Raw genomic sequence first — 57,213 nt, forward strand, 5'->3', positions numbered from 1 at the left:
AAAGAAGTAAGCAGTAGCTAGGACTTGGTTCAGTAAGAGTCGTGAGTTAATAACGATGAAACATCATGAAGAGGATACATAGAAGTATATAAAAGAAATAAAGGNAGTAAAAAGAAATTGCAGTGAAGAACGACGGCAGATAACACAATGTTCCCGCAACGCGGCTGTAGCCGCAAGGTCCGCCCGAAGATATATGAAGTGGAATCATTACGGTGCTAATTCAGTAGCAAGGAAGGGAATTCAGGCGGACACGTCTGCAAGGCTAAGTGGCGGAGCCACCCGGCAACCTGATTCGCTGCGCTCGACGGGTCAGCGGCTTAAGCCTTTCGACGTCGGGAACACGATACGTTAGCAGAAATTGCCCAAAGAGAGGTTAAACCATGAAGATACATTTAACATTTTTAATCCTGTTAGTTTGTATTTCTCTAACTGGATGTAATGATGGCAAACCAATAACAGAATTAAAACCAATTACACTTGCTGAGTTGTACCCCGGAGATGTTAAAAGCATAGATCAAATTGAATTAGTTGACGGTTCTTCAGGAGAAAGCAAAACTGTATCAAATAATGAAGAGATAAAAACAATAATAAAAAACATTAAAGATATAAAGTTAATACCGGATACAAACCAAGAAGGACGAACAGGATGGTTATTTCGGTTAAAGTTTTATGAAAAGAGTAACGTCAAATTAGATTTTACCCCACACCATATGAATGGAATATATTGTGAAAACAATAGTGAATTAACACTGATACTAAAGCAATTATATAAAGAAAAGTTTGGTAGAGAGTTCTAAGAGGTAAGCAACTTCTGCTAACACTGTCTTCACGCTGCGGGGCTTACGCCCCTTGGTTGTCAGATGTATAATCAAGGAAGAAGCTCAGACAACACACGACCCGGCCTAAGATAGGAGCTATCTAAGGCCGGGTCGCGTCGTGAATACGGGAACGTTATACGAAAGACTTTTGAATAAATATAAGTATGGGAGAAGTCGATGAAGTTTACTAAATTAATCGAAGATTTAGAAATTATTATTGAATATAAAATCAAAGATGCTATAGGGAGAACAATTAGTGAATTAAATAGAAGGAATATGCTAACAGCAGCATTTGCAAGTGATGATATTATTACTTCTGGATTCATAGAACTAAACAATCAGATTATTAGTAATATTGAGGAATTTAGTAAGTTAAAACTGCTTAAAAAGGGAGAAATCATAGTACTAAAGAAGCAAATAAATATAATAATTGAAAATCAAAGTATATTGTTATTTGGTGAAGCGACGAAACTTACAAGCCATGAACCCAATTACTTGAAATTAGAACATTTTAAAAAAGAATCAAAGAGGATTATGAATCTGCAGATTGAACGTTTACTAAGAGAGAAAAAGCAAAAAACAATTAGTTTTTGGTGGGATCTTTCGAAGATAGCACTTACAGCTATCGTTGCTGGATTTATTGGAGGATATATAAAAGACATTTTTTTTAAGTAAATTCAATGATGAAAAGTCCTTCGTATAACATTGTATCTACGCTTCGTCGCTTTCGCTCCTTGGTCTGCCCGAGGGATTTCGGAGAAGCGGATTCAGGCAGACAACCCTGCAAGGTTAAGTGGCGGAGCCACCCAGTCGCTACGCTCCTTTAAGCCTTTCGGGTTCGTAGATACAGAAACGTTATATGACATATGACAGAGAGGGATGAATATGAATCAATACATACTTGACACTAAATATGCTGCCGAATCACTAATAAAACTTATTCGATTTGAGGAGAATCAACTAAATAACCTTTTAATATTGTATGAAGAGCGAAAAAAACATCATGATGTTCTCTATGAAGATTTCAGAAGAAAAGAATTCGATCCGGACGATCATTTTAATGAATTTCAAATGATGCATGCTTTTAATAAACAAGCAGAATATCAACAGAGGATTCTAATTCCTATTTTAGATGAAATAAATAATATTAAAGATTCGATTGAAAACAAAAAACATTCAATTAGTGCTCTTTCAGGAGCGCTACTACAAATTGCCAAGCAAGGGATTAGTTTTGTACATAATGGAATAAAAAATTGTCCTGATGGTAGGCAAATCAGAAAAGATGTTTTAAAAAACGTCATATGGCAAGGAAGAAATCAGGCTATGCATTTTGAAGAAGGAAACTATAATGATTTTTTAATTACTTGTTTTAATAATATAGGTTATCCAACTGTACCACTAAGGAATTTAGCAAAAGAAGTAATTGATATATTAGGTTGGACAGACTATCAAAAATATGAAGATGATATGAAGTCTTTACTATGATGCGGGGATGCGTGTTTGCTACCCGAAGAAGAGTCATACGTCATATAACACCGTATTCACGCAGCGAAGCCTGACGGCTTCTTGGTCCGCCAGAGGAATTTTCGAGGGAGCTGTTCAGGCGGACAACCCTGCGAACCTAACCGCATCGCGGCCGCCCCGTTGGGGCTTAAGGTTCTCGGGTTCGTGAATACGAGGGACGTTATACGACAGGGTCTGAAGTGCAAAAGAAAAAGGCCCGGAGGGCCCTTAATTCATTTGAATATGTAGTTCATTAAAAAGATATAGTGCATCTTTAAATCCTTGCAAATATATTTTACTTTCCAAAATAGTTTGCAATGAAGTTAGAGCGTCTTCATAAAGAAATAGGGTATGTTGAAGGTTATCGGGAAGCGACTCTCGAATGATTTTTAGATACTGCTCACATTCCGAAGAAAATTGTTCAAGTTCTGAGTTTGAGTATAACGGTTCTAAACGATGGCGAATTAAAGGCTCAGCTAAAACTTCTAAAGATTCAATCAATGACTTCCCTCCTTTTATTAACTCTATAAGGTTATTATATATCCCTATGGGGTTAATTGTAAAGAAAAAAATAAGCTCTATAAGGTGAAATGATGACTTCTAATTGATAAAAATAACTTTGAGATATAATATATTGATCATGGGAGGGAGTCTGCTTGATAAGGTGCAATATTAGAGTTCTTATGGCTGAACACCGAATTGATGATATAACAGAATTAATGAACAGATCTGGACTGAGTAGAAATTCGATTAACAAACTGTATAAAGAAATAAATATTGAAACGACCAAATTAGAAACATTATTAAAGCTATGTGATACATTTGAGTGCAAATTATCAGATTTGATTGAATACACGCCTGATAAATAATAACAGTAAACGATGTGGGGATACTCATAGAAGGACCCCGTCGTATAACAATGCATCTACGCTGCGGGTCATTCGCCCCTTGGTTGTCAGATGTGTAAGCAAGGAAGAATATTCAGACAACACACGACCCGGCCTAAGATAATAGCTATCTAAGGCCGGGTCGTGTCGTAGATGCGGAACCGTTATCTGAAACCGGTGCGAGGCAAAATAAATGACACTTGTACTTTAAGTGCCATCAAGATTTTTATATATGTCACCGCGAGATCCTATCTTTACAACAATTATTATAAGTTCATTATCAATTACTGAATAAATCACACGAAAGGATCCAACACGAAGCCGAAAATGATTTTCCATACCTTGCATTCTTTTTATGTCGAGCTCTGGATGTCTTGGATTTTCAGAAAGAATTTTTAAGTGATCCAGAATGCGATTTCGAGTTGTGATATCCTGCTTTTGAAGATACTTAAAGGCATCCTTTAGGAACTTAATTTCGTAATTCATGTTCAACATCCTTAAGGCTAATTAATTCACCTCTTAAGTAAGCTTCATGAGCATCCTTTATGGCATCTAATTCATCTTGAGTTGTTGGTTCATCATCGAGAGGGATTTCTCTATTCACGGGAATATTGGCGAGGCGCTCCATCAATTCGGAAACCAACTCAAGATCTTTATCGGATAGTCGATCAAGCAACTCATAAAATCGTTCTTTATTTACAGCCATTTTGCCAACTCTTTTCAAGATCTAATTATAACCATTATAACATTAGATACACCTAAGGGAATGGAGTTAGTAACTCGAAGAAGGCACCGGCATCAGATAACACAGTATTCACGCATCGGGCATACGCTCTCGGTCCGGCAGGAGTTAGAAGTGAAGTCGAAGAGGGGATTTCAGTTTCGGGGAAGCGGGATCAGCCGGACATATCCGCAACGACTAACTGCGCAAGCGCAGCCGGCACCTGGCGGTGCCTTAAGTCGGTGGGACGTCGTGAATACGGGAACGTTAGATGAAACTTGCAGAAAGCTTGAGGTGAGGGTTTGGACAGGATAGCGAATATAAGATCAGAAGAAAAGAAATATCATGACTTCTGTTACGATAATTATAATTTATTTGAGCCAGGTTCCTGGCTACACAGACCAGTTAAAACGGTAATCGATCTTTTAGAAGATTACAAAGATCAAGAATACTTATGTGTACTAGATTTAGGATCGGGGATTGGTCGGAATAGCATCCCCATTGCTGAATCCATGAAGAATAGACGTGGAAAAGTAATCTGCGTTGATCTATTGGAATCCGCAATAGATAAATTGCATTTTTATAGTCAGAAATTTGGGGTCGAACAATATATTGAGACAAGATTATCAGACATTGAGCAATTCTCCATCGAACAAGAGGAGTATGACATTATTGTAGCTGTATCTGCCTTGGAACATGTAAGTTCGGAGAGAGCATTGGAAAGAAAACTTAATGAAATGACTTTTGGAACTAAAACAAATGGAACCAATTGTATTATTATCGGATCGAACATAAAAGAAATAAACCTAGAAAATGGACAAGAACTAGACCCAATGTTTGAAGTGAATATATCTACAGAAAGAATGATGGAATTATTAGATCATCAGTATGCTAGATGGGAAGTTAAAAACCGATTTGTAAAACAATTAGAATATGAGATCGACAGAAATGGACAACCGGTAAAACTGACAACTGATTGTATAACCTTTGTTGCCAAGAAATGAATGTAGGTAGTTCAGAGAGGTCCGCAAGCATCATCTAACAATGTGTTCACGCATCGGCGGACAAGCCGTCTCGGTCCCGGAAGATAATTCGGAGAAGTGATTACCATGACCACATCTGCACCACCTAATCGCATCGCGGCCGTTCCCTTCGGTCACTTAAGGTGGTGGGGCGTCGTGAATGCAAGAACGTTATCTGAAAGCCCCGAAGTGCGATAGAATATCTCAATTCAAGGTCGGTGAATCTCATGAAAAACATTAAATTTAGGTACTCATTAATTTTTATTATTTTAGGTATTTGTATTATCACAATATCTAAAATCGTTGAAGAAGTAATACCAAAGATAGGATTTGCAGCGTACCAGTCCGCTGCCGATGGTTCATATTCCCCCGAGAATTATCATGTTAATTTATCACTTAATTATTGGATAGGAGCATTATGTATCCTTGGTGGATTTATTTACTTGATTAAGAGCTCAAATATTATAAAAAATCAACTAGAAGAAATTAAATTGAGAAATAAGCAATTTGAAGAGAAGTTTAATAATAATCAACAAGAATAAACCAAAGTTTCAAGTAACACCATTTTCTTGCTGCAGGCTGGCGTCCTTGGTCCGGGCCGAAGTTAAGAAGCCAAGAAGCGAATCAGCTGGACAATTACTGCGATCCAAATTCTTTAACCCGTTGGCTGGCGCTCACTTAAGGCTTTCGAATCCGTTCATACAAAAACGGTATACGAAAGAACAATGTTAATTTGGGAGTGAATACAATGAAGCTAAATGCGATCTTTGATAATACAGGCAATTATCGATATCTATTATCACGCGTTTGGGATACATCTCTTCCTTCTTTATTGTATGTAATGCTAAATCCAAGCACAGCTGACGAGACCACAGAAGATCAGACTTCTAGACAATGCATTCACTTTGCTAAAGAATTCAAATTTGGGTCCTTTGAAGTAGTGAATCTATATAGTCTGATCTCAACCAACCCCAAAGTATTGAAAACGACTCAATTAGATCCAATTGGACCTGAAACCGATCGATACATACTAGATGCCGCCCAAAAAGCCGATCAGATTATCTTAGCTTGGGGATGTAATCATTTCTTTGGTGGACGTAATGAAAAGGTAATTGAGATGTTAAAAAGTCATGGTTATGACCTTTATTGCTTAAAGAAATCTAAATACGGTCACCCAAGACATCCTTCTAGGTTAAAACATGATATTAAACAACCAATACTTTATTTATAGTCAACTCAAGAAGAGTGTCCTTTCGTATAACATGATATTCAAGCATCGGGCCTAACGGCCCTCGGTCTTGCAGACGAGATTTCGGAGAAAACGGAGCTGCGGACAACTCCCTATTGGATTTCGTGAATACGAGAGACGTTATGTGAAATCGACACAACACATTAAATAAGGAGGGAGTATGAAGAGAAAATATCTTTTGAGTATTGTAATTCTTGTAATCATAGTAATAGTTTTTAGTATCCAAATTTATAACAGGAATATTCAAGCATATACAGTAATGTCTGAGGTTGGTTTTAGAAATATAACATATAATATCATTCAGTTAGAGGGCGCTATAGCGTTCCAGATGGACAACAATTGGGATGAACCTAGCAATGTGATTGAAAAGGTAGAAGATGTGGTAGAGGGGATATTTCTTACCCAAAAAGTAGGAAATGATTTGAGAAGATTATCAACTAAGGATGAAGAGATATTAGTAAGGTTGAAACATTATTTTGAAATGTTACCAGAATATTCAGGGTTTCCGAATCATGAGATTAGTGAATATGAAATTAGGTCATTTGAAGAACTGAGAAGAAATCTAAGAGATATTGGGTGGGGTTACAATATAAGCTACAGTAACTCATGGAATGAACTCATAGAAAAAGCGAATCATCTGATGAGTAAATAACTCGGGTAAAGAGTGTCTATCGACGGGTTGTGCTGCGCCTTACTTAAGCCTTTCGAGTATATGATACCACCTGGAAAACGTTAATTCTCATGGAGGTGTACCTATATCATGATTAGAATGTGTAACCGTATGGATGTGGAAGAAATCTATCTGATAATAAACGATGCAGCAAGGGCTTATAAAGGAGTAATACCAGATGACAGGTATCATGAACCTTATATGTCAATGGAAGAACTGAATCATGAAATCAGCGATGGAGTTGAGTTTTGGGGTTATGAAGAAAACAATAAATTATTGGGAGTTATGGGGATTCAAGATAAGAAAGAAGTATCCTTAATCAGGCATGCGTATGTACGAACAAACCAACGGAACAGCGGAATAGGTACCAAGCTACTGTCTCATTTGACTACTTTGACTAATCAACCGATCTTGATAGGAACGTGGGAAGCGGCTGATTGGGCCATAAGATTTTATTTGAAGAATGGCTTTACTCTTGTCTTACCTGATGAGAAGAAAAAATTATTAAAAACGTATTGGAATATTCCTGAAAGACAAATTGAGACATCTGTAGTTTTATGTGATAGAAAGGACCGATAAAGACAAGACTAGGAGGATCTTAAGTGGGATATATCATGGAGCTCCGAAAGTTGGTTGGCACAAGACCAATCATTCTGGTTGGCGTGACAGTTCTAGTTAAGAACGCTGAAGGACATGTATTACTTCAGAAGAGAACAGATAGTTATGACTGGGGAACTATCGGTGGCTCGCTGGAACTCGGAGAATCCTTCGAAGAAGCGGCAAGACGTGAGCTTTTTGAAGAAGCAGGATTGAGAGCTGAAGAATTACTTTTTATAACCAATCTATCTGGAAAAGATTTCTACTATAAATACCCTCATGGGGATGAAGTTTATAATGCCATAGCTGTATTTGAGGCGATTAAGGTGCAAGGAATACCAACTATAAATGATGATGAAGGACTCGAATTAAAATATTTCTCACTTGAAGAACCGGTAGAAAACCTAAATCCCAATAGTTATATGATTCTAAAAAAATTAGGATATATAAGGAATTGGTAGAGACTAAATCTGAAAATTCCAATCTCGAATGTTATCAGCAAAAAACTCGGCGACCTCTCCCCGCCACAGAATATCGGGAAGCGATCGCCGCTGAGCTTCGAACTTTTTTATTGTCTACTACTTGCCGGGGTTGCGACCAGCACTTCTCGGTCTGACTCCTTTTTGGATCCGATGAAAAGCTGCACGATAATCATCGCTACGGTGACAGCGGCAAGTCCGACGAAGGCGAAAACAAAGCTGCTTGTCATATCTTGAATCCATCCAACCAAAATCGGTCCAAGCGCCCCAATTACATATCCCACCGATTGTGTCATGGCGGACCAAGAGCTTGCATCTTGTGCGTTCGAGGTTTCTTCAATCGGTAACATCAACGCGATAGGGAAGAGACCGCCGTTGCCGATGCCGAGCAGGATCGCAGCAAGCCATGGTGAACTAGAAAAGATGATAAGTAGTATCCCGGCTAAATTAGACAAAGCGCAGGCAATCATCCATAGCAGTCGGTTGGAAAAACGATGCATCAACATCGGAATCAAAAATGTTGCCGGAATTTGAACCAATGTAGAAAGTGTAAGCATGTTACCAGCATAAACCTTACTGTACCCCATATTTGAGACGGCTGGTGCAAGCCATGCGGTAACGGAGTAGAACGCGATTGCCATCATTCCGAAAAATAGGGTCAAAAGCCATGCTCTACTATTTCTCCAAGGCAGCCGCCCCGTGTTATTCTGAGAAGAGGTTTGAACAACATTCCGTTCTGCATGTCTTACGACAAATAACCACCAGGCTGGCAAAGCAATAGCGGCAAGGATTGCCCAAAACCCTAATGCGGATCGCCAAGAGCCATTAAAAGCATTTTGGAAGGGAACGGATAGTCCTGCGCTTAGGGCTGCTCCAATCACCATTGCTACGGAATAGACGCCGATCATGGAGCCGACCTGGTTGGGAAAATAACGTTTAACGAATCCAGACAAAAGCGGACCAGCAGATGCAATACCAATACCAGCGATGAGTGCTGTAATTAGCAGGAATGTATAAGAAGGCGTAAACCAACGGATCAAGGTAGCTCCTCCCACGAGCACTAGAGCTATCGATAAGATCCGTTCGATGCCATGTCGAAGCCCTATCTTGACAGCTATTGGGGAGAAGAGTCCCATACATAGAACCGGTATCGAGGTGAGCAGACTGGCAGAGGATGCGCTCATTCCGAGATCGTCCCGAATGGTCTCTAACAGCGGCGAAACTGAGGAAATCACTGGCCTCAGGTTTAAAGATGCCAAAAATAAGGCTACTCCTAAAAGTGTTGAACGTTTCATTTCTCTCTCTCCTTACTTTCTTCCTAAATCCGTGATATCGTCCCATTACCCAGATATACTCTATGCTTACTTGGGATTATTCGAGTCGGCCGATTTGTTGCGCTTACGTGGGAGGGATACATATTACCTTTCACAAAAAAATTGTAGTGATATTGGATTTGGGGGTTCCTATATATCACGGATTTAGGTTTTTGTATATGATGTTTTTCATATTTGCTAAGTTTAAAATATAAAATTTGATTGATCAATATAATGATTTCTATTAAAATAATAAGAAAAACAAATGATTATTTAGAGATGGGGCAACTATGGATCTTAGACAACTAGAATACTTTGTCGCTGTATGCGAGGAACTGCATTTTACCAAAGCGGCGGAGAAATTAGGCATGTCGCAACCGACACTCAGTCAGCAGATACGTTCATTGGAAAATGAAGTGGGGACGCCGTTGTTTGATCGGATTGGCAAACGGATTGTACTAACGGAAGCAGGTAGACTGCTGCTAGATTACAGTATCCAGATGTTCAGGATCCGTAAAAATGCAGTGGACGCGATTGATGAACTCTGCAATCATCAGCGTGGAGCTCTGGTCATAGGAGCGATCCCTTCTGATCTCGATTACAGAATTACACAATTATTAATCGATTTTCACAAGGAATTTCCTCATGTACGACTTACCGTCTTGACATCCGTCGAAGTCTTGAAGCAAGTGTTAGAGATGGAGGTAGACATTGGTATTGGGATCCTGCCTCTCCCAGATGAGCGAATTGTGAGTATTCCTTTATCCAATGAGGAGTATGTGCTGGTCGTCCCGGGGAACCACGAATTGGCGAATCGAAGCTCAATCGATATAGAGGAACTTCGCCATATTAGTACTGTGATGTATCCCAAAGGCACGCTTGGACGCGAGCTAGTCGATGATTGTTGTAGAAAGTTTGGCTTCAGTTTAGATCCTATTATTGAAACGACAACCCCTTTTTCGCTGATTCATTTAGTTAAAGCTCATATTGGCGCGACAATTCAACCTTTACCACTTATTTTATCTATGAATGATCCCGAGTTACGTACCATCAAGATCAAGAGGGGCCCAACTCGCACCATCGGTATTATTTATCGCGCTGACAGGTTTCTTAGCCATGCGGCGCAAACATTTATCAAGAAATTACAGGAAAATTTACAAGGGATAAATCCGATATGAAGGACCGTGTGGAGGGATACTCCGCACGGCTTTTTGCTTTAGTGGGGAAGATAACACAATTCTTTTAACCCTAGAGCAGATTTATGATTGATAATTTTACGTCTAAATGTATAATCATGGAAGGAGCTCAAACAACAATGACCCAGCCTAAGATATGAGCGATCTTTGGCTGGGTTGTTTTGTGAAAACTAGAAGAAGGGACTGTATGGATGGAAGCACATAGTATATTTTCAAAATCATCGATTTTCAAATTTAGAATTTCAAGAACCCTTCTAATGATCATCAAATTCGTCGCAATCCTAGGATGTTTTCAGTGGGGTGGCATACATCTACATTTTCTTTTTTATATGGGGGCTGTTCTATTTGGCTTTCTTATTGGAATGTTCAGTAAACCAGTAACGAGACATTTTGATCTAATTATAACCATACCTGCCAGCGTATATTTTGGCGTGGTCATTTTTAGAAGCATTGAAGAAGATCTAAATACCAAAATGATCTTTTTGACCCTCATCATATTCATCATTATCGTTTCTGAAACCATCGAAAATCTATTATTTCGTAAGTTACGAAGAGGTAACACAAACTAGAAGGTTGAGGTCTTGAAGGAGACGAACCATGGAAGAAGATCAATGGAGAATAGCAGCGTATGATCCGGAATGGAGAGACATGTTCCTTGAGATGGGCACGCAATTAAGGAAGTTTCTTGGGGAAATTGCGGTTCGGATCGATCATGTGGGGTCCACTTCCATCATTGGGATGGATGCGAAGCCTATCGTGGATATTCAAGTTTCTGTTGTTGATTTTGACTCCGATGATCTGTATCGGCACAAGATCGAATCCTTAGGGTTTGTTTGGCGAAAAGATAATCCGGATAAGACGAAGAAGTACTTTCGTGAGGTGCCAGGTAAACGACGGACCCATATTCATGTCAGACGTCATGGGAGTTTCTCAGAACAAATGACCCTGCTATTTAGAGATTATTTGCGGGTTCATCCCGGGGACTGTAAAAAGTATTCCAAAGAGAAACATCAACTCATGCGTTTATATAAAGATGATCGGCCTAAATATGTTGAAGGCAAAGGACCAATCGTTTGGGAAATTCTCCACCGAGCCCATTTGTGGTCTCAAGAAGTAGGATGGATACCAGGAAAATCGGATGTGTAAAGTTATTTGTACCGTATAGGAGGCTAGATGAATTGAAGAAATTTGTAGCATTCATTTCTATAATACTGATCCTATGTAGTTGTTCTAACTCCACAATTATTTTTAAAGGCGAGAGTCAAAACTGGTCCTCCACTTATACGGTCAAACATGTAAACAGCGAGTTTCATCAAACGATCTTGAAAATAAAATACAAAGGAAAAAATCTAAAAGACATTAGTGGAATTAAATATTCGTATAAGGGTATTGGGGTAGGCGGTAGTGGAGAATTACCGGATTTGTCAGTTGATGGTGTAATAAGTGCACTATCAGGAGGAAATGGTGCAATTCCACCAAAAGATTCAGTAATTAAGGTCATGATCGAATGGAACAATCGAAAAGAGGAATTAGAACTTATTTCCAAGTAACCTCGACTTAATTGGGATTAGAGAATATCAAACGTATTATTATTGTCACGAATTAGACACAAATACCAGGCCTGATAATTGGTGTCTAACGGAGAAGGGTCGAACAAGGGTTAGGCAACAAGAAGTTGAAAGACTAATATTAAACGGCAGTACAACGTTTCAGATCTGATATATTTAAAAGAAAGACATAACCTATAGGGAGATACATATGGATGTGAAGATACGCCTACTTGAAAATCACGAAGAAGTTCCCCTTGATCTATTACTGTTAGCTGATCCATCGCAAGAGATGATTGCGGAGTATTTGCAAAGAGGTCAGTGTTATGTGGGCTTGGACGAGAGAGAGCAGATTATTGCTGTCATTGTATTACTACCAACACGACCCGGAACATTGGAAATTGTAAACATCGCAGTGCGTGAAGCGTTTCAGGGAAGAGGGATCGGGAAGAAACTGATTCAGTTTGCAATGGACCAAGCAAGAGAGAAAAACGCCAAAACGATTGAAATCGGGACAGGAAACTCAAGTGTAGGACAGCTGCTGCTTTATCAAAAATGCGGATTCCGAATTACGGGGATTGATCGGGACTTTTTTATCAGACACTATCCTGAAAAAATTTATGAGAACGGAATTCAATGCAGGGATATGATCCGATTAAGTCTTGATTTATTTGAATAAGAAAGAAGGAGTTTATCATGATCCATCATGTTGAAATCAATGTATCCGACCTCCAAACAAGCAGAGCATTCTGGGATTGGATCTTTCAAGAGCTTGGATATTCGGTCTATCAAGATTGGGATCAGGGAGTGAGTTGGAGAAGTGGAACTACCTATCTGGTCTTTGTACAAACGGAACCAAACTACTTAGACATCCCCTATCATCGAAAAAGAGCGGGACTCAACCATCTCGCATTCCAAGCGAACTCCAAGGAACAGGTCGACAGGATGACGAAGCATCTGGAAGAACGTGGGGTACCTATTCTCTATAAAGACAGACATCCCTATGCCGGCGGACCGGGGCATTATGCGGTATTTTTTGAGGACCCCGATCGAATCAAGGTCGAAATCGTTGCTCCTTGATTTCAGCGAAGGTTTGCTCGTTTAGGTGAAAGTGCAGGTGAAAGATATGACGGAAAATCGCATACAAGAAATGGTCAGCATCGGTATGGAGGTCCTGGGAGCATAAGAGGGAATGGGTAAAGCATATTTGCAGCGAATATCATTTGGTTTCATCTCCTGTTACCAGCAACCTTTTACAGTTTCGTTTCGTTACAAGGGTGTAGCAAAAATCAGCATCCGAGGTGCTAGAAAACAGGAGGATGGTTTCATGAATAAATCTGCAAGAAAGAAAACGGCAGCCTTGTATATCGCAGGAGCTGCAGTACTCGGATTCATTGGGATCTCGAACAGCCTGCCGACTGTATCTGCGGCACCGCCAGCAAAGACTGCAACAGCGACGGAATCTAAAGCTTCACAGTCCGTGAACAGCTTTTTGAATAGCTTTTATAAGCCGGCCCTTAAAGGCCAATTCCCGGAAGATGAAGTCAAACCATTAAAAGCACCTACGCTTGGAAAAACCACACGTCAAGAGATCATTAAAGCTATTGGTGAGCCTGAGGAAGCGGGCACAGGGGCGAATGCCTTTGACTCATATCATGGTTCCATGGGACAACCTAGTCTTGCCTTTTCCTACAAGTCGAAGAAGCTTCAAGAAATGCGTTACTTTGGCACGGGAGTCGAGCGTCAACAGAATCTCGGCAGCATTACTCAAAAAATTTTGATGAAGCAATGGGGAATGCCCAACTCGACTTCTACCTTTAAAACGGGTAAACTCACCCAGAAAAAATTAGTGTACATCCGCGGGGATTACCAGCTGGAATTTATTTTTGACAGCAGCACGGACCTGAATCACATTAATTTGACCTACAAAGATGCGAAGTAAAAAAGCAACATAATACACAAATAAACGCCCCGGCCTAGAGCGATTCTTTAGGCCGGGGCGTTTCGCTATATTCGTTCATTTAAGGAGGAAAAACCATTCGGTGAAGGAACGCGGTGGCATGCTCACTTCTTCCGTTCTGCTTCCAACGATGAGCCTGTGATCCTTTATTGTCTAATAATCAGGATGTCTCTCGGAGGTCTTCCGGTACGCTGAATTTCAGCGATCTCTGCATTGGTCAGGTTGCGGCCAACGAGAACAAGTGAAGAAGTTACGTTGTTGAAGCCGAGGTTGCCCAGGTTGGCCACATTTTGACTGCCCCGGAATACCCGGATCGAACCTTGGAAGTTCGTTCCCGAGAACAATACCAGGGTGACGCGGTTGCTTTGCACAATATTTCTGAGCCGGAAGCTGGTCAGTGCATTATTAAATCTGAACGCTCCCAGATCGCGGACAGCGACCCCGCCGCGTCTGAAGAGAATCCGGCGGCCTGTAAAATTAGCACCTGACCATAATGCAAGACGTACATCGCGGTTTGCCAAAATCTATCACTCCTTTTCATAGGGATGATATATTCTATTTCCGTTTCTATGAATCGGTGTGGACAAGAGAGCAGGGTACTCGTTGGAATTTTGCGGGAATTTTTCGGGGACATATGCGGAAGCACAACCTAGCAAAAGTTGCCATCTTGATAGAGCGCAATATTTTGCAACTGCGGCACCATAATTACCATGGGAACTGTAATTTTTACCCATTAAGATAGAAATCAAGATGTAAATGCTTTCTAGTATCGCTATCGAGGAGGATTAGAGATGGAAATGAGTGATGATGATGTTCAAACTCCTGATTGTTGACGATGAGTTATTGATGCGCATGGGGATCCGTTCGATGGTTGAATGGGAGCAGCAGGGATTCTGTCTCGCCGGAGAAGCATCAAATGGGAAAGAAGCGCTGGAGCTGGCGAGAAGCGTTCAGCCTGACTTAATCATTACAGATATCAAGATGCCTCTAATGGACGGTTTGCAGTTGATCCGCGAAGCCCAAAGGGTGATTCCAGGCTGCAAATTCGTGATTCTAAGCTATTTTAATGAGTTTAGTTATGCGAAAGAAGCGATGCAACTGGGGGCTGTCGATTATCTGATCAAAAATGAGATTACGCCGGAGGGATTGGTTCAATTACTGGAGGGCGTTCGGCAGAAGCTGTTGGCCGAGAGGGCTTCATCCGGTGTAAACGAACCGGCGGTAAGTTATTTGGAAAGCCTTTCGTATCTTAAAGAAAATCTGTTCAAAGACTGGATCAGCGGGCTGCTGGAGGTCAATGAAGCGGTCATGAAATCTGAGCAGCTTCATGTCCGCGTTCGTTCCGCCGAATTGCGGGTGATAAAATTTCGTCTGGACCATTTTGAAAGGGTGCGTAAGAAGTACGTTGAGAAAGACGAGAAACTGCTGCGTTTTTCCATTCTTAATATTTTGGAAGAGATGATTCCGAGAAAGTGGGAGAAGGAGGTCGTCATTGAAAGCTCCTCCGATTATTTACTCATCATCAATACGGTTCAAAGTGAGTCCGAGCTTTCAGAGGTCCATCAATTATGCAGGGATATTCAACAAGCGATGAAGGATTTTATGAACGTCACGTTTTCTGTAGGTGTAAGTTCGATCATCCCAAGCTTAAAGTGCTTGAGAACGGCGTACCGCGAAGCGGATCAAGCCCTACAAAGCCGATTTTTTTGGGGAACCGGTCAAATTTTGATTTATGAAACCCCTAAAATGAACCATGGATCAAAGAAAAGGTCTGGTTTACCGTTGGAGGAATGGAAATCGGAATTTCGAAATGCATTAGAGAGTCGTAAGGAGGAGAAACTGGCAGACGCGCTCCTAGAGATACGGCGAAATCTAGTTGCTGAGGAGGCAAGCGAGCGCGAAATTCGGGAGTTCTATATGGGATTAGCCGAGATCATCAGCACCGAAGGTTTCTCCAAGTGCACGTGTCGGCTGCCACAGGTGGAAAGGCTGCCGTATGAAGCGGTATTGACCGCAGAGAGCTGGGATGAGATCCACCGTATAGTTCTGGAATATGCGAAGCAGTGCATCGCCACGGATTATCCGTTACCGGAGAGAAGCTATGCGGATCTGGCGGCTGATTTGATCCACCGAAATTATGCCGAAGAGATTTCGCTCATTAGCGTAGCCAATCAGATCAACGTCAATCCCTCGTATCTCAGTCGGGTCTTCAAGCAAGAAAAAGGTGAGAATTTCATTTCGTATTTGACCCGAGTGCGAATCGAACGCGCCAAATCGATATTAGAGAATCGAAGATATAAAATATCGGAAGTAGCCGAGAAGGTCGGGTATCGCAATTATCCGTATTTCAGCAAAATTTTCAAGAAATTTGTTGGTATGAGTCCTGAGGAATATCGCGGATAATCCCACCGACTTTACTTGGAAAGGGGCTCTGTGTGAATCGATGAGAAAGCGCTTACCATTCGTTAGCATTAAATCGAAAATCGTGATTATCTGTCTAACGGTCATCATCGTGCCGATCTTGGTGATGACGGTCATCTCCTATTTCTCTTCCCAAAATCAATTGGAACGAAAGTATACGGAATTATTGATGGAAGTCGCCAAACAGACGAATATCCGCATTGACGAGTATTTTAAGGAAATTGAGAAGATTTCGCTGGTAACGACTTTTGGAATGAACAACCCGGATCATCCCACAGAGAAAATTTACCCGATCCAAGAGTTTCTTCGAGACGACAGCGAACAGAACAAAAATGAAGTCTATGGCATGCTGATGAACTACATCATGATGAAAGATCAAGAAATCTCCATCTATGTATACAATCTAAACGGCGGGCAGGATCTGATTGTTGGTACCAATCAGCCTTATAACTACCGTTATCGTCCGACCCAAGAAGAGTGGTTTCAATCTTTTCAAGTTTCCACCAGTAAAATGATGATCCTTGATACTCACATCGACAGACAGACTCAAAACAACACCTTGGCCATCTCGCATGTTCGCAAGATCTTGGATACGGACAGCGGGACTCTGCTTGGCTTCATGGTCGTTAGTATTGATCTCGACGTCATTGAGATTGCCAGCAATCGGCTGCAAGAGTCGTTGCGGAAGCGATTCACCATTGTGGACGAATCGGACAACATCATATATAACAATGATTTTTCGTTAATTGGTCAGAAATTTTCAGAGACGATTCGGCCTAACCGGACGGATCATCTTATGGTCGCCAGCCGATTTGAACGTCAACGCTGGACGACCTATCTCTATATGCCGAAGAAAGAGCTCTCGGCGGAGGGAAATCTATTACGACACAACCTATACTTGCTGGCTACGCTGATGTTAATCTTCCTCGCGATCGTTTCCATTCTATTATCTACTGTGATTACACATCCCCTAAAAAAACTGATGAGAAATATCCTGCTGGTCGAGAAGGGGCAATTTGATCAGGTGCAAGAGATTCGTTCTCATGACGAAATCGGACATCTATCTACTCGGTTTCAAAGAATGTCGCATGAATTAAAACGGCTTGTCGAACGGATCCAACAAGAGGAGAAGGACAAGGCTACCGCCGAAATCCGCGCGTTGCAGTCCCAGATCAATCCTCATTTTCTATACAATACCTTGGGATCTGTGAAATGGATTGCCTCCATGCAGCAAGCGAACAAAATCGTGGAGATGACGGATGCGCTTATCGAGATGCTGTTTTATGCCGCTCGTTCCGAAGACGCATTGGTTACGGTTCGCCAGGAACTGGATAACCTGCGCAATTATATGATCATCCAGAAAGTACGCTACTACAACCGAATACGACTGGAAATCCAAGCGGACGAGGATACCCTCGATGAACGCATTCCAAAGCTGATTCTTCAGCCGTTGGTGGAGAATGCGATTTTCCACGGGTTGGCATGGAAAGAGGAGAGCGGTACGATCACGATCAACGTCGAGCGTTCGGGCAACGATATCTCGATCACCATTCAAGATAATGGCGTCGGTATGGACGATGAAACCCTCCATTCTCTTACCGATTCACTGGCCTATGCGGAGAAGGGGGAAGCCCAAAATATTGGACTTTATAATGTGATGCGGCGTCTTAAGCTTCATTATGGAGAGAATCATGGATTTGAGTTGAAGAGCAAGTGGGGGGAAGGCACCACCATCCGCATGGTTCTTCCGAATTTAACGTAAGATCTAGCCTCCATGACTGCGGGTTAGGCGGAATAACACTTTTTTTACTTTGCTTATATCATTTTTACTTCTTTCAAAATCCTTGGGTGATTCTGCGCACAAGACGTAAAGAATCTAACATCAAATCGTCATTTTCGTTGATTTCTTGCGGCCTGACGCTTCTTCTACAATATAGGCGAAAGTATTCCATACTCATGAGGGGGGCAAGTATGAACAGAAAGCTAGTTTCCGTTTTATTATCCTTATCCTTATCCTTTGTTCTTGTACTGGTATCGGCCTGCAGTAATTCTACAAATTCGAGTCAACCTGCTGTCAATGGAGAAGAACCTAAACAGGCAACAAATGAAAAAGGAGAAGTCGATTATGCGTTTGGCTCCTACGAAGAAACGGTCACCCTTCATACCGTTCGTGCCGAATATGCTTCTGCGCAATTTCCTGATGGCGATGATATGACCAAGAACATCTGGACGCGAGCGTATAAAGAGCGCTTCAATATTGACGTCGTAACGGATTGGGTAACCGACGAGTATGATACGAAATTAAATTTGGCGATATCCTCCAAGAAGCTTCCCGATGTGTTCCATGTCAATCCGACTCAATTGCAGCAATTGATTAAGGCGGATATGATCATGGATCTAACCGAAGTGTTCAATAAGTATGCCTCGGATCGTGTAAAAAGCTATATGGAAGCCGATCGCTCCAGTTATGAATCGGGAATGAAAGACGGCAAATTATACGGGATTCCTCAGATGCATTGGGGGATCATTGATCAGCCGGATTACATCTGGATTCGCAATGACTGGAAAGAAGAACTTGGTTTGCCGGACCCGAAGACGATCGACGACCTTAAGAATATCGCGCTTAAATTTAAAGAAGCCTATGGCGGATTCGGCATGGCCGTGGATCAGACGCTCGATTATTTGAATCTTCTGGCCGTCGGTTGGGGGGCTCACCCGGATATGTGGATCCCGGGCGAAGACGGGAAACTGGTATACGGAACGATTCAACCCGAGATGAAGAACGCCCTGGCCGATTGGGCGGAATGGTACAAACTGGGCATCATTGATCCGGAATTCGCCATTAAAGACTTTAGCGCTATGAACGCAGGTGTGGTGTCAGGCAAGGCAGGCATCCAACCTTATTATCAATGGTGGGGATATAACCCTGGTGTAGACGTCGTCACCAACTTGGGCAAAGAGGCGGTATTTTATCCGTACAATATTCCAACCGTCGACGGGAAGCCAGCCGCGCATTCCATTTTCTTTGCCAACGGAGTTTATACGGTAGTTAATAAGAACTGCAAAAATCCCGAAGCGGTTATCAAATTACTCAATTTCTATGCCTACATGCTGGATGAAGGAGCACAGAATGAGGATCCCGAAACCTTATCTGCCTTTTTGGATAATGATATTGCTCACGTTACCGGGGCATTCAAAATTATTAACCCGGAAACCGACTATACCCAGTTCGAGCATGTGAGTGAAGCGCTGAAAACCAACGACACGAGCAAATTCACGACAAGCGGGATGTGGCAGAAGTATAACAACAGCGTAGAGTTCAAGAAAAACGGAACTCCAGCGGCTACAGGTGATTATCTTCAACAAGGCAGCCCGAAGCCAGCGTACGGTCTTGCCAAGTCTATTCTTGACAACGAACAATATATCAAGACCGCGTTGTGGGGCGCTCCGCCCGAGGTGCTCGTCAAGTATGGATCGACCTTGGATGACATCCTCACGGAAGGCTTTACCAAAATTATCATGGGTGCAGAAAGCATTGATTATTTCGATAAGGTAGTTGAAAACTGGCGGACAGCCGGCGGTAACGAAGTAACTGAGGCCGTTAACGAAATGTACGGGCAATGAACGGAGGATCAAATCATGCTCAACAAATTATGGCGTCAGCGAGCCTTCCATCTCATGCTCATCCCGGGAGTGGTTCTGGTTTTTATTTTCAGCTATCTTCCCTTTTACGGATTAATTATTTCCTTTCAGGACTATAATCCTGGGCTAGGTTTCAACTCCCCCTGGGTCGGCATGGAGAATTTTCACCACGTCTTTCAACAGCCGAATTTTATAAGAACGATCTGGAATACCCTGTACATGTCCATCTTCAAAATTATCGGCGGCATTGTCGTCCCCGTCATCTTTGCATTGCTGCTGAATGAAGTAGCTCATACGTTTATTAAACGAACGTTTCAAACGTTGGTTTATTTGCCGAACTTCCTGTCGTGGGTGATCATGGCGGGTATCATGATTGACATTCTGAGCTCGGAAGGGATTGTCAATTCGTTTCTCGGCTTATTCGGGGTGGGCCCTATCTCTTTTCTAGGTAGTCCCTCCATCTTTCCTTGGACCATGATTGTGACGGATATCTGGAAGGGATTTGGGTTTGGAACCGTCGTTTATTTAGCGGCCTTAACAAGCATTGACCCTGGTTTGTACGAGGCTGCGGTCATGGATGGAGCGAGACGCTGGAAGCAAACGCTCTATATCACCTTGCCGTTGCTTGCTCCTACCATCGTGCTCATGTCCGTATTATCCCTGAGTAATGTACTGAACGCAGGGTTTGACCAGATATTTAACCTGTATTCCCCGGCTGTTTATGAATCCGGTGACATTATCGACACTTATGTATATCGCCTCGGAATCCAGCAAGCGCAATATTCCGTGGGAACCGCAGTAGGTTTATTTAAATCGGTTGTTTCCTGCGTGATGGTCGCCTTGTCCTATTTCTTGGCGGATCGGGTTGCCGGCTATCGAATCTTTTAGCGGGGAAAAGGAGGCTATTCGATGATATTAGACCGCAGTCCGGGACGTAGGCTGTTTCAAGCGGTAAACTACGTGATCCTCATATTAACATCGCTGCTTTGTATTCTGCCCTTCGTGAACCTGCTTGCCGTCTCTTTCAGCGGCAGTGCTGCTGTCTCGGCGGGGGAAGTCGCCTTTTGGCCGGTTGATTTCAATACAAAGGCTTATGCGTTTGCGATCAAAGGCGGGGAGTTTTTTCAAGCCTTATGGGTATCTGTCCAGCGCGTCCTATTAGGGACGCTTGTGAATCTTGTATTAATGGTGCTTACCGCTTACCCTCTGTCCAAATCCAAAGAGAAAGTAGCGGGGCGCGGGCTCTATATGGGATTTTTCGTGATCACCATGCTGTTTAACGGAGGGCTTATTCCGAATTATCTGATCGTTGTCAAAGCGGGGCTGATCGATTCCATTTGGTCTTTAATTCTGCCGGGGGCGCTTCCAGTTTTCAGCATGATTATATTAATGAACTTCATTCGGGGCTTGCCGGAAGAGATCGAGGAATCGGCCACTATCGATGGGGCGGGGCCTTTGCAAATTCTGATTCGAATTCTAATGCCAGTCTTAAAGCCGGCGCTGGCCACCGTCGGATTATTTAGCATCGTCGGTCATTGGAACTCTTGGTTCGACGGCATCATCTATATGAACGACACCGCCAATTACCCTCTGCAAAGCTATTTACAGACGCTGTTGCTGAATTTCGAGCAAATTATGCAGCGATCCAACAACGATTATACACAGCTCTTGGCGATGATGAATGTAAGAACGGGACGCGCCGCTCAACTCTTCCTGGGAGCACTTCCTATTTTGGCCGTTTATCCTTTCTTACAGAAATACTTTACGAGCGGCCTTGTCCTCGGCAGTGTGAAGGCATGATGAACAAGGGGGAGCGTTCGTCAATCTAGACAGTATCGACGAGGAATGTTCAAGAACCCCAGAGGCTCAGATGAAAGTCATCTAAGCCCTTGGGGTTCTTGTTATTTCTGTTTTTAATCGTTCAAACCATTCCAGGTTAACCAAGTGATGGGCTCGGGAGTTTTCGTTCATGAGGCGGAAGTAATCGAGAGTGCCCGGAATCTCCTGCGTACTGGACAGGTATTCATCCAAAAGTGCAATTCGGGATTTGGTCTGATCGATTTGCGACTGGATCAGCTCTAGCAGCTTGTCTTTGTCATATTCATCAGCAAACAGAAGCGCTCCATAAAATTGCAGGTTCACATACTCCGATTTGGTGCCGTATTGGACCATTAACTTTTCGAACTCTGCCCTTCCGGAGGGGGTGATTTTGTAGTTTCGCGTTTCGCGTCTGCTGGTTGTGGACTCTTGCTGGATCTGTTCAATCCAACCTTTCTCTTCAAGCTGCTGCAGATTGTAATAAAACGACCCCTTGGTGAAATTAACGATGTACTTGTAATGGCGTTGTTCCATGAGGGCTAGCAGCTCGTAGCCGTGAGCGCCGGGATTCTGGATCAGTAAGCCAAGGATCAGTAAGGGGATCAAGGCATCATCACCTTCGCCATCCTAGCTTCGAATTCTGCGTAGGTGATTTTACCCAATGCCAAATCCATGCTATGGAGGTAAATCAGTTCGTTTTTTGAATAGTTACGCTCCACGTTCAGCGACTGTTCTTCTCCCGGAAGGGGCTCCAGGACATGACGTTTTTTCGAAAAAGCCTCAAAATACCGGTAGCCAAATTTACGCTGCGAAACCGCATCGATATGAATCCCATCCGGATTCGCGGTTAATTCCGCTGCCGTTACAAAATAACAATTTGGATGCGTGTTGGCATAACGCTGTAATTGCTCATTAACTTGTTGATATTCCGTCGCGTGCTGTCCAAACCCGGTTTTTCCTAAGAAATCCCCAAGCCCGCCAAGGATCAGCGGCACTTCATCATCCAGATTTAACTCGTTTCTCAAGGTCTCAATGATCAAGGCGAATTTCTCGTAGTAGGTTTCATGAAGTGAACCATAACTATCACTTTCTCCCTGATGCCAAAGAATCCCGCAGATTTGACTGGACTGCTGAGCGAAGCGGGCTTCGGATAAGGCATGCTGAAACAGGGTACCTTCCGGATGCCAATCCTTTAAGGAGCTGCCTCCTTCCGCACAAGGAATCAACCCGATTTCCTCATCGGGATGTGCCTTTGACCAGGCATCAGCAAAGGATGCCGCCAAGCTAACGCCAGAGACCGGACGGTCGTAATTGATCGGCTCCGTCATCATCTGCCACTGCCCGTTGCGCAGCATTTTGATTTTCTCATTATAGATCGGATCGACTTCATGCAAAAATCCACGACCCGCCATATTCGACTGACCTAACATTAAAAATGACTTGATCATCAGCTTAACTCCTTTATCTCGACTCAATAGTCTAATTAGACTATTGTTAGCTTATAACAGACTTGGGCAATAGTCAAATGAATGCGGGATGATGAAGGTCTGTTCTGCAATTGGCATTAAGAGCTTGCCTTTTTTCTCGGTGAAGACCAAGTCCTCCCATGCTTCATCAGACAACTTCTCCATTTACGGAAAATATGTCTATCTGGAGAACGGGGATTGCAACCATAGCATTACAGATACGGGCGCGCTGGAGCGGTTCTTGCTTTAGGTTGGAAAATAAAATCGAAGCAAATCTGAGGCGGGTTGAATGATTCAGTAATATGCTTTGAGGGAGGCACTCTCAATGAAAAAAGCACTAAAACTCTTCCTGATGTTTTCCGTGATCTTACTTTGCTTGGTTCAACCTGTATCGGCTGCGACCAGCACGGTGAAGCTCAAGGTGACGCTCGTCCGCGTGGAACTGGTGGAAAACAGTCACGTGGGTAACGAGTGGTATACCACGGCATTGGTGAATGGCAAAGAGATCGAAGAAGGCTCAAGTGTTACTTTGAAACTTAAATCATCGGAGAGCCTAAAGTTAAAGGCGTATGCGGAAGAGCAGGACAAAATCCCCGAGAGCGGCTCGGCTAACGCAACGGTGAAAGTGTCCTCGGTGACCAAGGACATCACCAAGTCACTTAAGGTAAAGGTCACCGAAAATCGAGGCCGATATTCCGGGAATACAGCGGAATGGAAATTTACGTTTAAGGTGCAAAAGTCAAAATAAATCAAGGAGAAGGGCCTATCCAACAGTCGGAAAGGCCCTTCTTCCTGCGCTTGGCGTGCCATCAAGCCCGCTCCGCCACCCGCCATCGCTCCGCGCTGCGCGGGTTCTTCTTGTAATCGTTGGGCGTGACGCCGACCTCTTGCTTGAACAGCTTGGAGAAGTAGGAGTAGTTGGCATAGCCAACTTGGTTGGCGACAGCGTACACGGACAGTTTGGTCGTTTCGAGCAGCTGCTTGGCGACGGAGATCCGGACTCGGATGATGTAACTGCCCAGCGAAATCCCCGTTTCTTTCTTGAATAAACGGGCGAGGTAATCCGGGTTGAGGTAGACAACCTCCGCGAGATCGTTCCGGGTCAGCTCATCTCCGTAATGGGCGTGGATGTACTGCTTGATCTCTTCAGCAACGGATTTCGGTTCCGCCGCAAAATCCCGATAAGCCATGGCTGTATTCACCAAGTAAGTGACATACTCCTGCATGTCTTCGATCGAATGGAGTGACTGCGCCAACAGCTGCTCATTGGCCCGTGCCGCATATAATTTGTGCGCTTCGATTCCTTTTAACTTTAAGAAGGCGTAGACAAGTTGCACAATATCCAGACGGAACAAGGCGAGGCTGGAAGTGTCCAGCGTTTTGCGGTCCAAGCAGTCGCGAAGGTATCTCGCCGTCTCGGCAAGGAACGAAGCCGAATCGTTCTGATGAAGCAGCTCCTCCAGACGGGTCAGGTTCGGGGGATGATATACTGGTTGCTTTTTCAAATCATCGCGCTCTGCCCAATAGGTTCGGTTGCGGGTTTTGGTTAAGCTCTCGTTCATCATCAGCAGCTGGTGCAGCGCGTGGCCAATTCGTTCCAGCTGATCGGAGAGGCCCACTAAGCAGCAAGCATCACAATGCAAATAGGCGTTGGCTCGGCGAATCCCTTCAGAGCACAATTCCGCAAGTACGCTGGGGTTCGGCGGAGCATTCCACTTGAGGATAGCCATCCATTGATGCTCTTTCACCTCCAGGATCGTCTCGGCGGTAAACTGCGAATGATGCAGCAGCTCGCTCATTACATTCCCAAGGGCAAAATCGAACAGTCCTTTTTCCTCCCGCCCCAAGCTGCCGCTATATGGGAATACGTGAATCAGCACCGGCTGGAGGATATCGGACGGAAGGTAGGCAAGCTGCTGATCTTCCACCGCCTGAATCACCGCTGCCGGCTTAAGTGGGGCGGTAAGGCTTGCGCTCACCAGCTTACGCCAGAAATATTCCAAGAGATTGGCCTGATTTCGCTGCCACAGTACCCCTTCTTGCATCGCCTTCTCCCGCTGCTGCTGTTCCTCGGCTCGGGCGATCGCCTTACGAAGGATCAGCATCAGCTTATCGAACTCGATGGGCTTCAAGAAGTACTCGAAGCTCTGCAGCTCAATCGCTTTCTGCGCATAATTGAAATCCGCATAGTTCGTCAGGAAGATCGCTTGAACGTTGTAATTCTCTTCCCGAATCCAGGCGAGCAGCTCCAGCCCGCTCCCCTGCGGCATCTCGATGTCAGAGATCAGGATTTGTATCGGGTACTGTTGCAGGATGTCGCGAGCCAGGGCGACGTTGTTTGCGGTATAGAGCTTATCAATGCCCAGCGCCTTCCATTCGATTTTCTTCTCTAAAGCAGCGACAACATAAACATCGTCATCCACAACTAATGCGTTCATACTGCCACGCTCCTGTTCATCCCAACTTCTGCTGGGAGGGATAAGATCACACATGCACCGCCGTTCTCCCGATTGGAGAACGATACGACTGCATCCCCGTTGTAGAGAGACTCCAAACGCTTCAGCGTATTCATGATTCCGATATGGTTGCCAGCGGATTGATCCAAGGGGGTGCCGTTCTGCAGACACTCCAGAATTTCCGGTGGAAATCCGGGCCCGGTATCGGTAATTAGGATCGTCATGCGATCCTCGCTCCTCGCACGCTCCCATCGCACCGAGAGCGCGATGTGTACTTGTGAAATCCGGGACACCGCATATTTAACGGCATTTTCCACAAAAGTCTGCAGGACGAGCGGCGGGATTCGCACCTCCTCAGCCCAATCTTCCTCCGCATCGATCGAATAGACCAGTGCATCAGGATAGCGGTGCTTCTGAATATCTAGATAAATCCGCACATGCTCAATTTCGTCTCTTAACTTTACGAAATTCCCGTTGTTCTGAAAGATGTAACGGAAATACCGCGAGGTGGACAAAGCCATCTGCTCGATTTCCCGGTACAGCTGCATTTGCGCCATGCTATAAATATTCGTCAGACAATTCAGGAAAAAATGCGGATTAATCTGCAGCTTCATATAATCCAATTGGATTCGCTGCTTCTCCAGTTCCCGTTCGTACAAGTCGATTTTAAATTTCTTGATCTGGTCGACCAGGTTCATAAATTGCTTATTGGCTCTTTCCAGCTCGACGATCTTACTGCTCTCGAAGGCCAGCACCTCCCCTTCCTCCGTCCAAAACGCCAGATTATAGGAGAAGCTCTTGATCGGTAGAAGGACTTTGTTGCGGAAATAGAGCAGGATGAATCCCAGGCTGCAGGTGATCATGACCGCGAGCAGAAGAATTAGCAGCTGGGCGATCATGATTTTCTCGAAGGTTCCAAACTGGATGACCAGCTTGACGTGAAAAGTCGCGTCCGTGAACTCCCCATTCACCGTCGTTCCGCCCTTGAATAAGTTCTGAAAAAATGAGGAGCGTCGATCCTCATCCATCCATGCGCCGTTATTGGAGATGGGGCTGGTTAAGGCCTGACCGCGATCATCCACCAGGGAGACATACCCGTTCTTGCCGAGATTCAGTTCACGTAAAGGACGAATCAGTTGATCTGCTGACACCAGGCTGATCATGTAGCTGTCGTGATACGGGACGATGTTGGTAATATAGTGCCTGCCGTTAATTTCAACGGGAGTCCACTTGGAGTAAATTTTCTCGTAAACGTCCCGGCCCGCTTCTACGTTGGCAACAACCTGTTCCTTTAGCTCCAAGTAATCTGAATACGGGATGCTGATTGGCGCGCAGTTAAGGAAGAAATCCTGGTTCTTTAAATACACGAAGAAATTGTATTCCTGGCCGTAGTTTTTTTGCAGCTCATTAAAACGTTTGTGCAGATTTTCATTCCCCTCAAAAAACGCCACGCTGTTCATCGGATGATCGTTCATCGCCTGCAAGTTCTCATCGTTCGCCAACGTCCAGCCCGTATAGTGGTTAATATAAGCGAAATCATGGTTGATCCGGTTGATGTACAAATCCGCCGTATCTTGCAGAAACCGCGTGGATTGCTGCTTGACGATCGATACTGCCGATAAGCTGATCACGAAATCCAGGATCAGGACGATGAAGGAGATCAGAAACATGATGTTCACGTAGTGCCGAATTGGATATTGTTTGTTTTTCGCTCTTTTGACCATGTTCCCCTCGCCTCTTCCTGCCGGAACTAGCTTGTTCTGACTGATGTGAAAACATCCATGAATGCGCTGTCATTGGTGTTAACCCTATTATAATTCCTTCCTATAGAAAAAGAAGACCGAATCCATCCCACGACATCGGAAAGTCCGGAAAGCGTCAAATCAAGTCCGGATTCTGATATTCCCTTCTGCTGCTTATTGAGGGGACAAGCTTCAAAATCACGAGAGCCTATGAACAGAAGTCCGTTTACTGCCGACTTGGAGTCCGATAAACGCCCCGGCCCAGCGCTATACTCAAGACATGAAAGCCGCCGTGTAGGCGGAAGGCATGCCTAGGGAGTTTAGACAATCAAGAAGAAGGAGGGGATGAAATGAAATCCGGCGCAGTGAGCCTAAGGCGAACGCTTGGACAAATCAAAAGAAATCGGGGACTTTACCTGCTGCTGTTGCCTGCGGTGGTGCTGACGCTGTTATTCGCGTACAAACCGATGTACGGCGTGGCCATTGCGTTCAAGGATTACAGCCCGGCGCTGGGCATTGGCGGCAGTCCTTGGGTAGGGTTTAAGCATTTTGAGAAATTTTTTCACTCATATCAATTTAAGGCGACGATTCGGAACACCATCATCATCAGCTTATACAGTATCGCCACGTTTCCAATTCCAATTGTGTTGGCGTTGATGGTGAATCAGATGCGGGCAAACCGGTTCCGCCGTTTCTTTCAGACCGTTTCGTATATGCCGCATTTCATTTCTACCGTTGTAATGGTAGGGTTGATCCTGATTCTGCTCTCCCCGAGTACTGGCCTAGTGGGGAATCTCTACAAGCTGTTCGGAGGAGAAGCCCCCGACATCATTGGCTCTGCCGCCTGGTTCAGCAGCATCTACGTCTGGTCGGATGTGTGGCAGCATGTGGGATGGGACAGCATCATTTACATCGCCGCATTGTCTACAGTGGACCCCAGCTTGTACGAGGCAGCAACCGTTGACGGAGCCAGCCGCTGGCACAAAATCCGTTACATCGATATTCCGATGCTGATGCCGACGGCAATAACGCTGCTCATTTTGCGGGTTGGCGGCCTGCTGGGAGTTGGGTTCGAGAAGGTCTACCTGATGCAGAATGACTTGAATATTACCGCAAGCGAAATTCTCTCTACGTACATTTACAAGATCGGCCTGCTAAGCAGCCAGTACAGCTTCTCCTCGGCGGTCAACCTGTTTAACACGCTGATTAACTTCCTGCTGCTGATTCTAGTGAACCAGATCTCTAAGAAATACAGTGAGAACAGCCTGTGGTAGGAAAGGGGGAGAAAGAGATGAAAATGGAGACAGCCCATTCTGTATCCAGTCCAGCCGTGCAGCCCATCAACAATCGGTCTTCCGACAAAGTGATGGAAGTGCTGCTCTATGTTTTTGCGGTGCTGTTTCTGATTGTGATCATTTATCCGCTTTATTTTATCGTGATTGCTTCCTTCAGCGATCCTTCAGCAGTGGCGAACGGGCAGGTGTGGTTTTTTCCCAAGGGGTTTACTCTGGATGGCTATAAGGAGCTGCTGAAGCACGATAATATTTGGATTGGCTACAGAAACACGATATTGTATACGGTAGTAGGCACGGCTATTGGCCTGATCGTGAACGTGTCGGCGGCGTACGCGCTGTCGCGGAAGGATTTGATCGGACGAAAATTCCTTTCTTTATTTTTCATCTTTACGATGTTTTTCAGCGGCGGGTTGATCCCGACCTTCCTGACGATTCGGGATTTCCATCTATACGATACATTTCTAGTGATGGTCCTGCCGTTTTCCGTGGTTGTGTACGATATCATCGTGGCAAGGACGTTCTTTCAATCAAGCATTCCTGAGGATTTGTGGGAGGCGGCGCAAATGGACGGCTGCGGAAACCTCCGATATTTCGCCCAAATTGTGCTGCCCCTGTCCAAGGCGATCATTGCCGTCCTGGGGTTATGGATCGCAGTGGGTTACTGGAACTCTTACTTCAATGCTTTGATTTATTTAAAAAATCCAGACCTGCACCCCCTGCAGCTTATCCTGCGTAACATCCTGATCACCAACCAGATGCAGTCCGGCATGGGAACCGGAGAAGCGGCGCAAATCGCGCTTCGGCTCGCCAATTTGATGCGATACTCCGTCATTATTATCGCTACCGTCCCGATCATGTGCGTATATCCCTTCCTGCAGAAGTATTTCAATCAGGGGGTGATGATCGGCGCGGTCAAGAGCTAGATGGACACGTAAGGCATGGTACAATCTAAGAATGGGGGAACGAGCAATGAGCAAACATTCTGGTAAATTATTAGTCAAAAAATGGACCTCGCTTATACTTGCGGGAACGCTTGCTTTTAGCCTCGCGGGGTGCGGCGGCGGTAAATCTGCGGATTCCAGAAGTCCGGCGCCAAGCGATACGAGCCTTTTTAATAAAGAGGGGCTGCCGATTGTCAATGAACCGGTCACGCTGAAAGTGTTAACGATGCGTTGGGGAAACATGGGCGATACGTTTACCCAGAATCAGTGGCTGAAGGATTTGGAGAAGAGTACGAACGTCAAAATTGAATGGCAGGTCGTATCCTCCAACGATTGGAACGAACAAAAGTCGATTATGCTGGCCAGCGGTACGCTGCCGGATATTATTTTGGGCGACCAGACGTTCTCCGACTCCGATATCGTGAATAACTTAAGTTACTTTCGTCCACTGGACGAGTACATTGATCAATACATGCCGAACCTCAAAGCCGCAATGGCCGAGACACCGGAGCTGAAGAAGATCAGTACGTTCCCGGATGGCAAAATCTATTCCTTGCCAACCCGGTTGCCGTCGCGTCCAAAAACGAAAAACCAGCCGGTCATCAACAAGGCTTGGCTGGATAAATTGGGACTCCAAGTGCCGGACACGATTGATGATCTATACAACGTGTTGAAAGCGTTTAAGGAGCAGGATCCGAACGGCAACGGGAAGGCGGACGAAATTCCGTATACCGAAACAGGGTTGTCTCCGGATTTCCTGAATCCTTTTGGCATTACTGATATCAACGCCACTAATATGCTGGTGAAGGACGGTAAACCGGTGTTCTATCCAACCAGCGAGGAGTACAAGGAAGGCTTGAAATATGCCCATAAGCTGTATGCGGAAGGCCTGATCGACAAAGAGCTGTTCACTCAGGATGCGACGATGACGTCGGCGAAACAGCAAAATGCGGATGCTCCGATTGTTGGATTTACGAACCAATGGACGCCGGATGCGGTATTTGGCAAATGGAGTGATCAGTATATCGCCATTCCGCCGATTGCAGGTCCCGACGGGAAGCGGTACAATCCGGGGAATCCCAACGGCATGAGCTTTAACCGTAACGAGCTGTTGATTACGACTTCCTGCAAATATCCGGAAGTGGCCGCCCGTTGGGCTGATCAGTTCTATATGAACGAAGCGAGCATCCAGAACTTCTGGGGTGCGATCGGTACGGTCATTCAGAAGAATGACGATGGGACCTATACTTTGATGGATCCACCGGCCGGAACCAGTGCAGATGCCTGGTACTGGGAGCAATCGCTGCGGGATTTTGGACCGAAATACGTCAGCCCTTCCTTCGAGAAGAACATTGTTCTTAACCCGAAAGCGGGCGACGGCTTGAAGCTGGAGATCGACAAAATGGGCAGCGAATACGTGACTACGCCATTCCCGAATGTGATGTATACGGCTGAAGAGTTCCAGGAGCTCCCAACCCTAACTACGGATATCGATACCTATGTATCAACGATGCGCGCCCAGTGGGTAACCAAAGGCGGCATCGACGAAGGCTGGGATGCTTACGTGAAGCAGCTGAACGCCATGGGCTTGGAGAAGCTGCTGAAAATCCGCACCGACGCCTACGACCGTTATATGAGCGTGAATTAACATCTTATCGCTTAGGAACCGCTCTGCATATGCAGGGCGGTTTTTGTATTCTTAATTCATGTAGGCAGGTCTGGATCTCCCCGGCGGCGAATATAGCCTTAGATATCCATACAAGCCATTAAGCAAAGGAGGAGCCCCATGAACGAAGAGCAGATCAAGAGATCCGGAAATCCCGTATTTCCAGGCTGGTATGCGGACCCGGAAGCGAGGATTTTTCAGGATCGATATTGGATTTACCCGACGTACTCGGCCCCTTATGATGAACAGACCTTTTTTGATGCTTTCTACTCTACGGATTTGACGGAGTGGACGAAGGTGGAGCGCATCCTGACGATGGACGACATCGCTTGGGCGCGGCGAGCGTTATGGGCCCCATCGCCGATCGAACGAAGTGGTAAGTTCTACTACTACTTTGCGGCGAATGACATCCAAAGCGACAAGGAGCTGGGCGGCATCGGCGTGGCGGTGGCTGATCGGCCGGAAGGGCCTTACCGGGATGCGCTGGGCAAGCCGTTAATTGATCGGTTTCATTTTGGAGCGCAGCCGATTGATCCTCATGTTTTTCTCGATGATGACGGAAGCGCTTACCTCTACTATGGGGGCTGGGGACATTGCAATGTGGCAAAGCTGACCGAGGATATGGTTCATCTGGACACATTCGAGGATGGAACCACGTTCAAGGAGATCACTCCGGACCATTATGTTGAAGGGCCTTGCATGTTTAAGCGTAACGGCATTTATTATTTTATGTGGGCGGAAGGGGGATGGACCGGACCGGATTATTCCGTGGCCTATGCTATGTCCGATTCACCGATCGGGCCGTTCAAGCGCGTGGGCAAGATTCTGCAGCAGGATCCAGCCATCGCCACCGGTGCCGGGCATCATGGATTTCTGCAAATTCCGGGCAGCGACGAGTGGTACATCGTTTACCATCGTAGGCCGCTTAATGAAACCGATGCGAATCATCGCGTAGTTTGCATGGATCGCATGTTGTTTGACGAGGAAGGGCGAATCCAGCCAGTGCAAATGACACATGAAGGCGTTACGGCCAGACCGTTGCAGCGGGCGGAAGGCTGACGAGCAACTTTATGGATCTAACGTATTTGCAAAAAGACAATGAACGACAACGCCAAGCTTACTATGAAACGCTGCTAACGCTGTATAAGTGGGAGGATGCACGGCTGCGTCATTTTATCGCAGAGAGGATGGAGATGAAGTGATCAGTAAACAGAACGCAGAGCATTATGTGTGGGGCGGAAATTGCGACGGTTGGCGGCTGGTGGATCGGGAGGAGTGCAGCATTATCCATGAGAAAATGCCCCCGGACAGCCAGGAAGTCCGGCATTTTCACGAAAAGGCGGAGCAGTTTTTCTTCGTCCTGTCCGGTTGTCTGCATCTCGAATTGGATGGAATCCAATACGAGCTTCATCCGCATGAAGGGCTTGAGATCCCGCCGAATATGCCGCATCAGGCCATGAACCGATCCGCTGAAGCGGTGGAATTCCTTGTTATATCCCGCCCGAATCCACGGGGGGACCGAGTGCTGGCTTAAATCCACTGGACGGATGCAGATAAAAGAAGAGGAGAACAGAAATGTACAGCCCCGGCTCGACCGGAGAACCTCCTGTATTTGATCGAACAAATGCTGCAAGAGCCAACGGCCGAGCGGATCGAAGCTTTTTACCATTCGGTCCGCACGTTTGCCGATTGGGGCGAGGACGACCGAAGCTGGCCGTCGCGTTTTATGGAAGACAGCGAATTAAACTGGTTAACCGGCTTAACTCCGGTAGGGGATATCTAGCGGTTCTGTTGCCGCGAACGGTTTATTTTACGCCTGCCGCAATCTCCTTCATCCGTTCTTGAACCGCCCCGGTACATACGCCGCCATGATAGGTGATCACGGTTTCCACATCGAGCGCGGCCAATTTTGCAACCGACTGAAGGGCCCGAGGGTAATCTTGCGTGTACTTCGCTTCGGGTGGTTGTAACGTTCCATCGCTTGAGGTCAGCGCATCTCCGCTGATCAACGTTTTACTGGAAGGATGATACAAGCTGATATGTTCAGGCGTGTGACCGGGGGTGTGCACTACGGTTAGTCCCCCGCCAAATGGAAGCTTCTCCCCATTGTGAAGCGCCCGATCTACCTTAACCGGTTCGGCTTTGATTCCGTATTTAATCAGCGGGATTTCACCAGCCAGATACGGAATCCCCTCCTCGTGGGCCAACACTTCCAACTTCCCTTCCTTCGCCCGGATCAGCTCCGGCAGGCTGCCGATATGGTCGCGGTCTTGATGTGTAATGATCACATGGGTCAGTTGATCCAAGGAGAATCCTGCTTGCTCCAACCCTTCGCGAATCACATCCAATTGCCCGGGAACCCCGGTGTCAACAAGGACGAGATGATCGGTACCCCATAATAACGCCGCATGGACAGCCATCTGGTTCCCATTTTGCAACTTCAGGTTGAGCGGCAACGGCAGAATGCCGGATTCTTTAGAATGTTCCATTTTCGTCCCCTCCTCGACATTTAAACATAGTTTAACCTGCGCCAAAATCGTAGCAGAGAATAGCCCAAAGGACAAGTCCTAAGCTTTAATCGTATGGAATAGGTTATCGACAATGTCAGCTTGATCAGGTATAAATGAATCAATAAGAAAGTGAAAGTGGCAGTTTAATTCCTGATCAGGAGGCGAACCAGACATGGACCCTAGATATCCGATAGGCGAGTATGCCTTCACAGGCGAGATTACGGCGGCACAGCGAGATCAATGGATACGTGAAATCGAGACGCTGCCGACGCGATTAAGGCAGGCGGTGGCCGGATTAAGTGAAGATCAGCTGAACCTTCCTTACCGCGAGGGCGGCTGGACGCTGCGGCAGGTTGTGCACCATCTGGCTGACAGCCATATCAATGCCTACACCCGGTTTAAACTGGCGCTAACTGAAGAGACCCCAACGATTCGGCCTTATCACGAAGACCGTTGGGCGAAGCTGCCCGACTACGAGGGAGACATCGAAGCTTCACTGCTTCTGTTGGAAGCGCTGCATCGTCGCTGGACCCACCTGTTGAGATCGCTGAGCGAGGAAGATTTTGAGCGTTCGTTCCACCATCCCGAATCGGGGAAAACGACGAGCTTGGCCTACAACCTCGGAAACTACGCTTGGCACGGAAATCATCATCTTGCTCATATTACGGCGTTAAGAACGCGGCTGGATCTTTAGTTCCATCCTTCTCTTTTGCAGACAGCCTGAAAGTCCTAATAAGGACGGCAGGCTGTTTTTTGTTTGCATCGAAATTGGAAAAGAACTTTAATTTCCGCTATAAATCGGCATTTTGAGTTATAGAAAGAAAGCGCTGTCTATTTTAACATGGGGTTCGTAATCGAACTTATCGATGAAAGGATGGATGATTCGTGAAGGCGGGTACGGGGAAGAGGTCGAGGTGGAGTGCAATGCTCCGATATGTACTGATTGCGATATTGGCTTGTTCGCTGACAGGTGGCGCGCAGATCGCCCCAAAACAGGCGGCCGCTGAAGCAGGAAGCACGCAAGCAACGGAGGCGGTTTATACGTTTGAGGCGGAGGCGGCGGCAAATACCTACTCCGGCAAAGCCGGTCCGGTTCCTTGCGACACCTGCTCCGGCGGGGCAAAAGTAGGCAACCTTTACCAAGGCTCGGCGATGCAGTTTAATGGGGTGAATGTAACGGAGGCAGGCGTTTATAAGCTAAGCTTGTCCTATATTTCCGGGGATCCCCGTTCGTTTATGGTCAGCGTAAATGGCGGAGAGCGGGAGCGTTTCTCGCCGCCGGCGACGAAGGATTGGAATACGGTGGGCGTATTCGACTTTGAGGTCCGTTTACAGGCGGGCGATAATACGTTGTCTTTTGACGATGACGGCGGATATGCTCCGGATTTGGACAAAATCAGCTTGACCTTCGTCACGTCCTCGGAGCCGGGAACCGATCCGGGGAACGGTGAAGATCTGGAGCTTGGTGCGCCGCTCAGTACGGTGAAATACGGGCCGATTGCCGTTACCCGGCACGCGAAAGGGATGAGCGTAACCAGCGGCAGTCTGAAGTTGCTCTATAATACGGAAAATGGGCTCTCGGCGTACAGCTGGAAAAATCGCGGTGAAGAGGCCAAGATCCAAGGGGCGTACAGCTCCATTCAGTTGGACCAGTACTTAACCAGCAAGGATTACGCCAAGCATGAGTTCAAGCTGGAAGAGGTGGAGCGGTTCCACGACCGTGGCGGCAAAGGGATCAAGGTCACGGTGAACAACAGGCAGGAAGGTCTGCCGACCCTGAAGCAAATCTACTATATCTATGAGCAGAAGGATTACTTGCTCACTCAAGTTATTGCCGAGCAAGATACGCCGCTCGCAACGAACTATATTGCCCCGCTGATTGTGGATCACCGCGGCGGCGTGGATATCGGCCAATATGGCGACAACCGGGTGCTGGTAGCTCCTTTTGATAACGATGCATGGTCGCGGTATTTGTCCAAGACGATCAACACGGATCTAAACAATCAAAATTATGAAAGCTCGGAACTGACGGCCATTTTCGATAACGACAGCCGTCGCGGCTTTGTGGTGGGTTCGGTTAGCCATGATACGTGGAAAACCGGCATTTATTGGAGCGGATCCAATGACCGTCTGAACAAGCTGAACGTATATGGCGGCTTCACTTCTCTTGCTTCCACGCACGATTCGCTGCCGCATGCCAAGGTCAGCGGGACGACGATTGCTTCTCCGAAGGTGTTTGTTGGATTTTTTACCGACTATCGGGACGGTTTGGAAACCTATGGTCAGGCAAATGCAGTGGAAGCCCCGCCGCTGGCTTTTGGTCCCGGTGTTCCGCAAGGGGTTCCGGTGGGCTGGAACAGCTGGGGAGCTGTCGGCAGCAAATTAAGTTACGATCAAGTGATCGAAACCTCCAATTACTTTAAGGAGAAGCTGCAAGGAGAGTCGTTTAATAACGAAGGTCAGCTGTATATGAACCTCGACTCGTACTGGGATAATATGAACGATGAGCAACTGGGGCAGCTGGTGGATTATATTAAGGCGAACGGTCAAAAAGCAGGCATCTATTACGGCCCGTTCGTCTACTGGGGCGATAATTTGAACCAGACTGTGGAAGGCACGGACGGAAAATATACCTATGGCGATATCGTTCTTCGCGATGCGCAAGGGAATCCGCTGCCGAAGATCGACGGCGCCTATGCCGTCGATCCGACCCATCCAGGGACGAAGCAGCGTATCGACTATTATATGAATCGCTTTAAGGAGCACGGCTTCGAGTATATTAAGCTGGATTTTCTGAGCCATGGCGCATTGGAAGGCCAACACTTTAACCCGCAAGTTTTTACTGGTATTCAGGCTTATAACGAAGGAATGGCTTACATTGTGGATGCGCTGGACGGCTCGATGTTCATCAGCGCGTCGATCGCGCCGCTGTTCCCCAGCCAATACGCGCACAGCCGGCGGATCTCCTGCGATGTTGACGGTTCGCTGGGCAGTACGGAATACCAGTTAAACAACCTGACCTACGGGTGGTGGCAAAACGGAACCATCTACCGCTACACGGATCCGGACTATATGACGTTGGAGAAGGGCGGCTCGCTGCTTGGAGCGCAAACCCGAGTGAACGCGGCGGCGATTTCCGGTACTGTGTTCCTCAACTCGGATGATGTGGCGAATCAGACGGCCCGGGAATATATGGAGCAGCTGCTGGTGAACCCGGCGGTGAATGCGGTGGCGAAGAAAGGGCTAGCATTCCGGCCGATGGAGGGCAACACCGGAACGGCAGCGGCGGACGCTTACATCTTAAAAGACGGCGGGGGATATTATCTCGCGATCTTCAATTTCACGAACGAGCCGGTGGAACGGACGATCTCCTTCGAGCGGGCTGCCATGGACAACAAAGGGAAGTCCGGCTTCCGCGTGACGGATCTGTGGACTGGTGAAGAATGGCGTGAGAAAACGGAGCTGCACGTCACACTGCAAGGGGCCGAGTCGAAATTGCTTCAGCTTGTTCCTGTTGCGGGGGGCGGAAAAAAATAAACAAAAAAAGGAGCCGTGAATCTCGGCTCCTTTTTAATTTGTTACAGCACCCAAGCGCCCACAATCCCGGCAACGATGCCAAGGATGACCACTGAGGCGAACAAGAATCCCAACACCTTGCGCGGGAACGAACGCGACACCATCAGCAGAGACGGCAGGCTGACAGCCGGCAGCGTGATGAGCAGGGCTGCAGCTGGGCCTGCGCCAAGCCCAAGCGCGGTGAACGATTGAATAATCGGAATTTCCGCAGCCGTCGGAATGACGAACAACGTGCCAACGAGGGCAAACAACAGGATGGCCAGAATGCCGCTGCCCAACTCAACGGGGAACAAGACGCCTTGGAAGGCTCCCAGCAGCAAGACGGATAACAGATACGCCGGTACAACGTTCAGGATCATCATCCCGAGGCTCTTCAACCAGCGAAGAGCGAACGGCCCCTCGTTCTTCTGTTCGGCTGCCGCTTCCGCCTTTTCCAGCTCCGCTGGCGCGGGAACCTGCTGGCCTTTCGCCAGACGGTTGGCGAGGTAACTTACCCCAAACGTCAGCACGATGCCAAACACGAGGCGGAGCAAAGTAAATTTCCAGGACAAGACAAAGGTCATGAAGATCAATGTGGCCGGATTCAGTACAGGATTACCCAGCCAGAAGGCTAGGCTGGCGCCGACGGATACATTGCGTTTCCGCAGGCCGGCGGCGATAGGGGCGGCACAGCAGGTGCACATCATCCCCGGCAAGGAGACGATACCGCCCAGAAACGTGCTCTTAAACCGGCTGCTGCCGAGCACTTTATATAACCATTGAGCCGGCAGGAGCACCTGGACAAGCGATCCTAGTAAAATCCCGAGGACGGCGGCCTTCCAGACCGATTTGAAATAGGCGGCTGCATAATCGACCGCGGCACTCCATGAAATGGGACCGGAAGCATCTGATCCAAGGATCGAAGAGCCAATCGAATGCTCGGTGGCGGCTTTGAACGCTTTTCCATAATAGGGCCACCACTTGACATAACTTAGGCCAGCGATGGCTATGATGAGAAACAGAACGACAAATATCGCCGTTTTGCGTTTATCCAAACCGCGTGGTTGCTGTTGCGGATAGTTGCCGCTTGTTGATGAAACCATAGACTTCATTTCCCTTCACATATGATTCAAAATTTGAACTAAGACACGAAATATAGTATACCATACGATGGCAAGTGAACTACATTGAATCTGCTGGTAAGCGAGAAGCGGGACGGTTGCCATTTGTAATTCAACGGAGTACGCTTAAATAAGCATAAGCTAGAAAATCCTATATCGATACGTAGGGAAGGATTGTGATCCGTCATGTCTACTGTTGAACCTATAAAATTAACATCCTTGTCCAGCAAAGGAGGCTGCGGCTGCAAAATCGGCCCGGCAGACCTCATGCAAGTGATTCGAAGCCTCCCGCCAACGGTGCCGAATCCAGATCTGCTGGTGGGGCTTGATACAAGTGATGATGCCGGGGTATATCGGTTAAACGATGACCTCGCGCTGGTGCAAACGGTCGATTTCTTTACACCAATCGTTGACGATCCGTACGCGTTTGGCCAAATCGCCGCCGCAAATGCGCTCAGCGATATTTACGCGATGGGCGGCAAGCCGCTCACCGTGCTGAACATTGTAGCTTTTCCGATTTCCACTTTGGATAAAAGCATTCTGGCCGACATCCTGCGCGGCGCAGGAGACAAGGTGCAAGAAGCTGGAGCGACGCTGGTGGGCGGTCACTCCATCGACGACAAAGAGCCGAAATTTGGCTTAGCTGTTACGGGATTGGTTCACCCGGACAAAGTGAGAACGAATGCTGGCGCCAAGCCGGGGGACAAGCTGATTTTAACGAAGCCGATCGGCGTTGGCATCATGACCACCTCGATCAAGAAGGATCAGCTCAGCGCGGAAGAGACGAAGCGGGTCACCGAAGTCATGTCGACCTTAAACAAAACGGCTGCTGAAGTCATGGAATCATACGATGTGCACGCGTGCACAGACGTAACCGGCTTTGGCTTAATGGGACATGCCCTGGAGATGGCCAAGGGCAGCGGAACCGGCATCACCATCTTCCAGAGCCGCGTGCCGGTGCTTCCACGCGTGCGGGAATTGGCGGAGCAAGGATTTGTCCCTGGCGGAACGAAGAACAATTTCGCGCATGTGGAAGCGAACATTACGTTCCCGGACTCGCTGGATCAGATCGGCCGATACATCCTGTGCGATGCGGTGACATCGGGAGGCTTGCTGATTTCTGTGAATCCGGATCAAAGCGAGCAGCTGTTGGATGAACTGCAGAAAGCCGGCGTGGAAGCGAGCTTGATCGGCGAGGTCACCGCAGAGAACGCGGGCCATATTGTGGTCGAAGCCTAGGAAGGGGTTTGCAGCATTGGATAAGTTTCAGGATATAGGCTTGCAGGAATGGGCGGAGCAGCGAGAAAGCGGCAAAGCGATCACCATGATTGACGTTAGATCGCCCTCCGAGTTCGCCGAGTCCACGATTCCAGGCAGTTTGAATATCCCGCTGTTTGATGATCAGGAGCGGGCGGAAATTGGAACTTTATATAAGCAGGTGAGCGTAGACGCCGCCAAACAACGCGGGCTTGAGATCGTTTCAGCCAAGCTGCCCGACTTTGTCCGGAAGTTTGCGGAAATCCCGGGGCGTAAAGCGGTATTCTGCTGGCGTGGTGGGATGCGAAGCCGAACGACGGCGACGCTGCTCAGTCTGATGGATATCCATACGTACCGGCTGGCCGGCGGATATCGCGCTTATCGCCAATGGGTTGTCAGCACGCTCGAGCAGATGGAATTTGCTCCTGAACTCACCGTGATCCACGGGAATACGGGAAGCGGCAAAACCTTGCTGCTTCGCAAGCTTCAGGAACAAGGGTATCCCGTTATCGATCTGGAGAAGATGGCGGGGCATCGGGGCTCGGTGTTTGGGCAAATTGGGCTGCAGGCGCATAACCAGAAGATGTTCGACTCGCTGCTATTGGATGATCTCCTGCGTTATCGGGAAGCGCCTTACGTGTTGATGGAGGCGGAAAGCAAACGAATCGGCAAGGTGGTTGTCCCTGAGTTCCTCATGGAGAAGAAAGAGCAGGGGCGGCATATCCGGATCGATCTGCCAACGGACGTACGGGTGCAGATCATTTTGGAGGATTACGAGCCTTGGAACAATCCGGAGGGCTGTCTGCAAGCGTTCCGAAAAATCAAATCCAGAATCCATACGCCCATCGCTGCGGAAATCGAACAATGCCTGCTTGCAGACCGCTATGACCGCGCGGTTGAGCTTCTTCTAACTTACTACTATGATCCTCGGTATGCCCATACAGAAGGGCAATACGAGGGGGCGGAATTTACGGTGATTCGGGCCAACACGGTTGACGAAGCCGTCATGGAAGTTCAACGACTCTTACCGAAGTCGGTTTGATTCGGGGAATTTCTTCTTAACAGCTCGCAGAGGTTCTGCGGGCTGTTTTTTTGCTAAGCTGTTTTAGGGATGGTAAATCCAGCCAATTGCATTTACAATGGAAAAGAAAATATGGGTAAATGTGGGAAGGTGAAACGGTTGAAGCAACAGTTAAATCTAATCAGCAAAGCAGCACGGCAAAAGCCGCCTGTCAAATTGGCATTTCTTGGTTTGGTGGCGCTTTCAGTGGCCTTGCCGCAGGGGGCGGCGCTGGCAGAGGAGGCCACAGCCTCTACGTCAACAACGACGACGATCGTAAACACCGGGAACTTGGGAACCGATCCGTCCAAGCAAGGGGAGGCAGTTGCCGATTCGTCTCGTGCCAAAATTACGAAGGAGCAGGCTATCGCTAAGGTTCGGGAGTTGTTTCCGGTTTTGAAAGAGGCGACAGTGAACCAGGTCGAATACGGGATTCATAATGTGTACCCTGCACCAAGCTATCAGGATGTCTGGACCATTCATTGGCAAGTTGAAGTTGGCAATGGGAGTCACAGCTTTTCAAGCAGGGTGGATGCCATCACCGGGGATTTGATGAGCACCTATATTACCTTTCCGCGACAAGGCAATAAGGTCTATTATCCTCCGAAATTAACGAGAGAGCAGGCTTCGGAACAAGCAAAGGCCTTTCTCGCCAAAGCTGCTCCATCGTTATCAGCCGATGAGGTGAAAGAAAGTGATTCTCTTTTTTACTTGGATTCGCAGGCTTTATTTGGTCCGGTACAGTATGATTTTTCTTTCGATGTTCTGAAGAATGGGCTGCCCTCCGGTTTTGAATCCATTCATATCACGGTAACCGGCGATGGAGAAGTCGTCTTTTTTAGCCGTTCTGAGGAGAGGTTGGAATATCCGTCCTCCGTTCCGACGGTTTCTAAAGCGGAAGCGGAGAAGAAGTTCCGAGACGAGTTCCAGGTTGAACTGGGGTATGTCCCGGTACGGAAGAACGGTGCCATTTCCGATTGGATCCTGGCTTGGCAGCCGGTTTCGGATGCTTCCCTGGCCATTAACGCCCAGACGGGACGCAAGATGAACAGTGAAGGTACAGAGCTGACCTCCACCACGGTTACAATTAGCGATGTTCCAGCCGGGACCAAGATATTTGAGCCGCGCACTTCTAAAGTGGAATTAACATCTGATGAAGCCGCGAAGTTGGTGGAACAAACGGCTTTTATTCCAGAAGGCCGGAAGCTTAGATATCCGAGTATGAGCAGCGATTACAGGAATCCGGAGAGGAAGACATGGAGCTTAAGATGGGAAGAGGAGCGTCAGAACCTGACGGGACCGATGTATTTCCCGGCCCAGACGTACGCCACGGTCGATGCCTTGAGCGGACAAATTCTCGAGTTCCAGATTGAAGCCTTTAATTATGGCGAGCCGCGTGAACCGTTGGCGCCTCCGCCTGGAGCAGCGAAACTGAATTATGAGCAAGCGAAGCAGCGCGCCTTGGAATGGGTGAACCAGTTATATCCGCAAGCGAGCCGGAACCTAAAACTGATTGAACGCGGGGAATCTTGGAGTCGCCTCTCGAATGGAGAGCAATTCCGCTTCGAATTGACCCGTTACGTTAATGACCTTCCGGTGCTCGGTGGAGGGGTTTTTATTACGGTCGATGCGTATGGTCGGTTGTTCTTCTATTCTGTGAACCACGAGCAAATTCCGGAGGATCTGCCGAACGGCCAAACAGCAACCGTAACAGCGGAGCAAGCACTCCAATCGTACCTGGACAACTTTAAATTAGAATTGCAGTATAACCAGATCGGCGGGTATATGATTGATAATACTTACGTGGATCCAAAGGTATACCTCGTTTACTCACCGCAATTCAAGGATCCAGGAACGTCTTTTCAAGTGCTGAATGCCGTGACGGGCAAGTGGGTGACGACGTATGAGGGCATCCGCATGGAACCAACGCGGGGCGACATCGAGCCCAAGGATGTGAAGGGCCACTGGGCAGAGGCAGATTTGAAGACCCTGGTTCAATACCGCATTCTAGAAACGGATGAGCAAGGGAAGCTGAATCCCAATGAGACGATCACGGTGGGGGACTGGCTGACCTATGCCGTGAAGGCGGCGAATCCTTATTATACAAGCTACGTGCTGGCATCCCCGTCTGCCGCGTCAGCAGAGGTCTCGATGGACGACAAGTATTCCCAGGCGGTGAAGTACGCTGCCGATTTGGGGTGGATCGATCCGGCCGAGCCGTTACAACTGGATCAGAAGCTGACCCGAGAGCAGCTGGCCGTCTTGCTTACCTCGATGGTCAAATACGATCGCTTGGCGGCGAATTTCTTCGGCAAAGATGCATTCATCAACCAGTTCAGCGATGCCAAGCAAATCACTCGCCCCGGCGAGGTCACCATAGCGGTTCGACTCGGATTGCTGCAAGGCCAGAACGGCAAATTCAACCCGCAGCGCCAAGTCACCAAAGCCGAAGCCGCTTCTATCCTGATGAGATTGGTGAAGCTCCAAGGTCATACCGATCAGCCGATTGCCTCGCAGTAAGCCCCAGGATAGAGTGTTGACTCTCCCCTTTGAGGAGGCCTTAAGCTCAAGGAGCGGACGTCAGGATGGCAATTCTAAGCCGAGACGTAACCGCCAAAGAATAAGGAGGAGATGTTCAATGCTGTACACGGTCAAAGAGGTATCGGACCTTTCGGGAGTAACGATCAAAACGCTGCATCATTACCATAAGATCGGCTTGTTGAAGCCGCGGGAAATCAGCGAGGCGGGATATCGGCTGTACGGCGAGCGCGAGCTGGAGCGGTTGCAGGAGATCTTGTTCTATCGCGAATTGGAGCTTTCAACAGCTCATCGAAAGACATCTGGATTTTATGAAAAAATATGGTCACCCTGCTTCTCCGGATGATTTTGCGGCGCAGGCCCGATTTTTTCTAAGTGATGAGTTCCATCGCACCCTGTTGGAAGGACAACAAACTGGTCTGGCCTATTACTTGCTGGCAGTGGCTGAAGCTTATGCAGCTACCGTATCGGGTACCGCCGGCAGTGACCAGTAATCCATATAAGCCCAATCCCACAAAGGCTCCCGTGACCTGAGGTCCGGGGCCTTTTTACATTCCGCGTGCTGAATTAAGACAGACACTTATGGTAAAATCAGGTTACTGCTGAGGGCGTGGAGTAGAGTGGCACCTTTACCAGGGAAAGGAGTTGGATGGATGTTAAAGTGGTTTCAATATAATTGGCAAGTCCGGGACGAATGGTTTCACTGGTGTGAGAACATTCCTGAAGAAGAGCTGCTGCGCAAGCGGGTTGGCGGTGTGGGGAGCATTTTACAGACCTTATTTCATATCGTTGATGTTGAATGGAGCTGGATCCGCACCATCGAAGGGAAGCCGGATTTTCAGGAGGACTTCAAATCATTTATGTCCTTGGAATTGGTGAGGAAGCTGTCGGATTCCTTTCATACGGAAGTCGAGGCATTTCTTCAAACTTGGACCCCAGAGATGGAGGGACTGCTTGTGACCGATTCCTGGGGAAGAGAGTTTACGCAAGGTGAAATCCTCCGTCATATCATTGCCCACGAGATTCATCATATCGGTCAGCTGTCCGTGTGGTCACGGGAATTGGGGAAGGTGCCGGTGTCGCCGAATTTTATTGACCGAGGTCTTCGTTAGCTTTTGATCAAAAAAGGGTAACCTAATCCATATCTCCCAAATGACGACGGAGGAGGAAACGACTTTGAGACAAAACATTCAGGTGCCCTTTGGTTATGAACCTCCGGCTCCGAGCCGGAAAGGGACGATCATCTTCTACGATTCCTTTGAGTCGATTTCGGACGAAGAGCTGCTGCGGGCCGCCGAAGAGGCGGAGACCCGCAAGTTTGCGAAGCTGGTCCTTTATCCACTGCACGAAGAAACGGTGAGACGGATGTCGAAAGAACCGGTAAGTCCTTTCTATCGCAGAGAGGACCGGCTGCATGCATGGAGACGAGAGCGGAAGGGAACCGGTCCGGCGATCCTTGTGGAAGGCTGGGAAGGCAAGCGAAAAAAGTATACGCCCATCGACACAGCCCTTCGCCACCTGACGGAGGTGTATCCGGCTCCCCATTTCCTGTATCTGACTCCGGAGATGGCGAACCAATTTGCTTCCTTCTCCTCTTTTGAGGAGTGGATCGTCAAGATCCGGCTTCTGCTGGCGGCCGAGCTGAGTCATCCCCATCCGCGGCTGGAGAAGTACAGCCATCGTTGGGATTTGGCCGGTACACGGTTAGATTTCGCTTGAAGACGTGGGGTCCATTTATTTTGCAGGAGGGAAGAGGATGAAATCGATTTGCGTATTTGCCGGCTCGCGATTTGGCGAAGACGAACAATACCGCATCCAGGCGGAACAGCTGGGAAAAGTCATGGCACAGCGGGGATACCGCTTAATTTATGGTGGTTCGAGGCATGGGCTGATGGGTGCCGTAGCGAATGCGATATTGGAGGCAGGCGGTGAAGCGATTGGCGTCATGCCCTCCGGTTTGATTCACGGTGAAATGGCGCACCCGGGGCTGACGCAGTTTATCGAGGTCGAAGGCATGCATGCCCGGAAGGCGAAGATGAGCGAGCTCGCAGACGGGTTCATCGCTCTGCCCGGTGGATTTGGCACGTTGGAGGAATTGTTTGAGGTGTTGTGTTGGCTGCAAATCGGTATCCACCAGAAGCCGGTTGGCGTTCTCAATGTGCAGGGCTATTATGAGCCCCTGATGGAGTTGGTGAATTCCTGCATCCGAGCGGGCTTTGTCCATCCCGGGCATGAAGCCTTGATTAATGTCGCCGAGGAACCGGAAGAATTGTTGATGCGGATGGAGAATTTTGTACCGGTTATTGCAGAGAAGAAATGGAAGCAGGGGTGAAGCGAACCCCGTGAAGCATAGGCATTACAAAAAGAGACGGAGGCGATAGAATGGACAGAATCAACACATCGCATCGGAGCAAAAGCCTCTGGACGATCACTTGCTTGCTGCTGCTTGTGACCCTCTTGATTGGAGGATGTTCGGGGGCTGCTCGCAATCCTTCGTCTTCGGCTGGCGAAGGAACGGGGGATTCCGGCTCCAACGGGACGGAGACGAACCAAGGGCAGACGCCCCCTTCAACCCCTGAAGCGCCGGAGGAACCGGAGAAACCAGCTGATCCTGCCGCCAAACTGCTGGATGAGCTCAGCACCGAGGAGAAAATCGGCCAGCTTGTTCTGGTGGGCATGGATGGAACGGAGCCAAATGACGTGACTCGGCAGCTCATTGAGGAGTATCACGTGGGGGGCTTTATTTTCTATAAAAACAACATCCAGGACACCAAGCAGGCGCTGGCCTTATTTAACGGCTTGAAAACCGCTAACCAGAACAAGGCGGTGCCGCTGTTTCTGAGCGTGGACGAAGAAGGCGGACGGGTCAGCCGCATGCCTGGCGAACTTGCGAAGCTGCCCGCCGCTCGCAAAATCGGTAATACCGGCAGCACGGAATTGGCGGGGCAAATCGGCGAGATCATTGGGAAAGAGCTGGCCGGCTTCGGACTGAACCTGGACTTTGCCCCGGTGCTTGACGTCAACAGCAATCCGGATAATCCAGTGATTGGGGATCGGGCATTTGGCACGAAGCCGGAGATCGTCAGCCGTATGGGTATTGCCGTAATGAAGGGAATTCAGGAGCAGGGGATCATTCCGGTCGTAAAGCATTTTCCGGGACATGGCGATACTTCGGTGGATTCGCACCTGGGGCTGCCCGTGGTAGAGCATGACTTGGACCGGCTGCAGAAGCTGGAGCTGGTGCCCTTTAAGCAGGCGATTCAAGAGGGAGCGGATGTCGTCATGATCGCTCACCTGTTGATGCCCAAGCTGGATCCTGATCATCCGGCTTCCTTCTCCAAGGCGGTGATTCATGACTTGCTGCGGGAGGAGCTTGGATACGAGGGGACGATCATTTCCGATGATATGACGATGGGCGCCATCGTGGAGCATTATGATATCCGTGATGCGGCCGTGCAGTTCATTCAGTCCGGCGGGAACATCGTGCTCGTGGGTCATGACGCAGAGAAGGAGAAGCAGGTGATTCAGGCGTTGCGCGATGCCGTCAACTCCGGCACGATTTCCACGGAAACGTTGGATGAACGAGTGTATGATGTGTTGAAGCTGAAGCAGAAATATCAGCTCAGCAACGACCCTGCGCAGGGACCAAATACGAAGCAATTAAATCAGGATATCAGCGATATCCTTAAGCCTTACGGGCTTTGATCCTTGGAGCTGTCCGGGCGGTACTGGTGCTGATAACGATCCAGATCAATTCGTCCGCCTGGCAGCACTTCAACGCCTTCCGCCTCCAGGTTCCAGGTCTGCTCTTGGAAGGCGGATTCGTCTTGCAATGCGATGTGCCCCTTCCCGTTCACAACCCGGTGCCATGGTAGTCCGTATTTGCTGCTCATGCTGTGAAGAATGCGGACCACCTGCCTCGCGGCACGGGGACTTCCTGCTGCGGCAGCGATTTGGCCGTAGGTCATCACTTTGCCTGGCGGGATGGAGGAGATGATATCAATCGTTCGTGCGGTAAATGGTTGCATGATGAACTACTCCTTATTATCAAGGTTGTCTATACCGTTATATACCACGCCGCAATCGTAAGTTCCAGCGCTACCTTATCCGTCCCAGCCAGGAACAGAGGAGGATCGCTGCTATGGTAACGATCCGCCGGCTCCAAACGTATATAGGTCAAAGGCAGACGGGAGGGATAGGTTTGCAACGGTGGAGGATGCTGGGGTATCCGGAGAAATGGATTTTATATGCGGTTTTATTTATGTTCACGGTGATTGGGATGAAATATGCCATCAGCACGAGGTTGCCAGATGGCGGACGGCCGCCTTATTTGTTCCTAATCTGGAACGTGTTTTTGGCTTGGATTCCGCTTGGGCTGGCAGTTCTGCTCGATGTGATTCACTTGATCCCATCGCGAAAAGTCAAGGTGGCTTTAGGCGTTCCGGTTGGGCTGTTATGGCTGTTTTTCTATCCGAATGCGGCATATCTCATCACCGATTTGCTGCACCCGTTTAACCGCTACACGATTGCAGCAGGCACCCGGTTCTGGGAAGAGCTGTTGTTCTGGGATCACCTTTTAACGTTGTTGTTTGCCGCGTTACTCGGTTTGGCGCTGGCAACGGTATCCTTGGCATCCGTACATCACCTGGTGCGGCGAGCGGGAGGCAGCTTGGCAGGCTGGGCGTTTGCCGTCCTCGTGCTGCTGCTGAGCAGTTTCGGCATTTATCTCGGCCGCTTTATCCGCTGGAACAGCTGGGACCTGCTCAGGCATCCGGGATATGTGCTCGAGGAAACATTAGCTTATTTCACCGATGCCGCGAACGTGGCGCATATGGTGGGATTTTGCAAATGGATCTTTCTCATTACCTTCTTCTGTTATGTGGTGCATTACGGGTTGGCGAGAATTTATCACACCTCGGAACGGGGGCAAGGGGATAAGGTGTAACAGAAAAATAGAAGCGAGATCCGGGGGGGATGGGACATGACGGAAATGAAAGAGCAGCTGCGGCGGCAGTTTCCAGTCCTGGAGAGTGAGCGGCTGGTGCTGCGACGGCTGCTTCCGGAGGATGCGGAGGCGATGTTTCGCTGCATGTCCGATCCGGCGGTGCGCGCCTTTACGGATCTGAATCCGGGGAAACTGCTGTTTCCCGGTCGACTCTATCGCTACTTCGAGGAATCCTACCGGTTTTTGCGGGATCTACACTTTGCTGTGATTCGTAAAACGGAAAGGGATTGGATTGGGTTGTGCTCGCTGCAGCATTGGGATGTTGAGGGGCAAACGGCACGGCTCGGTTATCTGATCGCCCCGGCGTATTGGAACCAGGGCTATGCAACCGAGGCGGCAGCGAGTGTGCTGGATTTCGCCTTTGAGACGCTTGGACTTGGCTCCGTTGAAGCGCGCTGCAGCCCGGACAATCCGGCATCAGAGCGCGTCCTTCGGAAATGCGGTCTGCGGGAAGCAGGAAGGCTCTCCCCGGCGGGACGCAGAGGCCAAAAATGTGTGCTCAAGCGATATATCATCGAAGGGAAGTCCTTTGAAACATAAGTGATCGTTTTTGTTACACAAATGAAATATAGCTGTGATCAAACCCTAATAGAAAGGGGGTACACTTATTACATGACCCCCTTTTGAATATATATCTCTCTTAAGAACCCGAAGGACGTTGTCGGGTTCTCTTTTTTTTTGACTACAGAGGAACGGTGACTTTCTGTTTATTTTTGAAATAGACCCATTCCTGAAATCCGATTTCTTTCAAACGTTGAGCGACTTCTTCCCATTCATCTCCAACCCGGGACGGGATGTGGGCATCGGAGCCAAAGGTGACGGAAACCCCGAAATGAAGGGCCCGTTCGAGAATGGAATCGTCAGGATACCATCCGCCGCTCAGCTTGGTTTTCCCGGAGGTGTTAATTTCAATGGCCACCCCGTGCTCGGCAATCGTTTTTAATGTATCGTCAATCGCTTGTGCAGCCGGAATATCCGTAAATGCCGGGTAGTTGCCCTTCATCGCGTCGATGTGTCCCATAATCTGAAACAAACCGCTGCGGGCCGATTGGCGGATCAAATCGTAATAGGCTTCTTTGCTGGCTACTTTCTCCTCTTGGCTAAGGCCCTTCCAACGATTTTTGTTGAAGATGCTTACCTCACCAACGCTATGAACCGAACCGATAATATAATCAAAAGGATACTGGTTCAGCATATTCCGATAAGCGCCCAGATGTTCCGGGAAGAAATCCGATTCGATCCCCAGCAGAACATCGATTCGGCCAGCGTACTCCTGCTTTAACTTCAGCACTTCCTCAACATATCCGGCAAAAGCTTGTTTGCCCATGGCGATTCGGGGAAAAGGCTGATCCTCATCATGGCCGAAGTATGGCGTATGATCGCTGATCCCGATGACCGATAATCCGGCAGCCAGTCCGGCTTCAATGTAATCGCGGATGTTCCCGTCCGCATGGCCGCAGCGGAAATGATGGGTGTGAAGGTCAAACTTCATGGAAGACTGCTCCTTTCTGTTGCGTTGAGGTGTTGTGCCCGATGAGCACGAAGTATCTCCGTTTACTCAGAACTGATAAAATGGGTTTCCGGCATGCCCTTCAGGTCGCCCAGAAACTGCTGCATCGCCGAGTTGATATATCGGCTGGATTTATAGATGACGCCAACCGGGTGAGTGACTTCAAGCTCAGGGATTGGCACAACCTTTAGCGTACCCTGTTTCAATTCGCGTAATATCGATTGCCGTGAAATGATCGCCGCCCCGAGATTGATCTCTACCATCCGTTTGACTTCCTCACTGCTGGACAACTCCATCACGATGTGCGGTTCGATGTTATGTTGCCGGAAGACCTCGTCGATAAACCGCCGTCCGACCGTATCGGGAGACAGCATAATCATCGGGATGCCGCGCAGTGAATCCAGCGTGGGAGATGGGTTGCTTGCCAAGGGGTGCAGCGGAGAAACGACGAATTCGAACGTATCATAATACAACACCGACGAGAGCACTTGCGGGTTGTTTTCGATTAAATACCCGATCCCGATGTCAACAAGCCCTTGCTCCACGTTCTGATAAATTTGGCTGGAGGGCATGGATTGAATGGTGGTTTTGATCAGCGGGAACTGGTCTTGGAAGTACGATAAGATCCGCGGCAGAATTTGAATGGCGATCGATGTGGTAGTCCCTAACACAATATGGCCTTGCGGGGTATGCTCCATATCGGACAGCTTCTGCTTGAGTTCTTCAACGATGTCCAGAATGCGTTCCGCTTGCTCCAGGAATACTTGCCCCCGGTCCGTCAGGGTAACCGGTTGGTTGCGGTCAACCAATACGGTGTTAAACTCATCCTCCAGGCTTTTGATTTGAGCCGAGACTGCGGGTTGGGTCAGGTTGAGCAGTTCGCCAGCCTTTCGGAAGCTTTTTGTTTTGGAGATCGTAATCAGCGTCTCCAACTGACTAATATTCACCAGAAGGCCTCCTTTCTTTCCCGTTCCTTGGGAAATGCGCCGGATGCGGCGCCTTCCTCCATGATTAATTCATTATAGGGGAATTTCGTTGGCTAAATCAATGACACGCCATTCGGCTTCATTCGACAAGATCATCCTTTAGAAGTACTTTTGTCCCCGTCAATTGATTTTTAATGACTTGTGCCTAGGAATAAAGTATAATAAGTTTTAACTAAATGCCGGGTCTATTGAATCGTAAAGTTATTCTTCTAGTGAAAAGGGGCGCATCCTTTTGAAAGCAGAAGTCATAAATCCTTTTCTTGAATCCGCACGTTCGGTTATTCAACAGGTTGTTCAAGTTTCGCCTTCCACCGGGAGTATGGGGGTTAAAGAAGTAATTCCTGTGCAGGATCATATATGGATTCAAATCGGAATGACGGGCCATTTCAGCGGCATGGTGGTGTTCGGTTTGCAAGAGGCCGTGGCGCTGCGCATCGTTTCGGCGATGATGGGCGGATTCGTCCTGACAGAGATGGATGAAATGGGGCAAAGTGCGATTTCCGAGCTGGGCAACATGATCAGCGGGAATGCCAGCACCATTTTGTCCAATCAAGGAATTGCTGTGGATATTACGCCTCCGCAGGTCCTCAAGATGGAGCAGGCGGCGGGGATTGGCCCTCGCAAGGCGCTTTGCATTCCGCTGTTGATGGACGGCATCGGCGAACTGGACATTCAAGTGATGATCTCTTAAGATTAGGTACAGCAGAAAGTCAAGTGCCAGCATTTTATACATACGGTTTCGTGAACAGAAGATGACTTTTTGAACTACCTCTTGAAGGGATGTTACAGTGCGTATGTCGTTAGAAGGCAAAATCGTTGTCGTCACCGGCGCATCCAGCGGGATTGGCGCTTTGGCGGCGCAGAGGTTGTCTGAGCGCGGCGCTGTGGTCGTTCTGGCTGCCCGGAATGCGGAGAAGCTGAACAGGGTTGCGGCGAGTCTGGCCGGACCTTATCGGGTATTGGAGATGGACGTTGGCAGCGACGCTTCCGTGAAGGAAGGATTCAATCAGATTCTGAAGGAATTTGGACGGGTCGATGTCCTGTTAAACAATGCAGGTTACGGGAAGTTTGAATACCTGGATCAAATGCCGGTTTCCGAATTTGCGGAGATGATGAACGTCAATTACATCGGGATGGTTCGGTGTACGAAGGCGGCCCTTCCGTCCATGAAGGCTGCCCGTTCCGGACGAATCGTGAATGTCGCTTCGATGGCTGGCAAGATCGGTACGGCCAAGTCTACAGCTTACACCGCGACGAAGCATGCAGTTATTGGCTTTAGCAGCGCGTTGCGTCAAGAGGTCCGGGAGTACGGCATTACGGTATCGACGATTAATCCGGGACCGATTGATACGCCTTTTTTTGATATTGCAGATCCAAGCGGTGGTTATGTCAACAACGTGCGTTGGATGATGCTCAAGCCGGAGCGTGTGGTGAAAGCGATGGTGAAAGCGGCGGAGAAGGGCACGATGGAAATCAACTTGCCTTGGATCGCCGGTGCAGGAGCAAAGTGGTATCAGATGTTCCCGCGACTCGCGGACCGGTTAAGCTATCGAATGATGAATAAGAAATAGCCTGCCTGTGAAGGCAGGCTATTTGCGTCGGTGTAAATTTGTTGTGACTTAGGCTTATCGCATATAATGAAAATATTGGCATAAGACATCAAGTACTTTGAAAATAAAGGATGAATAGCGAAATGACGAATATTACATTTGCCGGGCTGGGAATTGGTGAACAGTTGACCGCAGCCTTGCTGGACTACGGAATATCGGAGCCGACACCGGTTCAGGCCGAGTGTATCCCTGCGGCGTTGGAAGGCCGGGATATTCTTGCACAATCCCAGACCGGAACGGGGAAGACGCTGGCTTACCTGCTGCCCTTGCTGCAACGGATGACCCCTGAAGAGAAGACGTTACAGGGGTTAATTTTGGCACCTACCCAGGAGCTGGCGATGCAAATTCTGCGGGAGGCGGAGAAGTATGGAGAAGCGCTGGGGATCCGAAGCCAGGCGTTAATCGGCGGAGCTGCGATCAAGCGCCAGCTGGAGAAGCTGAAGCAGCACCCCCAACTTGTCGTAGGAACGCCGGGCCGGATTCGTGAAATTTTAGCGCTCCGCAAGCTCAAGCTGCATACGCTGCGCACCGTGGTTGTGGACGAAGTGGATCAAATGTTCCAACTTGGCGGCACAGCGGACGTGGAGCACATTCTGCGCGGGACGTTGCGGGACCGCCAGCTGATGTTCCTGTCGGCGACAATTAACCCGGATATTCGGGCATTGGCAGCGAAAGAGATGAAGGAGCCGCTGGAAATCGGGATTGAACCGGAGCACCGAACGTCCAAAACGGTGGAGCATCTTTACTTCTTATCCGAAGCGCGGGATAAAATCGATATGCTGCGGCGGATCGTACGCCACTTCGAACCGGAGCGGACCATTGTATTTATCAATAATACGGATCAGATCGCTGAAGTTGAAGCGAAGATGAACTATGTAGGTCTCAGCGCTGGCGCTTTATATGGAGATGCGGACAAAACGGCGCGCAGCCTGACGCTGAAGCGATTCCGCGAAGGGAAAATCCGCGTGCTGGTGGCGAGCGATGTTGCTGCCCGCGGACTGGACATTGAAAATTTGGCTCTGGTCGTGAACCTCGATCCGCCCATTGATTCCGAGCATTACGTTCACCGAGTCGGCCGAACTGGCCGGATGGGGCGGAAGGGTCTGGCCGTTTCGATCGTGACGCCGCAAGAAGAATTCATTATGCGTAAATTCGCTCGGGAACTGGGCATTGAGATTGAGCCCAAGGCGTTATATAGCGGGAAGCTGGTGGATGCTGGTGAGGCAGGTTCCGGCAAGCGAACCCGGCCCACTGTTGGCGGCAAGCTTGGCGCAGACAAGGCGCCTCGCCGCAAAGGCACACCGGGGAGCGCTGGCCGTACAGCAGGGGAAGGCGGTAACGGACGGACATCCCCGTCGGCACAGATTTCCGGCCGATCTGCTTCCAGTCATGGAGGATCGCGGAAGGTATCGCCCACCGCTGAGCGGAAGAAGGAGCGTCTTCAGGATCGGAAGAATAAAGGGGCTCCAAAGTGGTTGAAAAATAAGCCGCCGCGCAGTTAGGCGGATCGTGGGAGGCGTTAGGTTTGAGTGGAAGTGAACTGCCTGTATTGCAGGTCGACGAGCTGAGCGGCGGTTACAGCTTGGGAAGGCCTGTTCTTCACGACATAAGCTTCGAGGTGAAGCCGGGGGAAATGGTTGGGCTGATTGGGTTAAACGGGGCCGGTAAGAGCACAACCATGAAGCATATTCTGGGACTGATGACCCCGCATCAGGGAGAAATTCGCATTTCCGGCAATACGCGGGACGAATCGCCGGAGGCCTATCAGTCGCAGCTGGCCTTCGTCCCGGAGTCGCCGTTGCTCTATGAGGAATTGACGGTACGGGAGCATTTGGAGTTTGCAGCCCGGGCCTACGGCGTCGAGCCGGCAGCTTACCGGGAGCGGGCGGACCATCTGCTGAAGCTGTTCCATATGGAAGAGAAGGCGGACAGCCTGTCCGCCCATCTCTCCAAAGGGATGAAGCAGAAGGTGATGATCATGTGTGCGTTTGTCGCCCGGCCGCCGCTGTATATTATCGATGAACCGTTTCTTGGATTGGACCCGCTGGGCATCCGGTCGCTGCTTGATTTCATGTTGGAAATGAAACAGGGCGGCGCCTCGATTCTATTGAGCTCGCATATTCTGTCAACGATTGAAAATTACTGCGACCGCTTTATCGTCCTGCACCGGGGGAGAGTTCTGGCCCAAGGGACGCTGGCTGAAATCGGGGAACAGGCGCAAGCCTCGGGAGCTTCGCTGGAGCAAATATTCTACGCCTTAGTGAAGGACGGCGAATAGCGATGGAGCTTCAAACGCTGCGAAGCCAGCGGAGAGCGGCCTTCTGGGGCAAAGTGCTCCCGTATTTGCCCTATGTCTTTCAGAGCGGCCTCGCCGTCTTGCTGCTCCTGCTGCTCATTGCGTTTTCGGCTTGGTATACGGCGTTTCTGCAGAACCTTCCGCCCGGTTTGCCGATTCGCTGGATTTTGCTGCTATTATGGGGGCCGCTGACCGTCTATGCCGGATTCCGAACTTATGTGCAGCCGGCGGACGTCATTTTCTTGCTGCCGCAGGAGACGCAAATGAAGGCTTACCTGGCCCCGGCTTTTCGGAACGGACTGATTTATAAGCTGGTTGGGCTCTATATTGTGGTGTTACTGGCTTGGCCGTTATATCAACGCAGCGGCGAGGGCGGGGCCATTCAGCCCTTATGGCTGATGCTGGTCGTCTTGCTCTTGCTTAAGGCGTTAAGTGCCTACGGCGCTTGGCAGGAGCTCCGGATTACGACGTCTCGGGCTAGAGCCGGGTATCGCTTGCTGCGCTGGTGCTTCGTGCTGCTGATGACGGCAGCATGGATTTGGCAACCCGCCTGGAAAAGCGCCTTGTTCATGGTACTCGTCAGTCTCAATTACGGGCTGATCTTGCGGTTCCCGATGAAACACACGGTCCCTTGGGACAACCTGATCGCCGCGGAACGCACAGCGGCTGCTCGGGTGCAAATGATGCTCAGCTGGTTCGTGGACGTGCCGTCGGAAGGTCAGAAGGTGATCCGCCGTCGCTGGTTGTCTGGCATCGGCAACCGGATTCCGTGGCAGCCGGCCGAAGCCTACCGTTATCTGCTGGTCAAGACGTTCGTCCGGAGCGAGCTGCTCGGGATCCTGCTTCGCTTAACGTTGCTGGGCATGGTGCTGACAGGATGGAACGATCAGTCGTGGCTCGGACTGGCGATTCACTTGCTGTTTGTGTTCCTGGCGGGCATGCAGCTCGCCGCCTTGCGCCAGACCCATCGGGACTCACCGGCAGCTTCCTTCTACCCGTTGCCTGCTGGCGCACGGAAGACAGCGACGCTTCGATTAAGCTCCCGACTGCTGTTCGCGATCACGGTATTGCTGTGGCTTCCGATGGTTGTCATCCCGGGCGGAGATGCGCTTTTGACGTTTGGCTCCTTGGCCGCAGGCTTATTGTTGGCGTTAGGTATGCGTTCTGCCTGGAAGCGCAGATGGCGCGAAGAGGACGAAGACGAGGAATAGTAAAAAAAAGGACCGTTTCCCTGCTCGGGAACGGTCCTTTTTGAATTGGAAACTTATCTCAGAGCAAGTTACACCAGGATGGAACGGCTAACGATAACCAACAGGATAAAGAGAACCAGGATCACACCTGTGCTCGTGAACAGGCCGCCGTAGCCGTAGCCGCCTCTTGCTTCTTCAATTCCGCTCATTTTCATTCCCCTTTCCCAATTAGGCGTTTTGTATTTGTACACCGTATTGTATGAGAAGAGGGGCTGGCGTGCGTGGGCCAATGTGCCGTTCTCCGGCGGTTCGCCGCCTATTTGCCCTGCAGGTCTTGGACGCCTTGATAGATCAGATCAAACAGTTCTTCCAGATGCTCTTCCGCGATACAGGAGAAGGCGATCCGCAGGTCGGTGTCGCCCAGCGCGATCGTGCCGATGCCGTACTGGTGGATCAGATGCTGCCGCAGCGCTTCTGCCCCGACTGTCTTAAGCTTCAGGCACATGAAATAGCCGGAATTGAACGGATAGTATTCCCACACGTCCCCGTATTTGCCGCTGTCGAGCAAGTCTTTCACTTTATTCGCCCGGCCTTTCATAATCCGGAACTTCTCTTCCTTCTGAGCGGAAAATTCCGGAGATTTCAAGGCACGCAGCACAAATGTTTGCGAAGGATGGGCACCGCTCGAAATTGTGGCACGGATAATTCCCAGCGTCTTCTGCTCCAATGCGGTCAGCACCGCTTGGTCTTCGGCCGCGTACGTAATAAATCCGACGCGGAAGCCCCAGACGTATTCTTCCTTCGTTGCTCCGTCCACTTTGATAGGCAGAATGCGCGGATGCAGTCCGGCCAGCTTGCCAAATAAGGATTCATGAAGGGAATCTTCGAAGAACAAGCCAAAATACGCATCGTCGGTTACGACGACCACGTTTATTCCTTCTTCGGCCGCCGCCTGGATGGCAGCTACGATCTCTCCGCCTTCCTTGGCGCCCGGCGTATATCCGGTTGGGTTGTTCGGGAAGTTCAAGATCACGATCGCTTTGCCTTTATCCTTCTGAGCCAACAGCGCTTCGCGCAATCCGGCGCTGTTGAAGGTCATGTCTTCGGTGAATAACGGGAAGTTCACGATGTCGGCGTGACGGCGAATGCCGAAAGTGAGCTCGTAA

Annotated in this window: 62 protein-coding genes and 1 pseudogene (1 of these 63 only partly in view); 47 read left to right on the top strand and 16 right to left on the bottom strand. The window is 48.5% G+C overall.

Features of this window, described 5'->3' with window-relative positions; translation table 11 throughout:
• The first annotated feature begins 380 nt into the window (after positions 1–380).
• The 3 genes from M891_RS24610 (at position 381) to M891_RS0109225 (ending at position 2,303) form a co-directional block, all read left to right on the top strand.
• Positions 381–797: a hypothetical protein gene (locus M891_RS24610; protein ID WP_051416890.1), complete on the top strand. Its 417-nt coding sequence runs from the start codon at positions 381–383 to the stop codon at positions 795–797.
• Positions 798–995: 198 nt separating this feature from the next.
• Complete coding sequence (locus M891_RS0109220; protein WP_028538617.1) at positions 996–1,493, top strand: hypothetical protein; 498 nt, start codon at positions 996–998, stop codon at positions 1,491–1,493.
• Positions 1,494–1,703: 210 nt separating this feature from the next.
• Positions 1,704–2,303: a hypothetical protein gene (locus M891_RS0109225; protein WP_028538618.1), complete on the top strand. Its 600-nt coding sequence runs from the start codon at positions 1,704–1,706 to the stop codon at positions 2,301–2,303.
• Positions 2,304–2,549: 246 nt separating this feature from the next.
• Here M891_RS0109225 and M891_RS0109230 read toward each other — a convergent pair whose 3' ends face one another.
• On the bottom strand, positions 2,550–2,822 hold the full coding sequence (locus tag M891_RS0109230) for a hypothetical protein (protein ID WP_028538619.1): 273 nt from the start codon (positions 2,820–2,822) through the stop codon (positions 2,550–2,552).
• 155 nt (positions 2,823–2,977) lie between these two features.
• Between M891_RS0109230 and M891_RS23625 the strand changes: the two genes are divergently transcribed.
• Positions 2,978–3,190: a helix-turn-helix domain-containing protein gene (locus tag M891_RS23625; RefSeq protein ID WP_036699887.1), complete on the top strand. Its 213-nt coding sequence runs from the start codon at positions 2,978–2,980 to the stop codon at positions 3,188–3,190.
• A 225-nt stretch (positions 3,191–3,415) separates the two neighbouring features.
• Here M891_RS23625 and M891_RS0109235 read toward each other — a convergent pair whose 3' ends face one another.
• Both M891_RS0109235 and M891_RS0109240 read right to left on the bottom strand, forming a co-directional pair.
• Entirely contained in the window at positions 3,416–3,694 is a 279-nt protein-coding gene (locus M891_RS0109235) for a type II toxin-antitoxin system RelE family toxin (protein ID WP_016310981.1), read from the bottom strand.
• Positions 3,678–3,914 carry a hypothetical protein gene (locus M891_RS0109240; RefSeq protein WP_016310982.1) on the bottom strand — a complete coding sequence of 79 codons (237 nt, stop codon included), beginning with the start codon at positions 3,912–3,914 and terminating at the stop codon, positions 3,678–3,680. Before M891_RS0109240 ends, M891_RS0109235 begins: the two co-directional genes overlap by 17 nt.
• A 317-nt stretch (positions 3,915–4,231) precedes the next feature.
• Here M891_RS0109240 and M891_RS0109245 point away from each other — a divergent pair, with 317 nt between their 5' ends.
• From M891_RS0109245 to M891_RS0109270, 6 genes are all read left to right on the top strand, one after another.
• Positions 4,232–4,933 carry a class I SAM-dependent methyltransferase gene (locus tag M891_RS0109245; RefSeq protein WP_028538620.1) on the top strand — a complete coding sequence of 234 codons (702 nt, stop codon included), beginning with the start codon at positions 4,232–4,234 and terminating at the stop codon, positions 4,931–4,933.
• A 245-nt stretch (positions 4,934–5,178) separates the two neighbouring features.
• Positions 5,179–5,493, top strand: coding sequence for a hypothetical protein (locus tag M891_RS0109250; RefSeq protein WP_028538621.1), 315 nt, complete (start codon positions 5,179–5,181; stop codon positions 5,491–5,493).
• A 206-nt stretch (positions 5,494–5,699) separates the two neighbouring features.
• Positions 5,700–6,182 (top strand): DUF1643 domain-containing protein, encoded by a 483-nt coding sequence (locus M891_RS0109255; RefSeq protein WP_036699890.1) that lies wholly within the window; start codon positions 5,700–5,702, stop codon positions 6,180–6,182.
• Positions 6,183–6,360: 178 nt separating this feature from the next.
• Positions 6,361–6,852: a hypothetical protein gene (locus M891_RS0109260; protein ID WP_028538623.1), complete on the top strand. Its 492-nt coding sequence runs from the start codon at positions 6,361–6,363 to the stop codon at positions 6,850–6,852.
• Positions 6,853–6,960: 108 nt separating this feature from the next.
• On the top strand, positions 6,961–7,449 hold the full coding sequence (locus M891_RS0109265; protein ID WP_028538624.1) for a GNAT family N-acetyltransferase: 489 nt from the start codon (positions 6,961–6,963) through the stop codon (positions 7,447–7,449).
• Between the two features lie 23 nt (positions 7,450–7,472).
• A complete protein-coding gene (locus tag M891_RS0109270) occupies positions 7,473–7,928 on the top strand; it encodes an NUDIX hydrolase (RefSeq protein ID WP_016310986.1) in 456 nt (151 codons plus the stop codon).
• 107 nt (positions 7,929–8,035) lie between these two features.
• Here M891_RS0109270 and M891_RS0109275 read toward each other — a convergent pair whose 3' ends face one another.
• Complete coding sequence (locus tag M891_RS0109275; RefSeq protein WP_028538625.1) at positions 8,036–9,241, bottom strand: MFS transporter; 1,206 nt, start codon at positions 9,239–9,241, stop codon at positions 8,036–8,038.
• A 308-nt stretch (positions 9,242–9,549) separates the two neighbouring features.
• On the opposite strand from M891_RS0109275, the gene M891_RS0109280 reads away from it, so the two are divergent.
• The 6 genes from M891_RS0109280 (at position 9,550) to M891_RS0109310 (ending at position 13,944) form a co-directional block, all read left to right on the top strand.
• The gene (locus M891_RS0109280; protein WP_028538626.1) at positions 9,550–10,437 is read left to right on the top strand and encodes a LysR family transcriptional regulator; all 888 of its coding nucleotides are present in this window, start codon (positions 9,550–9,552) and stop codon (positions 10,435–10,437) included.
• A 615-nt stretch (positions 10,438–11,052) separates the two neighbouring features.
• Positions 11,053–11,601 (top strand): GrpB family protein, encoded by a 549-nt coding sequence (locus tag M891_RS0109290; RefSeq protein WP_028538628.1) that lies wholly within the window; start codon positions 11,053–11,055, stop codon positions 11,599–11,601.
• A 32-nt stretch (positions 11,602–11,633) separates the two neighbouring features.
• Positions 11,634–12,005 (top strand): hypothetical protein, encoded by a 372-nt coding sequence (locus M891_RS0109295; protein ID WP_016310989.1) that lies wholly within the window; start codon positions 11,634–11,636, stop codon positions 12,003–12,005.
• Positions 12,006–12,219: 214 nt separating this feature from the next.
• Entirely contained in the window at positions 12,220–12,681 is a 462-nt protein-coding gene (locus M891_RS0109300; RefSeq protein WP_028538629.1) for a GNAT family N-acetyltransferase, read from the top strand.
• Positions 12,682–12,698: 17 nt separating this feature from the next.
• Positions 12,699–13,082: a VOC family protein gene (locus M891_RS0109305; RefSeq protein WP_028538630.1), complete on the top strand. Its 384-nt coding sequence runs from the start codon at positions 12,699–12,701 to the stop codon at positions 13,080–13,082.
• A gap of 247 nt (positions 13,083–13,329) precedes the next feature.
• Entirely contained in the window at positions 13,330–13,944 is a 615-nt protein-coding gene (locus M891_RS0109310; RefSeq protein ID WP_028538631.1) for a YjgB family protein, read from the top strand.
• A 164-nt stretch (positions 13,945–14,108) separates the two neighbouring features.
• Here M891_RS0109310 and M891_RS0109315 read toward each other — a convergent pair whose 3' ends face one another.
• Positions 14,109–14,483, bottom strand: a complete 375-nt coding sequence (locus M891_RS0109315) for a hypothetical protein (protein ID WP_016310993.1) — start codon at positions 14,481–14,483, stop codon at positions 14,109–14,111.
• Positions 14,484–14,766: 283 nt separating this feature from the next.
• On the opposite strand from M891_RS0109315, the gene M891_RS0109320 reads away from it, so the two are divergent.
• From M891_RS0109320 to M891_RS0109340, 5 genes are all read left to right on the top strand, one after another.
• Positions 14,767–16,365 carry a response regulator gene (locus M891_RS0109320; protein WP_028538632.1) on the top strand — a complete coding sequence of 533 codons (1,599 nt, stop codon included), beginning with the start codon at positions 14,767–14,769 and terminating at the stop codon, positions 16,363–16,365.
• 40 nt (positions 16,366–16,405) lie between these two features.
• The gene (locus M891_RS0109325) at positions 16,406–18,145 is read left to right on the top strand and encodes a sensor histidine kinase (RefSeq protein WP_028538633.1); all 1,740 of its coding nucleotides are present in this window, start codon (positions 16,406–16,408) and stop codon (positions 18,143–18,145) included.
• Positions 18,146–18,354: 209 nt separating this feature from the next.
• Positions 18,355–20,007, top strand: coding sequence for an extracellular solute-binding protein (locus M891_RS0109330; RefSeq protein WP_036699895.1), 1,653 nt, complete (start codon positions 18,355–18,357; stop codon positions 20,005–20,007).
• A gap of 15 nt (positions 20,008–20,022) precedes the next feature.
• Entirely contained in the window at positions 20,023–20,913 is an 891-nt protein-coding gene (locus M891_RS0109335) for an ABC transporter permease (protein WP_028538635.1), read from the top strand.
• A 21-nt stretch (positions 20,914–20,934) separates the two neighbouring features.
• Positions 20,935–21,825, top strand: a complete 891-nt coding sequence (locus M891_RS0109340) for a carbohydrate ABC transporter permease (RefSeq protein WP_016310998.1) — start codon at positions 20,935–20,937, stop codon at positions 21,823–21,825.
• Positions 21,826–21,906: 81 nt separating this feature from the next.
• Here the strand turns inward: M891_RS0109340 and M891_RS0109345 are convergent, their stop codons facing one another.
• Together M891_RS0109345 and M891_RS0109350 are read right to left on the bottom strand one after the other, a co-directional pair.
• Positions 21,907–22,449: a PadR family transcriptional regulator gene (locus M891_RS0109345; RefSeq protein ID WP_016310999.1), complete on the bottom strand. Its 543-nt coding sequence runs from the start codon at positions 22,447–22,449 to the stop codon at positions 21,907–21,909.
• Complete coding sequence (locus M891_RS0109350; protein WP_016311000.1) at positions 22,446–23,291, bottom strand: sialate O-acetylesterase; 846 nt, start codon at positions 23,289–23,291, stop codon at positions 22,446–22,448. Before M891_RS0109350 ends, M891_RS0109345 begins: the two co-directional genes overlap by 4 nt.
• A gap of 91 nt (positions 23,292–23,382) precedes the next feature.
• Here M891_RS0109350 and M891_RS25310 point away from each other — a divergent pair, with 91 nt between their 5' ends.
• Both M891_RS25310 and M891_RS0109360 read left to right on the top strand, forming a co-directional pair.
• On the top strand, positions 23,383–23,559 hold the full coding sequence (locus M891_RS25310) for a hypothetical protein (protein WP_174844475.1): 177 nt from the start codon (positions 23,383–23,385) through the stop codon (positions 23,557–23,559).
• 75 nt (positions 23,560–23,634) lie between these two features.
• A complete protein-coding gene (locus M891_RS0109360; RefSeq protein WP_028538636.1) occupies positions 23,635–24,057 on the top strand; it encodes a hypothetical protein in 423 nt (140 codons plus the stop codon).
• A gap of 61 nt (positions 24,058–24,118) precedes the next feature.
• Here the strand turns inward: M891_RS0109360 and M891_RS0109365 are convergent, their stop codons facing one another.
• Complete coding sequence (locus M891_RS0109365) at positions 24,119–25,747, bottom strand: helix-turn-helix domain-containing protein (protein ID WP_028538637.1); 1,629 nt, start codon at positions 25,745–25,747, stop codon at positions 24,119–24,121.
• Positions 25,744–27,489 (bottom strand): sensor histidine kinase, encoded by a 1,746-nt coding sequence (locus tag M891_RS0109370; protein WP_028538638.1) that lies wholly within the window; start codon positions 27,487–27,489, stop codon positions 25,744–25,746. Before M891_RS0109370 ends, M891_RS0109365 begins: the two co-directional genes overlap by 4 nt.
• Positions 27,490–27,857: 368 nt before the next feature.
• On the opposite strand from M891_RS0109370, the gene M891_RS0109375 reads away from it, so the two are divergent.
• The 7 genes from M891_RS0109375 (at position 27,858) to M891_RS25315 (ending at position 33,192) form a co-directional block, all read left to right on the top strand.
• Positions 27,858–28,781, top strand: a complete 924-nt coding sequence (locus M891_RS0109375) for an ABC transporter permease (RefSeq protein ID WP_028538639.1) — start codon at positions 27,858–27,860, stop codon at positions 28,779–28,781.
• Between the two features lie 17 nt (positions 28,782–28,798).
• The gene (locus M891_RS0109380) at positions 28,799–29,725 is read left to right on the top strand and encodes a carbohydrate ABC transporter permease (protein WP_232228319.1); all 927 of its coding nucleotides are present in this window, start codon (positions 28,799–28,801) and stop codon (positions 29,723–29,725) included.
• A 46-nt stretch (positions 29,726–29,771) separates the two neighbouring features.
• A complete protein-coding gene (locus M891_RS0109385) occupies positions 29,772–31,391 on the top strand; it encodes an extracellular solute-binding protein (RefSeq protein ID WP_028538641.1) in 1,620 nt (539 codons plus the stop codon).
• 138 nt (positions 31,392–31,529) lie between these two features.
• Positions 31,530–32,468 carry a glycoside hydrolase family 43 protein gene (locus tag M891_RS0109390; protein ID WP_036699900.1) on the top strand — a complete coding sequence of 313 codons (939 nt, stop codon included), beginning with the start codon at positions 31,530–31,532 and terminating at the stop codon, positions 32,466–32,468.
• Between the two features lie 11 nt (positions 32,469–32,479).
• A complete protein-coding gene (locus tag M891_RS26000; RefSeq protein ID WP_255315315.1) occupies positions 32,480–32,611 on the top strand; it encodes a hypothetical protein in 132 nt (43 codons plus the stop codon).
• Positions 32,608–32,943 (top strand): cupin domain-containing protein, encoded by a 336-nt coding sequence (locus M891_RS0109400; RefSeq protein WP_028538643.1) that lies wholly within the window; start codon positions 32,608–32,610, stop codon positions 32,941–32,943. Before M891_RS26000 ends, M891_RS0109400 begins: the two co-directional genes overlap by 4 nt.
• 78 nt (positions 32,944–33,021) lie before the next feature.
• Entirely contained in the window at positions 33,022–33,192 is a 171-nt protein-coding gene (locus tag M891_RS25315) for a hypothetical protein (RefSeq protein WP_157268784.1), read from the top strand.
• Positions 33,193–33,214: 22 nt separating this feature from the next.
• Here the strand turns inward: M891_RS25315 and M891_RS0109410 are convergent, their stop codons facing one another.
• Positions 33,215–33,898, bottom strand: coding sequence for an MBL fold metallo-hydrolase (locus M891_RS0109410; RefSeq protein WP_028538644.1), 684 nt, complete (start codon positions 33,896–33,898; stop codon positions 33,215–33,217).
• 193 nt (positions 33,899–34,091) lie between these two features.
• Between M891_RS0109410 and M891_RS0109415 the strand changes: the two genes are divergently transcribed.
• Both M891_RS0109415 and M891_RS0109420 read left to right on the top strand, forming a co-directional pair.
• Complete coding sequence (locus M891_RS0109415) at positions 34,092–34,613, top strand: YfiT family bacillithiol transferase (protein ID WP_016311006.1); 522 nt, start codon at positions 34,092–34,094, stop codon at positions 34,611–34,613.
• A gap of 230 nt (positions 34,614–34,843) precedes the next feature.
• A complete protein-coding gene (locus M891_RS0109420) occupies positions 34,844–37,456 on the top strand; it encodes a carbohydrate-binding protein (protein ID WP_232228320.1) in 2,613 nt (870 codons plus the stop codon).
• Between the two features lie 41 nt (positions 37,457–37,497).
• Here the strand turns inward: M891_RS0109420 and M891_RS0109425 are convergent, their stop codons facing one another.
• Positions 37,498–38,577: a permease gene (locus M891_RS0109425; RefSeq protein WP_028538646.1), complete on the bottom strand. Its 1,080-nt coding sequence runs from the start codon at positions 38,575–38,577 to the stop codon at positions 37,498–37,500.
• Positions 38,578–38,781: 204 nt separating this feature from the next.
• Between M891_RS0109425 and selD the strand changes: the two genes are divergently transcribed.
• The 8 genes and pseudogenes from selD (at position 38,782) to nagZ (ending at position 47,155) form a co-directional block, all read left to right on the top strand.
• Positions 38,782–39,834 (top strand): selenide, water dikinase SelD, encoded by a 1,053-nt coding sequence (gene selD, locus M891_RS0109430; RefSeq protein WP_028538647.1) that lies wholly within the window; start codon positions 38,782–38,784, stop codon positions 39,832–39,834.
• A 16-nt stretch (positions 39,835–39,850) separates the two neighbouring features.
• A complete protein-coding gene (gene mnmH / locus M891_RS0109435; protein WP_028538648.1) occupies positions 39,851–40,894 on the top strand; it encodes a tRNA 2-selenouridine(34) synthase MnmH in 1,044 nt (347 codons plus the stop codon).
• 138 nt (positions 40,895–41,032) lie between these two features.
• On the top strand, positions 41,033–43,432 hold the full coding sequence (locus tag M891_RS0109440) for an S-layer homology domain-containing protein (protein WP_198032025.1): 2,400 nt from the start codon (positions 41,033–41,035) through the stop codon (positions 43,430–43,432).
• 118 nt (positions 43,433–43,550) lie between these two features.
• Positions 43,551–43,944: pseudogene (locus M891_RS25545) on the top strand (MerR family DNA-binding transcriptional regulator).
• Positions 43,945–44,103: 159 nt separating this feature from the next.
• The gene (locus M891_RS0109450) at positions 44,104–44,562 is read left to right on the top strand and encodes a DinB family protein (RefSeq protein ID WP_028538650.1); all 459 of its coding nucleotides are present in this window, start codon (positions 44,104–44,106) and stop codon (positions 44,560–44,562) included.
• A 64-nt stretch (positions 44,563–44,626) separates the two neighbouring features.
• Positions 44,627–45,169, top strand: a complete 543-nt coding sequence (locus M891_RS0109455; protein WP_028538651.1) for a hypothetical protein — start codon at positions 44,627–44,629, stop codon at positions 45,167–45,169.
• A gap of 37 nt (positions 45,170–45,206) precedes the next feature.
• Positions 45,207–45,782: a TIGR00730 family Rossman fold protein gene (locus tag M891_RS0109460; protein ID WP_016311015.1), complete on the top strand. Its 576-nt coding sequence runs from the start codon at positions 45,207–45,209 to the stop codon at positions 45,780–45,782.
• Positions 45,783–45,832: 50 nt separating this feature from the next.
• Positions 45,833–47,155 carry a beta-N-acetylhexosaminidase gene (gene nagZ / locus M891_RS0109465; RefSeq protein ID WP_051416891.1) on the top strand — a complete coding sequence of 441 codons (1,323 nt, stop codon included), beginning with the start codon at positions 45,833–45,835 and terminating at the stop codon, positions 47,153–47,155.
• Here the strand turns inward: nagZ and M891_RS0109470 are convergent.
• A complete protein-coding gene (locus M891_RS0109470) occupies positions 47,143–47,478 on the bottom strand; it encodes an MGMT family protein (protein WP_016311017.1) in 336 nt (111 codons plus the stop codon). The genes nagZ and M891_RS0109470 overlap by 13 nt on opposite strands.
• 173 nt (positions 47,479–47,651) lie before the next feature.
• Between M891_RS0109470 and M891_RS0109475 the strand changes: the two genes are divergently transcribed.
• Complete coding sequence (locus M891_RS0109475; RefSeq protein WP_028538653.1) at positions 47,652–48,395, top strand: DUF1361 domain-containing protein; 744 nt, start codon at positions 47,652–47,654, stop codon at positions 48,393–48,395.
• Between the two features lie 36 nt (positions 48,396–48,431).
• On the top strand, positions 48,432–48,995 hold the full coding sequence (locus tag M891_RS0109480; protein WP_028538654.1) for a GNAT family N-acetyltransferase: 564 nt from the start codon (positions 48,432–48,434) through the stop codon (positions 48,993–48,995).
• A 142-nt stretch (positions 48,996–49,137) separates the two neighbouring features.
• On the opposite strand, the gene M891_RS0109485 is transcribed toward M891_RS0109480, so the two are convergent.
• Together M891_RS0109485 and M891_RS0109490 are read right to left on the bottom strand one after the other, a co-directional pair.
• A complete protein-coding gene (locus M891_RS0109485) occupies positions 49,138–49,947 on the bottom strand; it encodes a histidinol-phosphatase (protein WP_028538655.1) in 810 nt (269 codons plus the stop codon).
• A 62-nt stretch (positions 49,948–50,009) separates the two neighbouring features.
• Positions 50,010–50,912 (bottom strand): LysR family transcriptional regulator, encoded by a 903-nt coding sequence (locus M891_RS0109490; protein WP_016311021.1) that lies wholly within the window; start codon positions 50,910–50,912, stop codon positions 50,010–50,012.
• Between the two features lie 271 nt (positions 50,913–51,183).
• On the opposite strand from M891_RS0109490, the gene M891_RS0109495 reads away from it, so the two are divergent.
• The 5 genes from M891_RS0109495 to M891_RS0109515 all read left to right on the top strand — a co-directional run bounded on the left by M891_RS0109495 (position 51,184) and on the right by M891_RS0109515 (position 56,068).
• Entirely contained in the window at positions 51,184–51,642 is a 459-nt protein-coding gene (locus M891_RS0109495) for a chemotaxis protein CheX (protein WP_028538656.1), read from the top strand.
• Positions 51,643–51,745: 103 nt separating this feature from the next.
• Positions 51,746–52,522: an SDR family NAD(P)-dependent oxidoreductase gene (locus M891_RS0109500; RefSeq protein WP_028538657.1), complete on the top strand. Its 777-nt coding sequence runs from the start codon at positions 51,746–51,748 to the stop codon at positions 52,520–52,522.
• A 122-nt stretch (positions 52,523–52,644) separates the two neighbouring features.
• Complete coding sequence (locus M891_RS0109505; RefSeq protein ID WP_028538658.1) at positions 52,645–54,063, top strand: DEAD/DEAH box helicase; 1,419 nt, start codon at positions 52,645–52,647, stop codon at positions 54,061–54,063.
• A gap of 23 nt (positions 54,064–54,086) precedes the next feature.
• Entirely contained in the window at positions 54,087–54,839 is a 753-nt protein-coding gene (locus tag M891_RS0109510) for an ABC transporter ATP-binding protein (protein ID WP_028538659.1), read from the top strand.
• Positions 54,840–54,841: 2 nt separating this feature from the next.
• A complete protein-coding gene (locus M891_RS0109515) occupies positions 54,842–56,068 on the top strand; it encodes an ABC transporter permease (protein WP_028538660.1) in 1,227 nt (408 codons plus the stop codon).
• Between the two features lie 68 nt (positions 56,069–56,136).
• Here the strand turns inward: M891_RS0109515 and M891_RS25770 are convergent, their stop codons facing one another.
• Positions 56,137–56,256 carry a YjcZ family sporulation protein gene (locus M891_RS25770; RefSeq protein ID WP_208855739.1) on the bottom strand — a complete coding sequence of 40 codons (120 nt, stop codon included), beginning with the start codon at positions 56,254–56,256 and terminating at the stop codon, positions 56,137–56,139.
• Between the two features lie 107 nt (positions 56,257–56,363).
• Positions 56,364–57,213: the 3' portion of an aminotransferase class I/II-fold pyridoxal phosphate-dependent enzyme gene (locus tag M891_RS0109525; RefSeq protein WP_028538661.1), read on the bottom strand. 449 nt of this gene lie beyond the right edge of the window; only the last 850 of its 1,299 coding nucleotides appear in the window; the start codon falls outside the window, past its right edge; the stop codon is at positions 56,364–56,366.

It is taken from the genome of Paenibacillus sp. J14 (assembly GCF_000518465.1).
In the GTDB taxonomy this organism is placed as follows: domain Bacteria; phylum Bacillota; class Bacilli; order Paenibacillales; family Paenibacillaceae; genus Fontibacillus; species Fontibacillus barengoltzii.

What these genes read in the sequence shown, in the direction of transcription:
- M891_RS24610 (WP_051416890.1), top strand. Translation starts at nt 381, where the DNA reads ATGAAGATACATTTAACATTTTTAATCCTGTTAGTTTGTATTTCTCTA.
- M891_RS0109220 (WP_028538617.1), top strand. Translation starts at nt 996, where the DNA reads ATGAAGTTTACTAAATTAATCGAAGATTTAGAAATTATTATTGAATAT.
- M891_RS0109225 (WP_028538618.1), top strand. Translation starts at nt 1,704, where the DNA reads ATGAATCAATACATACTTGACACTAAATATGCTGCCGAATCACTAATA.
- M891_RS0109235 (WP_016310981.1), bottom strand. Translation starts at nt 3,694, where the DNA reads ATGAATTACGAAATTAAGTTCCTAAAGGATGCCTTTAAGTATCTTCAA.
- M891_RS0109240 (WP_016310982.1), bottom strand. Translation starts at nt 3,914, where the DNA reads ATGGCTGTAAATAAAGAACGATTTTATGAGTTGCTTGATCGACTATCC.
- M891_RS0109250 (WP_028538621.1), top strand. Translation starts at nt 5,179, where the DNA reads ATGAAAAACATTAAATTTAGGTACTCATTAATTTTTATTATTTTAGGT.
- M891_RS0109255 (WP_036699890.1), top strand. Translation starts at nt 5,700, where the DNA reads ATGAAGCTAAATGCGATCTTTGATAATACAGGCAATTATCGATATCTA.
- M891_RS0109260 (WP_028538623.1), top strand. Translation starts at nt 6,361, where the DNA reads ATGAAGAGAAAATATCTTTTGAGTATTGTAATTCTTGTAATCATAGTA.
- M891_RS0109265 (WP_028538624.1), top strand. Translation starts at nt 6,961, where the DNA reads ATGATTAGAATGTGTAACCGTATGGATGTGGAAGAAATCTATCTGATA.
- M891_RS0109275 (WP_028538625.1), bottom strand. Translation starts at nt 9,241, where the DNA reads ATGAAACGTTCAACACTTTTAGGAGTAGCCTTATTTTTGGCATCTTTA.
- M891_RS0109280 (WP_028538626.1), top strand. Translation starts at nt 9,550, where the DNA reads ATGGATCTTAGACAACTAGAATACTTTGTCGCTGTATGCGAGGAACTG.
- M891_RS0109290 (WP_028538628.1), top strand. Translation starts at nt 11,053, where the DNA reads ATGGAAGAAGATCAATGGAGAATAGCAGCGTATGATCCGGAATGGAGA.
- M891_RS0109305 (WP_028538630.1), top strand. Translation starts at nt 12,699, where the DNA reads ATGATCCATCATGTTGAAATCAATGTATCCGACCTCCAAACAAGCAGA.
- M891_RS0109310 (WP_028538631.1), top strand. Translation starts at nt 13,330, where the DNA reads ATGAATAAATCTGCAAGAAAGAAAACGGCAGCCTTGTATATCGCAGGA.
- M891_RS0109320 (WP_028538632.1), top strand. Translation starts at nt 14,767, where the DNA reads ATGATGATGTTCAAACTCCTGATTGTTGACGATGAGTTATTGATGCGC.
- M891_RS0109325 (WP_028538633.1), top strand. Translation starts at nt 16,406, where the DNA reads ATGAGAAAGCGCTTACCATTCGTTAGCATTAAATCGAAAATCGTGATT.
- M891_RS0109330 (WP_036699895.1), top strand. Translation starts at nt 18,355, where the DNA reads ATGAACAGAAAGCTAGTTTCCGTTTTATTATCCTTATCCTTATCCTTT.
- M891_RS0109335 (WP_028538635.1), top strand. Translation starts at nt 20,023, where the DNA reads ATGCTCAACAAATTATGGCGTCAGCGAGCCTTCCATCTCATGCTCATC.
- M891_RS0109340 (WP_016310998.1), top strand. Translation starts at nt 20,935, where the DNA reads ATGATATTAGACCGCAGTCCGGGACGTAGGCTGTTTCAAGCGGTAAAC.
- M891_RS0109350 (WP_016311000.1), bottom strand. Translation starts at nt 23,291, where the DNA reads ATGATCAAGTCATTTTTAATGTTAGGTCAGTCGAATATGGCGGGTCGT.
- M891_RS25310 (WP_174844475.1), top strand. Translation starts at nt 23,383, where the DNA reads ATGAAGGTCTGTTCTGCAATTGGCATTAAGAGCTTGCCTTTTTTCTCG.
- M891_RS0109360 (WP_028538636.1), top strand. Translation starts at nt 23,635, where the DNA reads ATGAAAAAAGCACTAAAACTCTTCCTGATGTTTTCCGTGATCTTACTT.
- M891_RS0109365 (WP_028538637.1), bottom strand. Translation starts at nt 25,747, where the DNA reads ATGAACGCATTAGTTGTGGATGACGATGTTTATGTTGTCGCTGCTTTA.
- M891_RS0109370 (WP_028538638.1), bottom strand. Translation starts at nt 27,489, where the DNA reads ATGGTCAAAAGAGCGAAAAACAAACAATATCCAATTCGGCACTACGTG.
- M891_RS0109375 (WP_028538639.1), top strand. Translation starts at nt 27,858, where the DNA reads ATGAAATCCGGCGCAGTGAGCCTAAGGCGAACGCTTGGACAAATCAAA.
- M891_RS0109380 (WP_232228319.1), top strand. Translation starts at nt 28,799, where the DNA reads ATGAAAATGGAGACAGCCCATTCTGTATCCAGTCCAGCCGTGCAGCCC.
- M891_RS0109385 (WP_028538641.1), top strand. Translation starts at nt 29,772, where the DNA reads ATGAGCAAACATTCTGGTAAATTATTAGTCAAAAAATGGACCTCGCTT.
- M891_RS0109390 (WP_036699900.1), top strand. Translation starts at nt 31,530, where the DNA reads ATGAACGAAGAGCAGATCAAGAGATCCGGAAATCCCGTATTTCCAGGC.
- M891_RS26000 (WP_255315315.1), top strand. Translation starts at nt 32,480, where the DNA reads ATGGATCTAACGTATTTGCAAAAAGACAATGAACGACAACGCCAAGCT.
- M891_RS0109410 (WP_028538644.1), bottom strand. Translation starts at nt 33,898, where the DNA reads ATGGAACATTCTAAAGAATCCGGCATTCTGCCGTTGCCGCTCAACCTG.
- M891_RS0109415 (WP_016311006.1), top strand. Translation starts at nt 34,092, where the DNA reads ATGGACCCTAGATATCCGATAGGCGAGTATGCCTTCACAGGCGAGATT.
- M891_RS0109420 (WP_232228320.1), top strand. Translation starts at nt 34,844, where the DNA reads ATGCTCCGATATGTACTGATTGCGATATTGGCTTGTTCGCTGACAGGT.
- M891_RS0109425 (WP_028538646.1), bottom strand. Translation starts at nt 38,577, where the DNA reads ATGGTTTCATCAACAAGCGGCAACTATCCGCAACAGCAACCACGCGGT.
- selD (WP_028538647.1), top strand. Translation starts at nt 38,782, where the DNA reads ATGTCTACTGTTGAACCTATAAAATTAACATCCTTGTCCAGCAAAGGA.
- M891_RS0109450 (WP_028538650.1), top strand. Translation starts at nt 44,104, where the DNA reads ATGTTAAAGTGGTTTCAATATAATTGGCAAGTCCGGGACGAATGGTTT.
- M891_RS0109460 (WP_016311015.1), top strand. Translation starts at nt 45,207, where the DNA reads ATGAAATCGATTTGCGTATTTGCCGGCTCGCGATTTGGCGAAGACGAA.
- nagZ (WP_051416891.1), top strand. Translation starts at nt 45,833, where the DNA reads ATGGACAGAATCAACACATCGCATCGGAGCAAAAGCCTCTGGACGATC.
- M891_RS0109470 (WP_016311017.1), bottom strand. Translation starts at nt 47,478, where the DNA reads ATGCAACCATTTACCGCACGAACGATTGATATCATCTCCTCCATCCCG.
- M891_RS0109480 (WP_028538654.1), top strand. Translation starts at nt 48,432, where the DNA reads ATGACGGAAATGAAAGAGCAGCTGCGGCGGCAGTTTCCAGTCCTGGAG.
- M891_RS0109485 (WP_028538655.1), bottom strand. Translation starts at nt 49,947, where the DNA reads ATGAAGTTTGACCTTCACACCCATCATTTCCGCTGCGGCCATGCGGAC.
- M891_RS0109500 (WP_028538657.1), top strand. Translation starts at nt 51,746, where the DNA reads ATGTCGTTAGAAGGCAAAATCGTTGTCGTCACCGGCGCATCCAGCGGG.
- M891_RS0109505 (WP_028538658.1), top strand. Translation starts at nt 52,645, where the DNA reads ATGACGAATATTACATTTGCCGGGCTGGGAATTGGTGAACAGTTGACC.
- M891_RS0109515 (WP_028538660.1), top strand. Translation starts at nt 54,842, where the DNA reads ATGGAGCTTCAAACGCTGCGAAGCCAGCGGAGAGCGGCCTTCTGGGGC.
- M891_RS25770 (WP_208855739.1), bottom strand. Translation starts at nt 56,256, where the DNA reads ATGAGCGGAATTGAAGAAGCAAGAGGCGGCTACGGCTACGGCGGCCTG.